Here is a 57,073-nt window from a genome sequence, read left to right as displayed (position 1 = left end):
TGCGCGAGCTGCGCCTCGGCGCGGTGAAGCTCGGCGACATCGCGACCGTGCGGGTGGTGGACGGTCCGGTCTCCATGACCCGGATCGACGGCCAGCGTTCGGCCACCGTCACCGCCCGCCCGGTCGGTGACAACACGGGCGCCGTGGGCACGAAACTCCAGACGAAGATCGACGAGCTGACGCTGCCCGCGGGCGCGACGGCCGAGATCGGCGGCGTGACCGAGGACCAGGACGAGGCGTTCGTCAACCTGGGTCTGGCCATGCTGGCCGCGATCGCGATCGTCTTCATGCTGCTGGTCGGCACCTTCCGGTCGCTGGCCCAGCCGCTGATCCTGCTGGTGTCCATCCCGTTCGCGGCGACCGGCGCGATCGGCCTGCTGCTGATCACCGGCACCCCGATGGGCGTCCCGGCAATGATCGGCATGCTGATGCTGATCGGCATCGTGGTCACCAACGCGATCGTGCTGATCGACCTGATCAACCAGTACCGCAAGCAGGGCCACGGCGTGGTCGAGGCCGTGCTGGAGGGTGGCCGGCACCGACTGCGGCCGATCCTGATGACGGCCCTGGCGACCGTCTTCGCCCTGCTCCCGATGGCGCTCGGCGTCACCGGCGAGGGCGGCTTCATCGCCCAGCCCCTCGCGGTCGTGGTGATCGGCGGCCTGATCACGTCGACCCTGCTCACCCTGCTCCTGGTTCCGACGCTCTACGCGATGCTGGAGCTCCGCAAGGAGCGCCGGGCGAAGAAGCGGGCGGCGAAGCGGGCCGGGAAGGCGGGCCTGCCCGAGCAGCCGGCGCCGGACGCCTCCTCCGACGAGACGCGGCCCGCGTCCGTCTGACCGCGTGACGCGTGACGGCCGGCTCCCGAACCGGAACAACCGGCTCGGGAACCGGCCGTCGCCGTTTCGCCGTTACCTATGCTGGGGCCTCGAACTGGCTCACGGGGGAGGGGCTCGGGGTGCCGCTGCGCAAGGACGACCCGAAGTCGGTCGGTGGTTACCGGCTGCTGGACCGGCTCGGCGCCGGCGGCATGGGCGCCGTCTACCGGGGCAGATCGCGGTCCGGCCGCGAGGTCGCCGTGAAGGTGGTTCACGCCCAGTACGCCGAGGACCCCGTCTTCCGGACCCGTTTCCGCCAGGAGATCGCCGCCGTCCGCAAGGTGAGCGGCGTCTTCACCGCGCCCGTCGTGGACGCCGACCCGGACGCCGAACGCCCCTGGATGGCCACCCAGTACGTGCCCGGCCCCTCGCTCGCCGCGCGGATCCGCGACGAGGGCCCGCTGAACCGCACCGAGTTGCGGCGGCTGGCGCTCGGCCTGGTGGAGGCGCTGCGGGACATCCATCGCGCCGGGGTCGTCCACCGCGACCTCAAGCCCGCCAACGTGCTGATGGCCGACGACGGCCCCCGGGTCATCGACTTCGGCATCTCGCGCGCGGCCGAGAACCACAACACCCTCACCGAGACCGGCCAGATGATCGGCACCCCGCCGTTCATGTCCCCGGAGCAGCTGACCGACGCCCGCTCGGTGGGCCCGGCCTCCGACGTGTTCTCCCTGGGCGCCCTGATCGTCTTCGCCGCCACGGGCCGCGGCCCCTTCGACGCGGACAGCCCCTATCTGACGGCGTACCGGGTGGTGCACGACTCCCCGGCCCTGGACGACGTGCCGGACCTTCTGCGCCCGGTCCTGGAGCGCTGCCTGGCCAAGGACCCCGGGGAGCGGCCGGGGCCGGGCTCCCTGGCAACCGGGTTCATGGCCGCGCTGCCGGGGACCGGTGACGAGGAGGCGTCCACGGTCCGGCTGCGCGCCGACGAGCTGGCCGCGGTGCGGACCCGGCCCGCCGGGGCCCCCGACACCGGCTCGGACGCCCTGTCCGCCTCGGAGCCGCCCGCCCGGCGCCGGGGCCGTGCCCGCAGGCTGTGGGCCGTGTCCGGGACCGCCGTCGCGCTCGCCCTCGGGCTGACGGCCTACGTCCTCTCAGGCCCCGGGGACGACGGCCGCCGGGAGGGCACGGACGTCGCCGCGTCCTCGCGGTGGGCCGCCCCGCCGGACGGCTGGCTGCCGTGGCAGACGACGGTGGAGGCAACAGCGGCGAGCGGGGTGAGGCGGGCGTCCGACGTGGCCGGGCTGGGTGGCTTCTCCGCCCCGCGGTGTGCGGCGCACGGGAACGCCGTGTTCTGCGCGGGCGACGGGACACTGCCCCTGCGGATCGACGCGTCCACCGGGCAGGTCGTCTGGCGCGCCGACGGGGTGCCGTCCGCCCAAGGAAAGGGCGGGTTCGGCTTCTCGGTGCTCGGGGTCGTGGACGGCACGGTGGTGGTCGAGCAGCAGTACCTCCCCAGCCAGGACGGAGAGATCCGGACCTCGGTCAGCGCCCTCGACGCGCGCACCGGAAAGCGCCTGTGGCACCGCGGCCTGAATGCCGGTCAGGCCCGCGCCCACCTCCACGGCGACCTCGTGGTCGTCCCGGACGACGACAGCGGCCGGACGCTCGTCGCCCGCTCGGCACGCACCGGCGCCGAGCGCTGGACGGCCGCGCTGCCGGAAGGGCAGTACTGCAACTGGGCGGGCTCGGGCACCGACGTGCCCCTTGTGTGCGGGCCGGGCGACGCGCCCGCGGAGCACCATGTGCTCCTGACCCTGGACGGAACCGACGGCACGGCGCACACCGCCGAGGCGCCCTACGACTCCGTGCCCCTCGGATCGTTCGACGGGCGCGTCCTCCTGCTCGACCGGTCCGAGGACGAGGAGAGGGAGGCGTACACGCGCATCCGGCTGGTCGACACCGGCACGGGCCGCTCCACGACGACCCGGCTCGCGCACGAGCTGGAGGGGGACGTGACGCTCGCGGACGGCGTCCTGTGGGGCACCTCGTCCTCCGGCCGGCTCACCGCGGTGTCGGCCCGGACCGGCGCCCGGCTGTGGACCACCCGGACCAGCCTGGAACAGCCTTCCGGCGTCACCCACGATCCGCGGGCCCGCGTGCTCTACCTTTCCACCGCCGGCGGCCGGGTCGCCGCCCTCGACGCCACGAAGGGGACCCCACTGTGGGAGACCCTGCCGCGCGCCCGGCGGGCGGAGAACCTGGGCCGGGAGTCGGCGCAGGTGCTGCTGCACGACGGCGCCCTGGTCGTCAGCACGTCCGAGGGCGGTCTGTTCTCGCTGGACCCCGCCCACCCCGACCGGGAACCCGTGCCGGGGTGAGGGCGGGGCGGCCGGCTACGGCAGCGCCAGCATCCGCTCCAGGGCCAGCTTCGCGAAGGCCTCCGTCTCCTTGTCCACCTCGATGCGGTTGACCAGGGTGCCCTCGGCGAGGGACTCCAGCGCCCACACCAGGTGGGGGAGGTCGATGCGGTTCATCGTCGAGCAGAAGCAGACCGTGCGGTCGAGGAACACGATCTCCTTGTCCTCGGAAGCGAAACGGTTCGCCAGGCGGCGGACCAGATTCAGCTCGGTGCCGATGGCCCACTTGGAGCCGGCCGGGGCCGCCTCCAGCGTCTTGATGATGTACTCGGTCGAGCCGACGTGATCCGCCGCCGCCACGACCTCGTGACGGCACTCGGGGTGCACCAGGACGTTGACGCCCGGGATGCGCTCACGGACCTCGTTCACCGAGTCCAGGCTGAACCGGCCGTGCACCGAGCAGTGGCCGCGCCACAGGATCATCTTCGCGGCGCGCAGCTCCTCGGCGGTCAGACCGCCGTTCGGCTTGTGCGGGTTGTAGACGACGCAGTCCTCCAGCGACATCCCCATGTCCCGCACCGCCGTGTTGCGGCCCAGGTGCTGGTCGGGGAGGAAGAGGACCTTCTCGCCCTGCTCGAACGCCCAGTCCAGGGCCCGCTTCGCGTTGGACGAGGTGCAGATCGTGCCGCCGTGCTTGCCGGTGAAGGCCTTGATGTCGGCGGAGGAGTTCATGTACGAGACGGGGACGACCTGCTCGGCCACCCCGGCCTCGGTCAGCACGTCCCAGCACTCGGCCACCTGCTCGGCGGTGGCCATGTCGGCCATCGAGCAGCCGGCCGCGAGGTCCGGCAGAACCACCTTCTGGTCGTCGCCGGTGAGGATGTCGGCGGACTCGGCCATGAAGTGCACACCGCAGAAGACGATGTACTCGGCCTGCGGGCGCGCGGCCGCGTCCCGCGCCAGCTTGAAGGAGTCGCCCGTGACGTCGGCGAACTGGATGACCTCGTCACGCTGGTAGTGGTGGCCGAGGACGAAGACCTTGTCCCCGAGCTTCTCCTTGGCCGCGCGGGCGCGCTCCACGAGGTCCGGGTCGGACGGCGAGGGGAGGTCGCCGGGACACTCCACACCACGCTCGCTCCTCGGGTCGGCCTCACGGCCGAGGAGCAGCAGGGCGAGGGGCGTCGGCTGGACGTCGAGCTCCGGGGTCTGGGCGGTGGTCACGACACGCACCCTTTCTGTTCTGGCGACTTCTCGTCGAAATGACGCTATCTATCATAACCGGTTCACGTCACTTTGACGATGGCCATAGCGTCCATGTGACGTGAATCTAGGCGGCCGCCCGTCCCTTCCCGTCGGGCCCCGACAAGGGACTGTTTCCGCTCCGCACGGCGTGTGCGAGCATGAAGAGCGAGGCGAGGAAATCACGCGCCCGGCCCGGAATGAATCCGCGGTCCCGCCGGTTGCAACCGTCGGCAAGCAGTCTCCGTACAACCCGGGAGAGATGTAGATGTCCGTATCGGACGAGACCACCACCGTCACCGACGGCATCGTCCTGACCGACGCCGCCGCGTCCAAGGTCAAGGCCCTGCTCGACCAGGAAGGCCGTGACGACCTCGCCCTGCGCGTCGCCGTCCAGCCCGGCGGCTGCTCCGGCCTGCGCTACCAGCTCTTCTTCGACGAGCGTTCGCTCGACGGCGACGTGGTGAAGGACTTCGGCGGTGTGAAGGTCGTCACCGACCGCATGAGCGCCCCGTACCTGGGCGGCGCCACCATCGACTTCGTCGACACCATCGAGAAGCAGGGCTTCACGATCGACAACCCGAACGCCACCGGCTCCTGCGCCTGCGGCGACTCCTTCAGCTGAGCGGACCGCTCGGTCCGGAGTACCGGTCCCGAACATGACGAAGGCGGCGGCCCCGTGGACACGGGACCGCCGCCTTCGTCGTACGCGCCCGGCGGTCAGCGGGTGCGGGGCGCCGGCAGGCGGGCGCCCTCCTTGTGCAGCGGCACCGCCTCGCCCCGCGCGTCCACGACCTCGCGGTCGCCGAGCGGCGCGTCCAGCCGCACCGTCTGCTGGTACTGCTTGGCGATCATGATGCACACCTTGTCCGGCCAGGGCGTCTCCGTCACCTTCACCGTGACCCGGCCGCCGCTCTCGCTCGCCGTCGCCGCGTAGTCGGCGCACACACCGCCGGAGAAGGTCACCGTGAGCTCGTCGCCCTCGGCGGTGTAGCCCTCCACCGCGACGTCCCTGGAGGCCGGCGCCGACGTCGGCTCGTCACCCGGCCGTGAGGGCCGCTCGCCCGGCCGCTCCCCGGACCCGGTCGGCGAGGCGAGGAACGAGGGGGCGACCGCGGGGTGCGTCACGGTGAACGGACTGTCCGAACCCGCCGGCCGCACCTCGAACAGCCAGGACGGCACCAGCGCGGGCCGCCCGTCCACCGAGTGCGCGGCCAGCCCGAACACCGCGTCGTCGACCGAGACGGTGTCACCGGCGGGCTTCGCGTCCGGGGCGCACGGCTCCTCCCGCTGCTGCCCGTCCTCCAGCGGTACGGGGGTGGCGCAGCCGCCGATCTCCACCCGGTCACCGGCGCCGGGAGCGCCGTTCATCGAGGCCAGCGCCTCCTCGGCGCTCACCACGGGGTAGGTGTCCCCCTTCACCGGCTCCGCGAGCCGGCCGCTGCCGCCGACCACCTCACCGCCGGCGCCGACGACCACCCCGGTCGTCCAGCCGTACGTCGGCAGCCCGCCGACCACCGGGTCGGCGTTCACCACGCGCCTGCCGTCCAGCAGCTGGCTCGCGTCCAGCTTGGCCTCGTCCTGGCCCACGGCCTTGAGCACCGGCGCGGCGGCCTTCTTCGCGGCGGCCTCGCTCACCGCGGGACCGCCGGTGCCGGACGGTGCCTTGCAGGTCGCGCCCTTGCAGTTGTCGCCGCCGGGGATGTTCCGGCTGAACGTCCAGGTGCCCGGGGCCTGTGTGTCGACGCGCAGGGTCGGTCCGGAGCCGTCCTGGCCGCCGATCCGCCACGAGGCGCCCTCGGCGACCGGCCGGCCCTCCATGCCCAGCGCCTTCGCCAGCGCGACCACCTGGTCCTCGGTCACCTGGCCCCGCGCGTGGAACACCGGCGCCGTGTCCGGGCCCTCGGGAAGCGTGCCGTCGGCGCGGTAGGTGGCGCCGTAGGGGTTGGGCTCGCCCGGTGCGATGCCGTTCGGGCCGCTCTCGGAGAAGCCGTCCAGGGCGAGCGGCGGGGGAGTGGGGTCACCGTTCGCCCCGGGAGTCGTACCGGCCCCCTTGTCCTCACCGGCACCGGCCGCGAGGTACGCCCCACCGCCGCCGACCAGCAGCACGGCGGCGGCGACGGAGGCGACCAGCACGGGAGACCGCCGCCGGCCGGTGGCGGTGTCGGGGCGGCCGTGCGCGTCGTGCGATCCCCCGACCACGGGTTCGTCGTCGCCCGCCCCGGCCCCGGCGGAGTCGGCCCCCGGCGCGTCGGATGCCCGGGCGTCGCCCGTGCCCGTCGCGCCGGGCTCCTGGCCCGCGGTCGGCTCCTCCGCCCTGCCGGTGCTCGCACCAGGGCCTGCGGCTGCCGCGCCGGGCCGACGGGACTTCTCGGAACCGGGCGGCCGGTCCCCGTCGCTCGCGGTGGAAACGGCGGCTGCCGGGTCGGGGGCCTCCGCGTCGGGGGCCTCCGCATCGGAAGGCAGGGCCTCAATCGGGCCCGCGCCCGCGGCGGCCGCACCCGCGGTGGCCGTCCCGGCTCGGCCGAAGTCCCCCCCGCCGCCGGACTCCACCGTCCCGTCCGCGGTCGCCTCCGCCCGGGACACAGCGGGCCCGGCCCCCGGTTCCGGCTCCTTCGGCCGGCCGGCCGGCCCGTCCTCACCCGTTCCGGTCCCCGTGGCCGCGGTGCCCGCGCTCCCCGGTTCGGCCGCCTCGGTCCCCGCGGCCTCGGAGGCCGAGGAAGCCCGCGCGGGACCGTCGGAGGGCGCGGAGTCGGAAACACCGCGATCCGGTGCGTCCGCCCGCGCCCGCGCCCGCTCCGGCTCGCGCTCCTGCGGTGCGCCCCCGGTGTCGGGCGCGTCGCCCGGGGCGGGGCGCGGCTCGTCGTCGTGGTCGGGTCGCTCGGTGTTCACCGCATCGCTCCTTCGCCTGCACAGCTGTCCCATGCGGACCCTGCCCGGTCGCACCGGGGTCGCCGAGGGTTCGTGTCCCGCATCCCCTCTACGGGGGACAGCGATGGGACGTAGTGGGGGAGCGCGCGGTTCCCCGCGCCCGCTCAGTCGCCGTAGTCCGACATGGCGTCGAGCAGCCGCGCGGACGTGGACGGCACGCTCACGCCGTGGATGAGGGAGGGGGACACCGGCCGTGCCGCCGCCCGCTCGGGGACCGACCAGTGCGGGACCATCCGGGCGCAGTCGCCGCGCAGCGAGGTCAGGCCGCCCTCGAGGTCGGCCGGAGCGGTGCTGTGGACCTTGATGTTCGTCATGTCGGCACCGTATGCACGCCGGAGGTCGCGAAGAAAGAGCTACTATCGGGTAGTTTCGGCTGCTTCTACGGGCCGTTCACACCCGGTAGCGTGAAGTGTCAAACCGCCTCCCTCAGGAGAATCCACGCCGTGCGCATCGCAGTCACCGGCTCCATCGCCACCGACCACCTCATGACCTTCCCCGGCCGGTTCGCCGACCAGCTCGTCGCGGACCAGCTGCACACGGTCTCGCTGTCCTTCCTGGTCGACAACCTCGACGTGCGACGCGGCGGGGTGGGCGCGAACATCGCCTTCGGCATGGGCCAGCTGGGCACCCGCCCGATCCTGGTCGGCGCCGCCGGCTTCGACTTCGACGAGTACCGTGCCTGGCTGGAGCGGCACGGCGTCGACACCGACTCCGTCCGCATCTCCGACACGCTGCACACCGCCCGCTTCGTGTGCACCACGGACGCCGACCACAACCAGATCGGCTCCTTCTACACGGGCGCGATGAGCGAGGCGCGGCTGATCGAGCTGAAGACCGTCGCCGACCGCGTGGGCGGCCTCGACCTGGTGTCCATCGGCGCCGACGACCCGGAGGCGATGCTGCGGCACACCGAGGAGTGCCGTTCCCGCGGCATCCCGTTCGCCGCCGACTTCTCCCAGCAGATCGCCCGCATGAGCGGCGAGGAGATCCGGATACTGCTGGAAGGGGCGACCTACCTCTTCTCCAACGAGTACGAGAAGGGGCTCATCGAGACCAAGACCGGCTGGAGCGACGAGGAGATCCTCGCCAAGGTCGGCCACCGGGTCACCACCCTCGGCGCCCGCGGCGTGCGGATCGAGCGGGCCGGCGAGCCGGTGATCGAGGTCGCGTGCCCCGACGAGGAGCGCAAGGCCGACCCCACCGGCGTCGGTGACGCCTTCCGCGCGGGCTTCCTGTCCGGTCTGGCCTGGGGCGTCCCGCTGGAGCGTGCCGCGCAGGTCGGCTGCATGCTGGCGACGCTCGTCATCGAGACCGTCGGCACCCAGGAGTACCAGCTGCGCCGCGGCCACTTCATGGAGCGCTTCACCAAGGCCTACGGCGACGACGCCGCGAACGAGGTGCGCCGGCACCTGAGCTGACCCGGGTCAGGACAGCCGGCGGACCACATAGGCCGCGCCCCGGTCCGCCGGCTGCTCACCGACGTACTCCTGCCCGCGCATCTCGCACCACGCCGGGATGTCCAGCCGGGCCGCCTCGTCGTCCGCGAGGACCCGCACCAGGCCGCCCACCGGCACTTCGCCGATCACCTTGGCCAGCTCGATCACCGGAACGGGGCAGCGGCGTCCCAGCGCGTCCACCACCAGCGCCTCGTCCCGCTCCGAGGCCACCGCGTCCGTCCGGGACACCGGCGCGCCGAGCTTCTCCCGCACCCCGGCCACCACCTCCGGCAGCACGGTGAGGAACCGTTCGACGTCCTCCTCCTTCGTGCCCGGCGGCAGCGAGACACGCACATTGCCCTCGCTGAGCACCCCCATCGCCTTCAGCACATGGCTCGGCGTCAGGGTGCTGCTGGTGCAGGACGAGCCGGACGACACCGAGAAGCCGGCCCGGTCCAGCTCGTGCAGCACCGTCTCCCCGTCGACATAGAGACAGGAGAAGGTGACGACGCCCGGCAGCCGCCGCTCCGGGTCGCCGACCACCTCCACGTCCGGCACCACGCCCGGCACCCGTGCCCGGATCCGCTCCGTCAGCTCCCGCAGCCGGGCCGCCTCGCCTGCCGCCTCCGCCCGCACCGCCCGCAGCGACGCCGCCGCCGCCACGATCGCCGGCAGGTTCTCGAACCCGGCCGCCCGCCCCGGCTCCCGCTCGTCGTGCGGACCCAGGGGCGCGAACCGTACGCCCTTGCGCACCACCAGCAGTCCGACCCCCGACGGTCCGCCCCACTTGTGGGCGCTCGCCGCCAGCAGCGACCAGTCGCCCTCCACGCGTCCCCAGCCCAGCGACTGGGCCGCGTCCACCAGCAGCGGCACCCCCGCCGCCCGGCACGCCTCCGCCGTGGCGGCCACCGGCTGGACCGTGCCCACCTCGTGGTTGGCGGACTGCAGACAGGCCAGCGCGGTGTCCTCCCGCAGCGCCCGCGCGTACCCGGACGGGCTGACGGCACCCGAACGGTCCACCGGGACCTCGGTGACCGTGCCGCCGCCCGCCCGGTGAACTTCCGCCGCATGGAGGACAGACGAGTGTTCGACCGCTGACACGATCAGGTGATGCCCGGTGCGCCGCCTGCCCGCCAGCGCACCCGCGATCCCCGAGTGCACGGCCGCGGTGCCGGACGGCGTGAACACCAGCTCGTCCGGGCGGCAGCCCACCGCCTCGGCGGCCGCCTCCCGAGCGGCGTCGAGCAACAGCCGAGCCCGCCGCCCCTCCTTGTACAACCGCGCCGGATCCGCCCACCCTTCGTCCAGAGAGGCCATCAACGCCTGACGGGCGACGGGATGAAGAGGGGCACCGGAAGCGGCATCGAAGTAGGACACACGGCAACGCTAACCCCCTCAGGGGCGCGGGGAACTGCGCGATCGACCATGACGACGCCGCAGCCGCCACGACGCCCGTACCCCCGGATGATGAGGCGCTCGACGTAACCCGCGGCGCGTACGGCACCCCTCCCCGCGACCCCTCGGAGAGCGTCGGCTAGGGTTTGGTCCGCATAAACATCCAAACCCCTGCCCGACGCAGGGCGGCGACCGACCAGCGAGAAGGCCAGGCCGCAGCCGAACAGCGCGGGCGAGACTCTCGGGAAGGCGCTACGTGAGTCCCAACGGCTCCGACCTCCCCCACGGCCTGGAAGGCGTGGGCGGTACCCCCAAGCCGCGGCGCCCGATGCGGCGGAAGCTGCTGCAGGCACTGACCGCGGGCCTGGTCCTGGCGACCGCCACCGGTTGCACATGGGAGGACTTCCCCCGCCTCGGCATGCCCACCCCCACCACGGAAGAGGCCCCGAGGATCCTCTCCCTGTGGCAGGGGTCCTGGGCGGCCGCGCTCGCCGTCGGCGTGCTGGTGTGGGGCCTGATCCTGTGGAGTGCTTTCTTCCACCGGCGCAGCCGCACCAAGGTCGAAGTACCTCCGCAGACCCGGTACAACATGCCCATCGAGGCGCTGTACACGGTGGTCCCCCTCATCGTCGTCTCGGTGTTCTTCTACTTCACCGCCCGCGACGAATCCGAGCTGCTGAAGCTCGAGAAGAAGCCCGACGTCACGGTGAACGTGGTCGGCTTCCAGTGGAGCTGGTGCTTCAACTACGTCGAGAACGTCGAGGGTTCCACGGGCGACGCCAAGACGTCCAAGGAACTCGACCCGATCCCGGACCGCTACAAGGAGGCCTTCCCGGCCGACGCCGGCGGTGTCTACGACTGCGGCATCCCCGGGACCCGGAACCCGCAGACCAACAACCCGGGCCCCACCCTGTGGCTGCCCGAGGGCAAGCGGGTCCGCTTCGTGCTGACCTCGCGTGACGTCATCCACTCCTTCTGGGTGGTGCCGTTCCTGATGAAGCAGGACGTCATCCCGGGCCACACCAACGCCTTCGAGGTGACCCCCAACCGTGAGGGCACCTTCCTGGGCAAGTGCGCCGAACTCTGCGGCGTCGACCACTCCCGGATGCTGTTCAACGTGAAGGTCGTCTCCCCCGAGCGGTACGAGCAGCACCTGAAGGACCTCGCGAAGAAGGGGCAGACCGGCTACGTGCCCGCGGGCATCGAGCAGTCCGGCCCTGAGAAGAACCGGGAGTCGAACATCCTGTGAGCATCCTCAACGAACCCCAGGGTGCCGCGGCAGCAGGGTCCCACTACGAGGACGAACTGCCGGTCAGGCGCCAGAGCCGTGGCAACGTGGTGGTCAAGTGGCTGACCACCACGGACCACAAGACGATCGGCACGCTGTACCTGGCGACGTCGTTCGCGTTCTTCGTCATCGGTGGCGTGCTCGCCCTGGTGATGCGCGCCGAGCTGGCCCGCCCGGGCCTGCAGATCGTGTCGAACGAGCAGTTCAACCAGGCGTTCACGATGCACGGCACGATCATGCTGCTGATGTTCGCGACGCCGCTGTTCGCCGGCTTCGCGAACTGGATCATGCCGCTGCAGATCGGCGCGCCCGACGTGGCGTTCCCGCGGCTGAACATGTTCGCCTACTGGCTCTACCTGTTCGGCTCGCTCGTCGCGATCGGCGGTTTCCTCACGCCCGACGGTGCCGCCGGCTTCGGCTGGTTCGCCTACTCGCCGCTGTCGGACGCGGTCCGCTCGCCGGGCCTGGGCGCCGACCTGTGGATCATGGGTCTGGCCTTCTCCGGCTTCGGCACGATCCTCGGCTCGGTCAACTTCATCACCACGATCATCTGCATGCGCGCTCCCGGCATGACGATGTTCCGCATGCCGATCTTCACCTGGAACGTGCTGCTCACCGGTGTGCTGGTGCTGCTCGCCTTCCCGGTGCTGGCCGCCGCGCTGTTCGCCCTGGAGGCGGACCGCAAGTTCGGGGCACACATCTTCGACTCGACGAACGGCGGGGCGTTGCTCTGGCAACACCTCTTCTGGTTCTTCGGTCACCCAGAGGTGTACATCATCGCGCTGCCGTTCTTCGGCATCGTCTCCGAGATCATCCCGGTGTTCTCCCGCAAGCCGATGTTCGGCTACATGGGTCTCATCGGCGCGACCATCGCGATCGCGGGTCTGTCGGTGACGGTGTGGGCGCACCACATGTACGTCACGGGCGGTGTGCTGCTGCCGTTCTTCTCCTTCATGACCTTCCTGATCGCGGTCCCGACCGGTGTGAAGTTCTTCAACTGGATCGGCACCATGTGGAAGGGCAGCCTGTCCTTCGAGACACCGATGCTGTGGACGCTGGGCTTCCTCATCACGTTCACCTTCGGCGGTCTGACCGGCGTCATCCTGGCCTCGCCGCCGCTGGACTTCCACGTCTCCGACTCCTACTTCGTGGTGGCGCACTTCCACTACGTGGTGTTCGGCACCGTGGTGTTCGCGATGTTCGCCGGATTCCACTTCTGGTGGCCGAAGTTCACCGGCAAGATGCTCGACGAGCGGCTCGGCAAGATCACCTTCTGGACGCTGTTCATCGGCTTCCACGGCACCTTCCTGGTCCAGCACTGGCTGGGTGTCGAGGGCATGCCGCGCCGGTACGCGGACTACCTCGCCGCGGACGGCTTCACCGCCCTGAACACGGTCTCGACGATCGCCTCGTTCCTGCTCGGCATGTCGCTGCTGCCGTTCTTCTACAACGTCTGGAAGACGGCCAAGTACGGCAAGCCGGTCGAGGTCGACGACCCGTGGGGCTACGGCCGTTCCCTCGAGTGGGCGACCTCCTGCCCGCCGCCCCGGCACAACTTCCTCACCCTGCCGCGGATCCGCAGTGAATCCCCGGCGTTCGACCTGCACCACCCGGAGATCGCCGCGCTCGACGAGCTCGAGAACGCCGGTCACGGCGAGAAGGCCCTCTCCGGCGGCAAGGAGGCCGGCAAGTGAAGATCCAGGGCAAGATGTTCGTCTGGCTGAGTGTCTTCTTCCTGGCCATCGCCGTGGTCTACGGCCTCTGGTCGAAGGAGCCGGTCGGCACCACCGCCCTCGTCCTGGCCTTCGGCCTGAGCATCATGATCGGCTTCTACCTGGGCTTCACGGCCCGGCGGGTCGACGTGGGCGCCCAGGACAACAAGGAGGCGGACGTCGCCGACGACGCCGGCGAGGTCGGGTTCTTCAGCCCGCACAGCTGGCAGCCGCTGGCCCTGGCCGTGGGCGGCGCCCTGGCCTTCATGGGCGTGGCGATCGGCTGGTGGCTGATGTACTTCTCGGCGCCGATCCTGCTGATCGGCCTGTGGGGCTGGGTCTTCGAGTACTACCGCGGTGAGAACCGCACCCAGTAGCACGCCGCGAGGCACCCGGGAGCCCGGACACTCCGTCAGGAGGGTCCGGGCTCCCGCGTTTGCCGCATCCGCCTCACCCGTTCGGTCCGCCCGGTGAGCCGGTGCCGCCCCGGCTCCCTAACGTGAGGCCATGAGAGACACAGAGTCCCCCCGGACCGGCCGCCGGGGCCCCCGGGCCCGCCTCATCGGCTGCACGCTGCTGGTGACGGCCCTCGGCGCGGGCGTCACCGGCTGCTCCTCCGACGGCAGCCCGCTGTCCGCCGAGCCGTACGACGCGGCGGACCAGATCTCCTTCAGCGGCTCCCTCGACGAGGGCAAGCCCGCCGACCCCGACAAGCCCCTCGAGATCGTCGCCGAGGACTCCGACGGGCGCATCACGGACGTCATCGCCGTGGACGCCGCCGGACGCCGTCTGGCGGGCGAACTGGCCGCCGACGGCAGCCGCTGGCACAGCACCACCCCGCTGGCCGCCGACGCCCAGTACACGGTCCGCGTGAGCACCGAGGACGAGGACGGCAGGCCCGGCCGCAAGGTCCTCACCTTCACCACCGGCAAGCCCGGCGCCGCCAAGCGCCTGGGCATCACCTTCGGCCCCGAGGCGGGCACGTACGGCGTCGGCCAGCCGCTCGTCGCGGAACTCAGCGAGCCGGTCAAGGACCGGGCCCAGCGGGCCGTCGTGGAGCGGGGCCTGAAGGTCGACTCCACGCCCGCCGTGACCGGCGCCTGGCACTGGGTCGACGACAAGAAGCTGCACTTCCGGCCCAAGGACTACTGGCCCGCCCGGGCCACCGTCCAGGTGCGCAGCAACCTGGAGGGCATCAGGATCGGGGACCGGCTCAGGGGCGGCGCGGCGAAGCCGCTGACGATCCGCACCGGGGACCGGGTGATAGCCCTCACCGACGCGGCCACGCACCGGCTGACGGTCTACAAGAACGACGAGGAGATCAAGCAGATCCCCGTCACCACCGGCAAGCCCGGCTTCGAGACCCGCAACGGCGTCAAGGTGGTGCTCGCCAAGGAACGCTTCGTACGCATGCGCAGCACCACCGTGGGCATCGCCGAGGGCTCGTCCGAGTCCTACGACCTGGATGTGCACTTCGCCACCCGGGTGACCTGGAGCGGCGAGTACGTGCACGCCGCCCCGTGGTCCGTCGGCTCCCAGGGCTACGCCAACGTCAGCCACGGCTGCGTGGGCATGAGCACCGCCGACGCAGAGTGGTTCTTCGACACCTTCCGCCAGGGCGACCTCGTCGAGGTCGTGAACTCCGAGGGCGACACGATGGAGGCGTTCGGCAACGGCTTCGGCGACTGGAACCTGGACTGGGACAAGTGGCGCGCCGGCAGCGCCCTGACAGCCGGCGGGACGGCGCCCGACACCGGGGAGGCGGCGCGTCTGCGTCCCGCGACCGTATGAGGCCCGCGGGAGGCGTCACAGGACCGCGGCGGGGCACCGCCGCGCCGCGGCAGGGCGGCTCAGGCGCCCGCCAGGGCCTTCCGCCGCAGCAGCGAGGCCAGGGCCGACGCGAACTCCACCGGCTCCACCGGAAGCGTCACCGCGGCCTCCGCGCGGCTCCAGGTCGCCAGCCAGGCGTCCTGCGGCCGTCCGATCAGCAGCAGCACCGGCGGGCAGTTGTAGATCTCGTCCTTGATCTGGCGGCACATCCCCATGCCGCCCATCGGAACGGCCTCGCCGTCCAGCACGCACACGTCGATGCCGCCGCGGTCCAGCTCCTTGAGCACGGCCGCCGGCGTCGCGCACTCGACGAACTCCACCAGGGGCACGTCCGGCGCCGGGCGCCGCCCGGTGGCGAGCCGCACCTGCTCCCGGGTGTTGGCGTCGTCGCTGTAGACCAGCACCGTGGCGGTCGCCTGCATTGTTCCTCCACGCGTAAGAGAGAGGGCACGGCTCGGTCGGGACCCTCGGGTACCGATGGCGCGGATGCTACCCCCTCGGACCGCCCGTCAACACTGGTTCGGACACGGCTTCGAAGGGGGCTTCCATGGGCCATACGGGCAGTCCAGGAGGGGCGAACACACCGAACGGCACCCCCGGGAGTGAGGGCGGGATAAGCGACCGACATAATGTCGGCGTGGCGACAGCAACGACAGTAGACACCGGGCACGCGCACCCGTCGGTCAACCGACCGAACCTCACCAGCGTCGGAACCATCATCTGGCTGAGTTCCGAGCTGATGTTCTTCGCGGCCCTCTTCGCGATGTACTTCACCCTGCGATCGGTGACGGGACCGGAATTCTGGTCGGAGAAGGCCGACCTGCTGAACTTCCCGTTCTCGGCGACGAACACCACGATCCTGGTGCTCTCCTCGCTCACCTGCCAGCTCGGCGTCTTCGCCGCCGAGCGCGGTGACGTGAAGAAGCTCCGGATGTGGTTCATCGTCACCTTCATCATGGGCGCGGTGTTCATCGGCGGTCAGGTCTTCGAGTACACCGAGCTGGTCAAGCACGAGGGCCTGTCCCTCTCCTCCGACCCGTACGGCTCGGCCTTCTACCTGACCACCGGTTTCCACGGCCTGCACGTGACGGGCGGCCTGATCGCCTTCCTGCTGGTCCTGGGCCGTACCTACGCGGCCCGGAGGTTCACCCACGACCAGGCGACCGCGGCCATTGTCGTGTCCTACTACTGGCACTTCGTCGATGTCGTCTGGATCGGCCTCTTCGCCACGATCTACATGATCAAGTAGGCGGGCCTCATCCGCGCGCGCTGGACACAGCGCACCCAACAGAAGCATCGACGCAGAAGATCCTGACACCGGGGTAATCCGTGAAAAAGCTCTCCGCACGACGACGCCATCCGCTGGCGGCGCTCGTCGTCCTACTCCTCGCGCTGGCATGCACCGGGGGGCTGTACGCCGTGTTCGCACCCGCGGACAAGGCGCAGGCCGACGAAACCGCCCAGTCCCTCACGATCAAGGAGGGCCAGAAGCTCTACACGGTCGGCTGCGCCAGCTGCCACGGCACCGGTGGTCAGGGCACGTCCGACGGCCCCAGCCTGGTGGGCGTGGGCGCCGCGGCGGTCGACTTCCAGGTGAGCACCGGCCGCATGCCGGCCGCCACCTCGCAGAGCGCGCAGGTCCCGCGCAAGAGGAACATCTACAGCCAGGCCGAGATCGACCAGCTGGCGGCGTACATCGCCTCCCTGGGCGCCGGCCCGGCCATCCCGACGGAGGCGCAGTACGGCCCCGAGGGTGCCGACGCCGCCAAGGGCGGTGAGCTGTTCCGCAACAACTGCGCGCAGTGCCACAACTTCACCGGCAAGGGCGGTGCGCTCACGCACGGCAAGTACGCCCCGAGCCTGGACGGCGTCTCGCCGAAGCACATCTACGAGGCCATGCTCACCGGCCCGCAGAGCATGCCCTCCTTCCCCGACACAACCCTGTCGGAGCAGAACAAGAAGGACGTCATCGCCTACGTGAAGGCGGTCAACGGCGAGGACACCGAGAGCCCCGGCGGTCTGTCGCTGGGCGGCCTCGGCCCCGTCTCCGAGGGTCTGTTCGCCTGGATCTTCGGACTGGGCGCCCTGATCGCGGTCGCCGTCTGGGTCGCCGCTCGGACCGCAAAGGCCAAGAAGTCATGAGTAGCCAAGACATTCCCGAAGAGAACCTGCCCGCAGCGCAGGACACCGGCCACGGAGCGGTGAAGCTCGCCAACGAGCAGAACCCGTTCGCCGACCCCGGTTTGCCGCCGCACGAGCCGCGGATCCAGGACATCGACGAGCGGGCCGCCAAGCGGTCCGAGCGCACGGTCGCCCTGCTGTTCACGCTGTCGATGCTCGCCACCGTCGGCTTCATCGCCTCGTACGTGGCCATCCCGGTCGACAAGTCGGTCTACATCTGGCCGCTCGGTCACATCAGCGCGCTGAACTTCGCGCTGGGCATGACGCTCGGCCTGGCCCTGTTCTGCATCGGCGCCGGCGCGGTCCACTGGGCCCGCACGCTGATGTCGGACCACGAGCTGGCCGACGAGCGTCACCCGATCGAGGCCGCTCCCGAGGTCCGCGCGAAGGTCATGGACGACTTCCGCCAGGGCGCCAAGGAGTCGGTGATCGGCCGCCGGAAGCTGATCCGCAACACCATGTTCGGCGCGCTGGCGCTGTTCCCGCTCTCCGGCGTGGTGCTGCTGCGCGACCTCGGGCCGCTGCCCGAGGACAAGCTGCGCCACACCCTGTGGGGCAAGGGCAAGCTGCTCGTCAACATGAACACCAACGAGCCGCTGCGCCCGTCGGACCTGATCGTCGGTTCGCTGACCTTCGCCAAGCCCGAGGGCCTGGAGGAGCACGACCACGGCTTCCAGACCGAGATCGCCAAGGCCGCCCTGATGCTGGTCCGCATCCAGCCGGACGACATCAAGGACAAGCGCTCGCTCGAGTGGTCGCACGAGGGCATCCTGGCCTACTCGAAGATCTGCACCCACGTCGGTTGCCCGATCTCCCTGTACGAGCAGCAGACGCACCACGCCCTGTGCCCCTGCCACCAGTCCACCTTCGACCTCTCCGACGGCGCCAAGGTGATCTTCGGTCCCGCCGGTCACCCGCTGCCGCAGCTGCGCATCGGCGTGAACGACGAGGGTTACCTCGAAGCGCTCGGCGACTTCGAAGAGCCCGTCGGCCCTGCTTTCTGGGAGCGCGGATGAGTACTACGACCAGCACCGATTCCCGCTCGCGCGGGAAGGCACCGGCCGGTGAGCGGGTCGCCGACTGGGCGGACGGCCGGCTGGGGATCTACTCCCTGGCCAAGGCCAACATGCGCAAGATCTTCCCCGACCACTGGTCGTTCATGCTGGGTGAGATCTGCCTGTACAGCTTCATCATCATCATCCTCACGGGTGTGTACCTGACGCTGTTCTTCCACCCGTCGATGAACGAGGTGGAGTACCACGGCAGCTACGTCCCGCTGCAGGGCCAGCTGATGAGTGAGGCCTACAAGTCGACGCTGGACATCAGCTTCGACGTCCGTGGCGGTCTGCTCATCCGGCAGATCCACCACTGGGCCGCGCTGATCTTCGTGGCCGGCATGTTCGTGCACATGATGCGCGTGTTCTTCACCGGCGCGTTCCGCAAGCCGCGTGAGATCAACTGGCTGTTCGGCTTCCTGCTGCTCGTCCTCGGCATGTTCACCGGCTTCACCGGCTACTCGCTCCCGGACGACCTGCTCTCCGGCACCGGTATCCGCTTCATGGAGGGCGCGATCCTGTCCGTGCCGATCGTCGGCACGTACATCTCGTTCTTCCTCTTCGGCGGCGAGTTCCCCGGCGACGACTTCGTGGCCCGGTTCTTCTCGATCCACGTCCTGCTGCTGCCGGGCATCATGCTCGGCCTCGTGGTGGCGCACCTGATCCTGGTCTTCTACCACAAGCACACGCAGTTCGCGGGCCCCGGAAAGACCAACAAGAACGTGGTCGGCATGCCGCTGCTGCCGGTGTACATGGCCAAGGCCGGAGGCTTCTTCTTCCTGGTCTTCGGTGTGCTCGCGGCCGTCGCCGCGATCGCCACGGTCAACCCGATCTGGGCCATCGGCCCCTACCGGCCGGACATGGTCTCCACCGGCGCCCAGCCTGACTGGTACATGGGCTTCTCCGAGGGCCTGATCCGTGTCATGCCGGGCTGGGAGATCAACTTCTGGGGTCACACGCTCGTCCTGGGCGTGTTCATCCCGCTGATGATCTTCCCGCTGGTCCTGGCGGCCATCGCGGTGTGGCCGTTCATCGAGTCCTGGGTCACCGGCGACAAGCGCGAGCACCACATCCTGGACCGCCCGCGCAACGCCCCGACGCGCACCGCGTTCGGTGTCGCCTGGATGACGCTGTACTTCGTGCTCCTCATCGGCGGCGGCAACGACATCTGGGCCACGCACTTCCACCTGTCGATCAACGCCATCACCTGGTTTGTCCGGATCGCGTTCTTCGTCGCCCCGGTCGTGGCGTTCATCATCACCAAGCGCATCTGCCTCGGCCTGCAGCGCCGGGACAAGGAGAAGGTGCTGCACGGCCGCGAGTCGGGCATCATCAAGCGCCTGCCGCACGGTGAGTTCATCGAGGTGCACGAGCCGCTCAGCCAGGAGCAGCTGTACACCCTCACCGCGCACGAGCAGCCCCAGCCGCTCGAGCTCGGCCCGGAGGTCGACGAGAACGGCGTCCGGCGCAAGGTGAAGGCCGGCGAGAAGCTGCGCGCCAAGCTCAGCAAGGGCTTCTACGGCGAGGAGTCCCAGATTCCGAAGCCGACCGTCGAGGAGTACAAGGAGATCACGAGCGGCCACGGCCACCACTGATCCTCAAGCACTCCACCCGTCGCCACACGACAGTGAAGGGCCCCCGTCCGTTCTGCGGACGGGGGCCCTTCGCGGTGCCCGGGGCTGGATAGGGTGGGGCCGGGACCGCGCCGGTCCCGGCCACCCGCTACGACCGTCAGGAGCGACCATGAGCGCTGTGACCCCCGCTGGAGGCGACAACGCGGCGGGCCGCTCCTGGCCCGCCCTGCTGAACGGCCTCCTGGACGGACGGAACCTGTCCGCCGACGACACCGCCTGGGCGATGGACCTGATCATGCGCGGGGAGGCGACCGACGCGCAGATCGCCGGCTTCGCGGTGTCCCTGCGCGCCAAGGGCGAGACCGTCGAGGAGATCACCGGCTGCGTCCGGGCGCTGTACGCCCACGCCAACGTCATCGACGTGCCGGGCGCCACCGTCGACATCGTCGGCACCGGCGGTGACGGCGCGAAGACGGTGAACATCTCCACCATGTCCTCCATCGTCGTGGCCGGCGCCGGCGCGAAGGTCGTCAAGCACGGCAACCGCGCGGCGTCCTCCGCCTCCGGCGCCTCCGACGTCCTGGAGAAGCTGGGCGTCAACCTCGAACTCACCCCGCGCCGGGTCGCCGAGGTCGCCGAGGAGGCCGGCATCACCTTCTGCTTCGCGGTGAAGTTCCACCCGGCGCTGCGCCACGTGGCCGCCGCCCGCGGCCAGCTCGGCATCCGCACGGTGTTCAACTTCCTCGGCCCGCTGGCCAATCCGGCCCAGGTCAAGGCCCAGGCGGTCGGTGTCGCCGACCCGCGGATGGCGCCCATCATGGCCGGGGTGTTCGCCGGGCGCGGCCACTCCTCGCTGGTGTTCCGCGGCGACGACGGCCTGGACGAGCTGACCACCACCGGCACCTCCCGGGTCTGGGTGGTCCGCGACGGCGCGGTCACCGAGGAGAGCTTCGACCCGCGTGACGTCGGCATCGAGCTGGTGCCGGTGGAGGCGCTGCGCGGCGCCGACGCCTCCTACAACGCCGAGGTCGCCCGCCGCCTGCTGGACGGCGAGCGGGGCCCGGTGCGGGACGCGGTGCTGCTGAACTCCGCAGCGGCGCTGGTGGCGTGGGAGCCGGGCGGCGGCACGCTCACCGAGCAGATCCGCGCCGGGATGGACAAGGCGGCCGAGTCGATCGACTCCGGCTCCGCCAAGCGCGTCCTGGAGCGCTGGGTGGCCGTCAGCAACGCCTGAGGGCCGCGCGGTTGTCCCGCGATCCGGACCCGGGTTGCGGGACGCCGGTCACCTCACGTAATTTCCCTGTCAGGTCATGAGTGACAGCCACAAGGCCCCGGCCGGCTGTCCGGCAACCCTCCGTCCGTGGCGGGGTGCCCCGGGTGAGGACCAGGCCGTGAGCAGCAGGGCTCACGGCAAGCGCGGACCCCTCGCACACCAGGGGTCCTGGTCGTCGAGGAGCCTTCCGTGAGCAAGCGAATGCGCTAGGGCGTCGAGCCCCGCCTCCGCACACCCCCTTCACCTTCCTTCCCGCGCCGGCGCGCCGTCCGCCCGCGCGGGGATCCGTCCTGCCTCACGGGAGTTCCGCCATGTCCGTCTCCGCCGTTGCCGCCGCCCCGACCGTCCGTGCCCCGCTGCCCGTCCTCGGCCGGGACGTCACCGTCCCGCTCGTCACCGGCGGCGAGGTCACCTACGCCGCGCTCGACCAGGCCGCCAGCGCCCCCGCCCTCCAGCGCGTCTGGGACGACGTGGCCGCGTACGCCCCGTACTACGGCAGCGTCCACCGGGGCGCCGGGTACCTGTCGCAGCTGTCCACCGACCTGTTCGAGAACGCCCGCCGGACGGTCGCCGAGTTCCTCGACTGCCGCATCGACGACCAGGTGGTGTTCACCCGGTCCACCACCGACTCCCTCAACCTGCTCGCCGCCGCCCTGCCCGAGGGCTGCGAGGTCTTCGTCTTCGAGACCGAGCACCACGCCTCCCTGCTGCCCTGGCGGGGCGCCCGGGTGACCTACCTGGACGCGCCGGGCAGCCCCGCGCGGGCCGTCGCGTCCCTGGAGCGGGCCCTCGCCGGCCGCGACCCCCACGGCCCGGCCCTGGTCTGCGTGACCGGCGCCTCCAACGTCACCGGTGAGCTGTGGCCGGTCCGTGAACTGGCCGCCGCCGCGCACGCGCACGGCGCCCGGATCGTGCTGGACGCCGCCCAGCTCGCCCCGCACCGGGCGGTGAGCGTGCGCGACCTGGACGTCGACTGGGTCGCCTTCTCCGGGCACAAGCTGTACGCCCCCTTCGGCTCCGGGGTGCTGGCGGGGCGCGCCGACTGGCTGCGCGAGGCCGAGCCCTACCTCGCGGGCGGCGGCGCCAGCCGCACGGTCGCCCGGCGCGCGGACGGCGGGGTGGACGTGGAGTGGCACGACGGCGCCGCCCGCCACGAGGCCGGCTCGCCCAACGTCATCGGCGCCCATGCCATCGCCTCCGCCTGCCAGGCGCTCACCGAGGCCGGCTTCGACGCGCTGGCCGCGCGGGAGGACGCGCTGGTCGGCGCGGTGCGGGAGGGGCTGGCGGACGTGCCCGAGGTGCGGTTCCTGTCGCTGTTCGGCGACGACGCGCCGCGGGTCGGTGTGCTGTCCTTCGTGGTCGACGGCTGGAACAGCTCCCACTTCGCGGCGGCGCTGTCCGCGGAGTACGGCATCGGTGTGCGGGACGGGCTGTTCTGCGCGCACCCGCTGGTGCGGCGCCTGGTGGGCAGTGAGGCGGGGGGCCGGGGGGAGTGCGGGGCGCCGGACGCGGGCTCGCTGAACGCGATCCGGGTCAGCTTCGGGGCCGGGACGCCGGACGAGCATGTGGAGCGGTTCGTGGGGGCGGTGCGGGAGCTGGTGCGTGACGGCGCGCGGTGGACCTACCGGACGGTGGACGGGCGGTGCGTGCCGGACACCGCGGGGCGCGCGTGAGGTGATTCGCCCCCGCCGCCCCATCCCGGCCCGACCCCGGGGCTCCGCCCCGGACCCCGCTCCTCGAACGCCGGAGGGGCTGGAACACCCGGGGCGGAGCCCCGACAGTGAGGTCAGCTGTCCAGGCCGATGGCGAACGCCGCTTCCAGGTCGTGCTGGGAGTAGGTGCGGAACGCCACATGCGTGTCCGTGCCCTCGACCCCCTGGATCTTGCTGATCCGGCCGGGGATGACCTCCGCCAGGTCCTCGTGCTCACGGACCCGCACCATGGCGATCAGGTCGTACGTGCCGGTTACGGAGAAGACCTCGCTGACGCTGTCCAGCGCGGCGATCTGTTCCGCGATCTCGGGGATCCGGTCCACGCTGGTCTTGATGAGGACGATCGCGGTGATCACGGCTGGTTCTCTCCCTCGGGAGCCGGAGCAGGGGCGGACCTCACTGTAGTCGCCCCGCCGCGCCACACCCACGCGCAGCCGAACCCCAGGCCGAAGCCCACCAGGTGCGCCAGGTGGGCCACCCCCGGCCCGCCTTCCGCCGTGCGTCCCGCCGCCGCCCACTGCAGGGCCGCCCAGAACGGCAGCACCACCCACGCGGGCAGCCGTACCGGCAGGAACAGGGCGAACGGCAGGAGACTGGTGACCCGCCCCCGGGGGAACAGGAACAGGAACGCTCCGAGGACCGCCGAGATCGCTCCCGAGGCCCCGACCAGGGACCGCTCGGAGCCGGCGTTGGCGGCGGCGTACCCCAGCAGGGCGAGGTAGCCGCTACCCGCGTAGCACAGGGTGAACCGCACACGGCCCATCCGTGCCTCGGCCATCGGTCCGAACACGTGGAGGAACAGCATGTTGCCGAGCAGGTGCACCCAGCTGCCGTGCACGAACAGTGCCGTGGCGGGGGTGAGGACGGCCGCGAGGGACCCGTCGAACAGGTCTGCGGGGATCACGCCCCAGCGGCGGAGGTAGACGTGCCGGGCGGCGAGCAGCTCGTCCCCGGAGCCGTGGGCCGGATGCAGGCCCGAGGCCGGCCCGACGAGGAAGACCAGGCAGCACAGCACGATCAGGGTGCGGGTGACCGGCGCGGGAGTGGTCCGGATCGCCCCGGCGGCCGTCGCGGCCCAGTTGCGGATCATGGCTACAGAGCATGACGTAACCGGACGCACCCACGCAGACCGCCTCGCCGCCGTGGACAGGCGGGCGGCGGGCACCCGGCAGGCCGTAGGGTTACGAGCCACACGCACCGGCCGCCCGGTGCGTCACGGACACTGGAAGGAAGGCGAACAGCCACGATGACGGTTCCTCTGCCGACCGCCTCGACGCGGTGGCGCTGCACGCTCTGCGGCAACCTCACCCGCTTCGACGTGACCCGCTCGTCGAAGGTCGTCGAGTACGTGCACCTCGATCTGGCCGGAGAGCCCAAGGTCGAGGAGCGCGAGGTGCTCGATGAGACGATCGAGTCGGTACGGTGCCGCTGGTGCAACGCCGTGGATCAGGTGGAACTCGTGGACAGGCCGGGCGCCGGCTCCTGAAGCGGAGCGGGCCCCGCTGACGGCGGCCCCCGGGCGGGGCCGTACACAGGCATTGGGGTGTGACGGATGGTGGAGACCACGGGCGGGGGGCCGCAGGACGGCACCGCCGAGGTGCTCGACCGCCCGCTGCCCGACGGAGTGCGCCGCCGGGTCGTCCAGATCGTCGCGGACGGCTTCGGCGGGCTCACGGTCACCGAGCTGCCCGCGCAGCTGCGGCAGTACGCACGGTTCACCCCGAGCCGCCGCGCCAAGTTCGCCGGGAACGCCATGGCGGCGGCGCTGGAGACCGACCCGCTGTTCCGGCAGCGCATCGGGGAGAAGCTGAGAGAGGCCCAGCCGGAGCTGACCGGCGCCCTGGACTCCGGCTCCCCGCCCCCGGCCGCGGACCCGCTCGATGTGGCGGCCGCGGCCTACGTGCTCCGCCCGGCCGGCTGGGTCAAGCTGGTCACCGCCGCCGGCGAGGAGGCCCAGCGCGCCGACGCCGAGCGCGCCGACGAGGAGACCCGCGCCGAGCTGGAGCGGCTGCGCGGCGAACTGGACCGGGCCCGTGACCACACCAGGTCCGAGACCGAGCGGCTGCGCGCCGAGCTGGACGCGGCGAAGAAGGAGACCGAGTCGCTCCACCGCAAGCTGCGCTCCGCCCTCGCGGACGTCAAGCGCGGCGAGGCCGCCGTGCGCAAGCTGCGGGGCGAGATGGAGGCCGTACGCGCCGAGGGGCATGCCCAGGTGTCGGCCGCCGAGAGCGAGAGCCGGCGCCTCAAGGCCCGGCTGGGGGAGACCGAGGCCGCCCTGGAGGCCGCACGCCGGGCCGCCCGCGAGGGCCGCAGCGTCGAGGACATGCGGGTACGGCTGCTGCTCGACACCGTGCTGGACGCGGCCCAGGGGCTGCGGCGCGAACTGGCGCTGCCTCCCGTGTCGGTGCGGCCCGCGGAGACCGTGGACGCCGTGGAGCCGGGCCGGATGACCCCGAAGGACATCGCCGCCCGCGCGCTGTCCGAGGACGACCCCGCCATCGTCGACCAGCTGCTGGCGCTGCCCCAGGCGCATCTGGTCGTCGACGGCTACAACGTCACCAAGACCGGCTATCCGCAGATGCCCCTGGAGAAGCAGCGGTTGCGCCTGCTGGGCCAGCTGGCGCAGCTCGCCGCGCAGACCGGCGCCGAGGTCACCTGTGTCTTCGACGGCGCCGAACTCGCCGCGCCGGTCCTGCTGGCCCCGCCGCGCGGGGTGCGGGTGCTGTTCTCCAAGCCTGGCGTGACCGCGGACGAACTCATCCGCCAGCTGGTGCGCGCCGAGCCCCCGGGGCGGCCGGTCATCGTCGCCTCCACCGACCGTGAGGTCGCCGACGGGGTCGCACGCGCCGGCGCGCGCCCCGTCGCGTCCGCCGTGCTCCTCAAAAGGCTTTCCTGATGTCTGATGCGCATCCGTCCCTCGTGCAACGTACCTGATCTATGCCCGAATTGACGGAACCGTCACGCAACGTAGCGTCAAGAGGGCGTCACTGCAGGTGAGTTGCGGTGCGATAAACACGCTGTAGCGGAGATTTTGTGCCCAGGGATTTGAACTGATCACAAGAGAATCACTAGGGTCAGCCTTCGAACCCTCGCTCGCGCGATCACTCTCGAGAAGGAGCTCGTCTCCGTGGCGTCCCACCGTCGTCCCAAGCAGCCGAGCCGCGCACGCGTGACTGTGCTCACCACCGCCGCCGCTGCCGCTGTCGTCATGAGCTCGCAGGCTGCCAACGCCGCCCCGAGCGAGAAGCCGAGCAAGGACGAGGTCAAGGCCAAGGTCGACAAGCTCTACGAGCAGGCCGAGCAGGCCACCGAGAAGTACAACGGCGCCAAGGAGAAGCAGGAGAAGCTCCAGAAGGAGATCTCCACCATCCAGGACAACGTCGCGAAGGGGCAGCAGGAGCTCAACGACCTGCGCGACGGCCTGGGTTCGATGGCCAGCGCCCAGTACCGCAGCGGCGGCATAGACCCGTCGGTGCAGCTGTTCCTCTCCGCCGACCCGGACGACTACCTCGACAAGGCGTCCACGCTCGACCAGTTGAGCGCCCAGCAGGTCGAGGGTCTGAAGAAGATCCAGGAGAAGCAGCGCGAGCTCGCCCAGCAGCGCTCCGAGGCCGCCGAGAAGCTCAAGGACCTCTCCTCCACCCGCACCGAACTGGGCAAGAAGAAGAAGGAAGTCCAGGGCAAGCTCGCCGGCGCGCAGAAGCTGCTCAACAGCCTCACCGCTGCGGAGAAGGCGCAGCTCGCCGACGAGCAGAACCGCGCCACCCGCGCCAGCGAGCGCGACGCCCTCTCGGTCAACGTCCCGGCCGGCTCCGGCCGCGCCGCCGCCGCCTTCGCCGCCGCGCAGAGCAAGCTCGGCACCCCGTACGTCTACGGTGCCACCGGCCCGTCCTCCTTCGACTGCTCGGGTCTGACCTCCTGGGCGTACGCGCAGGCCGGTGTCGGCATCCCGCGTACCTCCGAGGCCCAGACCGGGGCCGGCACCAAGATCTACTCGGTGGACCAGCTCAAGGTCGGCGACCTGGTGTTCTTCTTCAACGACCTGCACCACGTGGGCCTCTACGCGGGCAACGGCCAGATCATCCACGCCCCCCGCACCGGCACCGTCGTGCGCTACGAGTCGATGAACACCATCGGCGGCCCCTTCATGTTCGGCGTGCGCGTCTGACCCGACCCGGGTGCCCCCGTTCGGGGGATTCCCGGCGGTCCCGCTCCGTCCCACGCCCCGCCTCGACCCCAGGTCACAGGCGGGGCGTCACCGTGTGTACCCGCCCTGGCCGTGGATATGCCGACGGCCCTTGAGGCTACTGTCTGCCGCGTTTCCCTGTCCGCCAGCGGAAGGAGCGCGGCTTCCCGTGGGGTCCCATCGTCGTACCGCACCGTCTTCAGGATCCGACCGGAGCACCGTCCTCGCCCTCGGCCTGCTCTCCGCGGCGGCCACCGCGCTCGGCGCGGTGCCGGCCACGGCCGCGCCGCAGGAGGACACCCGGGCCGAGGTCGACCGCCTCTACGAGCAGGCGGAGAAGGCCACCGAGGCGTACAACGCGGCCGGGGAGCGTGCCGACACCCTGCGCCGGGAGATCGCCGACGTCCAGGACGTGATCGCCCGCAAGCAGCAGCGCGTCAACACCATGCGGGAGTCGCTGGGTTCGCTCGCCGGCTCCCAGTACCGCTCCGGCGGGCTGGAACCCACCCTGGCCCTGCTGCTCTCCGACGACCCGGAGGACTACCTCGAGAAGGCCTCCGCGCTCGACCGGCTCGGCGTCCACCAGAGCGCCGAACTGAACAAGCTGCGCGGCACGTTGCGCTCCCTGGCACAGGACCGCGCCGAGGCGTCCGGACGGCTCGGCGCGCTGGAGCGCAGCCGCAAGGCCGCCGCCACCCACAAGCGGACCGTGGAGAGCAAGCTCGCCGAGGCCCGCCGGCTGCTCAACTCCCTCCCGGCCGGTGAACGCGCCGCCTGGGACCGGGCCTCCCGCTCCGCCCGCGCCGACCTGCTCGGACCCGGCGGGGCCCCCGCCTCGGGGCGCGCGGCCGCCGCCGTCGCCGCCGCCCGCTCCGCCCTCGGCAAGCCCTACGTGTGGGGCGCCAACGGCCCCTCCGGCTTCGACTGTTCCGGACTGACCCAGTGGGCGTACGCCCAGGCCGGGGTCGCGCTGCCGCGCACCTCGCAGGCCCAGCGGTACGCCGGACGGCAGGTCCCGCTGTCCGAGGCCCGCCCCGGCGACCTGGTCCTCTACCGCGCCGACGCCTCCCACGTGGGGATGTACATGGGCAACGGCCAGGTGATCCACGCGCCCTACCCGGGTGCCCCCGTGCGCTACGACCCGGTGGGCATGATGCCGGTCTCGTCGGTCACCAGGGTCTGACCCCGGCGGCCCCGCGCCCGTACCCTCGGAAAGGTGGCTGGTCGAACGCGGGTGTCCGGGGCGGCGGTGGCGGCGTTGTGTCTGCTGCTCGTCGCCCTCGTGGGGTGCGGTGGCGGGCCCGCCGTGGACGCCGCCCGCGCGCAGGTGCAGTCCCTGCTCGACCGGCGCGCGGAGGCGGTCCTCGACCGGGACGCCGCCGCCTACGCCCGCACCGGCACCCGGGACGGGTTCGAGAACCTGCGCGCGGTGCCGCTCGCGGACTGGTCCTACCGCGTCACCGCGCTGGACCGCACCGGCGACCGGGCCACCGCCGCCGCCGACCTCAGCTACCGCGTCGAAGGACACGACCCCTCCCCGGTCGTCACCGCCCGCACCCTGAGTCTGAGCCGGGACCGGGACGGCGACTGGTCGGTGGACGCCGACCGCCCGGCCGACGACTCCGGCCAGCAGCTGTGGGACCAGGGCAGGGCCCAGGCCGTCCGCGGCGAGCGGAGCCTGGTGCTGGGCGTCGGGCAGCCCGCCGGGACCCTGCGCGACTACGCCGAGCTCGCCGACCGCGCGGTGCCGGCCGTCTCCGACGCGTGGGGCGCGCGCTGGGCCCGCAGCGTCGTCGTCCTGGTCCCCCGGACGCTGGAGGGCATGGCGGGCCTGCTCGGCTCGCCCCCGTCCTCCTACCGGGGCATCGCGGCCGTCACCACCGGGACCACCGGAGCCGGCCCCCGCGCCCCGGCGGACCGGGTCATCGTCAACCCGGACGCCTTCGGCCTGCTCGGCGACTCGGGACGGCAGGTCGTCCTCACCCACGAGACCACCCATGTCGCCACCCGCGCGCACACCTCCGCCGCGACCCCGCTGTGGCTGTCCGAGGGGTACGCCGACTGGGTCGGTTACCGCGACGCCGGCCCTGACCCCGCCGAGGCGGCGCCGGAGCTCGCCCACGCCGTGGGCCGGGGGGAGGTGCCGGGCGCGCTGCCCGAGGACGACGACTTCGGCTTCACCGGCGACGCGGACGGGCTGGCCCAGGCCTACGAGGGCAGCTGGCTGGCGTGCCGGATGATCGCCGACCGCTGGGGTGAGGAGCGCCTCGGGGCCTTCTACCGCGCCGTGGGCGCGCACGGGGACCGGGAGGGTGCGGTGCGGGACGCCATGAGTCGGGTCCTCGGCATCTCGCCGGAGGACTTCACCCTCCAGTGGCGCGACTACGTACGGGCGGCGCTGCGGTGAAGTGGGGACGGCTCCGGTCGGTGGGCTGTGCTTCGTTCGTCGGTGGGTGCGGGGTGGTGGGGGCTGGTCGCGCAGTTCCCCGCGCCCCTGAGGGGCGCCGGTCCGGTGCCGGCGTCAGGGCGTGACCGCCGACGAGGGCTGGTCGCGCAGTTCCCCGCGCCCCTGAGGGGTGCTCGTTCCGTCCCGGGGCAGGATGGTCCCGCCGGTGGGTTGCGCGTCGTCTGTGGGTGCGGGGTGGTGGGGGCTGGTCGCGCAGTTCCCCGCGCCCCTTGGGGTGTTGGTCCGGTGCCGACGTCGGGACGTGACCGTCGGGGGTTGGTTACGCAGTTCCCCGTGCCCCTGAGGGGGCCGGGGTCAGGGTGACACCGGGGTTCGTTCCGCCCAGGACGGGGCGGGGGTCGTGGGGACCTTTCGGCGCCCCGGCACCGACGCGCACCACAGGATGCGCGCCGCCAGCAGCGCCGCCGCCACCAGCAGCCCGTTGCGCAGCACCAGCAGCGTGATCCCCAGCCCGTCGCTCGCCACCACGTTCCCGAAGTACACCGGGAACTCCAGCACCGTCACCGGGCACGCCACCAGCACCAGCACCGCCGGCCGCCCCATCCGGCTCTCCCGGAAGCACAGGCAGGCCGCCGCCGTCCCCACCAGCCACACCATGTACTGCGGGCTGATCACCCGGCTGGTGACGGTGAACATCAGCACCGCCGTGAACGCCGCGTCCGCCACCGTGTGCGGATCGAACCGGGTCGCCAGCAGCCGCCACAGCACCAGCCAGGCCAGCGCGGCCCCGGTCAGGAACAGCGCCCCGGTGCTCACCCAGCTCACGTACGGGCCGAGGAACTCCACCGAGCCGTAGTTGAGCAGCACCTCGCCGTCCCAGCCGTGGTGCCGGGCCACGTGGAACACCAGCGCGCCCAGCGACTCGACCTCCGTGCCCCGGTCCCGCTGGAAGCCGAGGAACGCGAACGCACCCGGCATCAGCAGCGCGAACAGCCCGGCCACGACCACGCCGGTCACCGCCGCCGACACCCACGCGCCGCGCCGGCGCACCGCCAGCAGCAACAGCGCCGGCCACACCTTCAGCAGCGCCCCGAACGCCACCAGCGCCCCCGCCAGCCGGGGGTGCCGGCCGGCCGCCAGCAGGGCGGCCACCGCCACCGCGGTCACCATCACGTCGTAGCGGGCGTACACCGTCGGCCCGAGCAGCGGCACGCCCGCCACCCACATCCACGCCCCGCGGCGGGACCGGCCCGCGCCGCGCGCCCCGCGCAGCAGCAGGGCCAGCGTCACCAGGTCGGCGACCAGCGCCAGTACGAAGAAGGCGGTGGCGTACTCCAGGAACGGCAGCACGGCGGGGGAGAGGATCGCCAGGGCCGCGGCCGGCGGGTACTGCCAGGTCACGTCGTCCAGCGGAAACGTTCCGGTGACCAGGACGTCGTACCAGCCCCGGTAGATCGCCGAGACGTCGCTGGTGACGTCCGGGCCGGGGAAGACCACCACCTTCAGCACGCACAGCAGAAGCGCCGCGCGCGTCACCCCCCAGAGACCCAGCAGCGGTGCCAGGGACCCTCGTGCGGCCGTCGGTTCCACGTGATCCCTGCCTGTCGGTGTCGCGGTCGTGAGGGGCCATGATGGCGCGGTAACCCGTGCACATGCCACCGAGCACGGCCGTGGCGGACGGCACAACAACCGTTCGGTAGGGTCGGCGGCGATGCACAAGACCCTGATCGTCACGAACGACTTCCCGCCCCGCCCCGGCGGCATCCAGGCGTTCCTGCACAACATGGCGCTACGGCTGGACCCGGAGCGCCTGGTCGTCTACGCGTCCACCTGGAAGCGCACCCGGGAGGGCGTCGAGGCGACCGCCGCCTTCGACGCCGAGCAGCCCTTCACCGTCGTACGGGACCGCACCACGATGCTGCTGCCCACGCCGGCCGTCACCCGGCGGGCCGTCGGGCTGCTGCGCGAGCACGGGTGCGCCTCGGTGTGGTTCGGGGCGGCGGCACCGCTCGGCCTGATGGCACCGGCGCTGCGCCGCGCGGGCGCCGAGCGGATCGTGGCGACCACCCACGGCCACGAGGCCGGCTGGGCCCAGTTGCCCGCCGCACGCCAACTGCTGCGCCGCATCGGCGAGTCCACGGACACGATCACCTACCTGGGCGAGTACACCCGGTCCCGCATCGCCGGCGCGCTCACCCCCGCGGCGGCCGCGCGGATGGTGCAACTGCCGCCCGGCGTCGACGAGAAGACCTTCCACCCGGGCTCGGGCGGCGACGAGGTGCGCGCCCGCCTCGGACTGGCCGGCCGCCCGGTGGTGGTGTGCGTCTCGCGGCTGGTGCCGCGCAAGGGCCAGGACACGCTGATCCGGGCGATGCCCGCGATCCTCGCCGCCGAGCCGGAGGCGGTGCTGCTGATCGTCGGCGGCGGTCCCTACGAGAAGGACCTGCGCCGGCTCGCCGCTGACACCGGCGTCGCCGCCTCCGTCCGCTTCACCGGCTCCGTCCCCTGGTCCGAACTGCCCGCGCACTACGGCGCGGGGGACGTCTTCGCGATGCCCTGCCGGACCCGCCGCGGCGGCCTGGACGTCGAGGGACTCGGCATCGTCTACCTGGAGGCGTCCGCGACCGGCCTCCCGGTGGTCGCGGGCGACTCGGGCGGCGCTCCGGACGCCGTCCTCGACGGAGAAACGGGCTGGGTGGTCCGCGGCGACTCGCCGACCGACACGGCCGACCGCATCACCACCCTCCTCGCCGACCCCGAACTCCGCGCGAGCATGGGCCGCCGAGGCCGCGAATGGGTTGAGCAGAAATGGCGCTGGGACCTCCTCGCCGACCACCTGAAAGCCCTGCTGTGACGCGAAAGCCGCCCTCGAAGAGGGCGGCTTTCGCGTCACAGGGGCGCGGGGAACTGCGCGAACAACCCCCACGGACCGGCACTCGTCCAACGGGCGGAATCACCCCTCCGGGGGCGCGGGGAACTGCGCGATCAGCCCCCACGAACCGGCACCCGCCAACGGCGAGCATCCCCACCCCAGTTGGCGCCACTCCACGCACATCACTTCGCGTAGATCGCCTCGATCTCGTGCGCGTAATCCTTCGCCACAACATTCCGCTTCAGCTTCAGCGAAGGCGTCAGATGCCCCGACTCCTCGGTGAACTGCGCCGGAAGAATCCGGAACTTCCGCACCGACTCCGCCTTCGACACCGCCGCGTTCCCGTCGTCCACGGCCGCCTGGATCGCCGCCAGCAGATCAGGGTCCTGGCTCAGTGAAGCCGCCGTCGCCCCCGTCGGCTTCCCGTGCTCCGCGCACCAACGCCCGAGGAACTCCTCGTCGATGGTGACCAGCGCGCCCACGAAGGGCCGCCCGTCGCCGACCACCATGCACTCCGCGACCAGCGCGTGCGCCCGGATGCGGTCCTCGATGACCGCCGGGGCGACGTTCTTGCCGCCGGCCGTCACCAGGATCTCCTTCTTCCGGCCGGTGATCCGCAGGTAGCCGTCCTCGTCCAGGGTGCCGATGTCCCCGGTGTGGAACCAGCCGTCGGCGAGGGCCTCGGCGGTCGCGGCCGGGTTGTTCCAGTACTCCTTGAACAGGTGCTCGCCGTGCAGCAGCACCTCGCCGTCGTCCGCTATGCGCACGACCGAGCCGGGCAGCGGCTGGCCGACCGTGCCGATCTTCTGCCGGTCCCACGGGTTGAAGGCGGTGGCCGCGCAGGACTCGGTCAGGCCGTAACCCTCCAGCACGCTGAAGCCGATGCCCCGGAAGAAGTGGCCGAGGCGCTCACCCAGCGGGGCGCCCCCGGAGATGGCGTACTCGCCGCGTCCGCCCAGGACCGCGCGGAGCTTGCCGTAGACCAGCTTGTCGAAGACCTTGTGCTTGACCTTCAGGCCGAACGACGGGCCGGTCGGGGTGTCCAGCGCCTGGCTCCAGGCGATCGCGGTGTCGGCGGCCTTGTCGAAGATCTTGCCCTTGCCCTCGCCCTGCGCCTTGGCGCGCGCCGAGTTGTAGACCTTCTCGAACACCCGCGGCACGCCCAGGATCAGCGTGGGCCGGAAGGAGGCCAGCTCGTCGGTGAGGTTCTTGATGTCGGGCACGCAGCCCAGCTTGATCGGCGCCATCATGGGCGCGATCTGCACCAGCCGGCCGAAGACGTGGGCGAGCGGGAGGAACAGCAGCACCGAGCACTCGCCGGTGCGGAACAGCGGACGCAGCCGTTCCACGATGTTGCCGCACTCGGCGAAGAAGCTGCGGTGGGTCAGCACGCAGCCCTTGGGGCGGCCGGTGGTGCCGGAGGTGTAGACGATGGTCGCCGGGTCGTCGGCCTTGGCGACCGAGCAGCGCTCCTCGACCGTCTCGTCGCTGACGTCCGCGCCGAGGCGGCCCAGCTCCTCCAGGCCGCCGCCCTCGATCTGCCACACGTGCTTCAGCGCGGGCAGCCGGTCGCGTACGGACTCCACGGTCGCCGTGTGGGCGTCGAGCTCCACGAGACAGGCGGTGGCGCCGGAGTCGCCGAGGATCCACGCCACCTGCTCCGCCGAGCTGGTCTCGTACACCGGCACGGTCACCGCGCCGGCGCTCCAGATCGCGAAGTCCAGCAGCGTCCACTCGTAACGGGTGCGCGACATCAGGGCGACCCGGTCGCCGGGCTGCACGCCCGCGGCGATCAGGCCCTTGGCGGCGGCCCGCACCTCCGCGAGGAAGGTGGTGGCCGTCACGTCCTGCCACGCTCCGCCGACCTTGCGGGCCATGACGGCGACATCAGGATGCTGCGCGGCGTTTCTGCGGACGATGTCGGTCAAATTGCCGTCCGCGGGGACCTCGTACAGGGCCGGAAGGCTGAACTCGCGCAAGACTGCTGCTCCTCTTAGGGCGCCGGCGCCACGACGTTGTGCGATGCGACGGTGCGGTCCAAGGCTCGGGCGGGTGCTCGCGAATTCACTGGTTGAAATCCCGAGCACGACTGGACTGCCCGGACGTTACCCGCCGGTATGGCTGTCACGACAGGGGGGCCCTGCCAGATGTTCGCTGCGTCACACAGGTTGGTGTTTCATTGCGCACAGTAGTCCACGGCCGAAGAGGCGAGCCAGTAACCGCAGGTAGGCCCGCCATTGTTCACGTATGCCCCACAGGATTACGCTTGATCACCATGGCACCCACACCCGGCGGGGACCGGCGCACCCGCGTCCACGTGGTCAGCGACGTACACGGCAACGCGAGCGGTCTGGCCCGCGCCAAGGACGGCGCCGACGCCCTGGTCTGCCTCGGTGACCTGGTGCTGTTCCTCGACTACGCGGACCACTCGCGCGGCATCTTCCCCGACCTGTTCGGCACGGAGAACGCCCACCGCATCGTGGAGCTGCGCACCGCGCGGCGCTTCGAGGAGGCACGCGAGTTCCAGCGCGGCCTGTGGGCCGGCATCGGCGTCGACCGCGCCACGGCGATCGAGACGGCGGTGCGCAAGCAGTACGCCGAGCTGTTCGCCGCCTTCCCCGCCCCGACGTACGCCACCTACGGCAACGTCGACGTGCCGCCCCTGTGGGCGGAGTACGCCGCCCCGGGCACCACCGTGCTCGACGGGCAGCGGGTGGAGATCGGCGGCTGGACCTTCGGCTTCGTCGGCGGCGGCCTGCGCACCCCGATGCGCACGCCCTACGAGATCGACGACGAGGAGTACGCGGCGAAGATCGAGGCCGTCGGCGAGGTCGACGTGCTGTGCACGCACATCCCGCCGGAGGTCCCGGAGCTGGTCTACGACACCGTCGCCCGCCGCTTCGAACGCGGCAGCAAGGCCCTGCTCGACGCGATACGCCGCACCCGCCCCCGCTACTCGCTGTTCGGCCACGTCCACCAGCCGCTGGTGCGGCGGATGCGGATCGGCGCCACCGAATGCGTGAACGTGGGGCACTTCGCGAGCACCGGACGGCCCTGGGCGCTGGAGTTCTGAGACGCCCCTCGGTGCCGACGCCCCAGGTCGGGTGATCTCGGTACGGGCGGTGCGCGGTAGCCTTCCGCTGCACGCGCGTGCGCTGTCCGGCCCACGCACGGCGAGGACGACCTACCGGCCCGCATCTGGAGGAGCCACGGCGATGGCGGAACACACCAGCTCGAGCATCACCATCGAGGCGGCACCGGCCGACGTGATGGGGGTGATCGCCGACTTCGCCCGCTATCCCGACTGGACGGGTGAGGTGAAGGAGGCGGAGGTCCTCAGGACCGACGCCGAGGGCCGCGCCGAGCAGGTGCGCCTGGTCATGGACGCCGGCGCGATCAAGGACGACCAGACCCTGGCGTACACCTGGAGCGGCCCGCACGAGGTCTCCTGGACGCTGGTGAAGTCGCAGATGCTGCGCTCCCTCGACGGCTCCTACGTCCTCACCCCGGCAGGTGCCGGCACCGAGGTCACCTACCGGCTGACCGTCGACGTCAAGATCCCCATGCTCGGCATGATCAAGCGCAAGGCCGAGAAGGTCATCATCGACCGTGCCCTCGCGGGCCTGAAGAAGCGCGTCGAGTCGCACCCGTAACCGGCGGGGCGGCACCGGCGGGCGGCGGGGCAGGCGCCCCGCGGGCGCGGGCACGCGGAACCCGCCCCCGCCCGGCGTCCGTTACCGTTCACCCCCATGCGCACCCTCCTGATCACGGGCCCCGGCGGCAGCGGACGCACCACGACCGCGGCCGCCACCGCGCTCGCCGCCGCCCGCTCAGGCGCCCGCACCCTGCTGCTCGGCACCGACCCCACGGACACCCTCGGACCGGTCCTCGGCGACCGCGACGTACCGGGACTCACCGTGCGCCGGACCGACCCCGACGCGGGCTTCCGGGCCGACCTCGCCGCCCTCCAGGACCGCGCGGGCGGCGCCCTCGACCTGCTCGGCGCCTCCCGGCTGGTCCCCGAGGAGACCGGCCCGCTGCCCGGCGCCGAGGAACTCGCCGTCCTGCGCGCCCTGCGGGACGCCGCGAGCGACGAGGAGTCCTACGACCTCCTCGTCGTCGACCTCCCCGCCACCCCCCGGGCGATCTCGCTCCTCGCGCTCCCCGACGAACTGCGCCGCGCGCTGCGCCGCCTCCTGCCGCCCGAACGGCAGGCCGCCCGCGCCCTGCGCCCGGTGCTCGGCCGGCTCGCCGGCGTCCCGATGCCCGCCGAGTGGATCTACGAGACGGCCACCCGCCTCGACCTCCAGCTCGCCGCCGTCGAGGCCCTCCTCGCCGACCGCGGCACCGCCGTACGCCTCGTCGCCGAACCGGGCCCGGCGGGCGCCGACGCCCTGCGCACCGCCGCCCTCGGCGTGGCCCTGCGCGGACTGCGCCTGGACGCCGTGATCGCCAACCGCGTCCTGCCGGAGAGCGACGCCGACAGCTGGCTGGCCGGACCCCTCGCCCAGCAGCGCAAGACCCTGGAGGAGTGGCGCGAGGAGTACGACGTCCGCCCGGTCGCCCACCTCGGCCGCGACCCGCGCGGCGCCGACGACCTCGCCCTGCTCGCCGTACCGGTCGTGCCCGCCGCCCCCGCGGCCACCGGCACCGCCGGGTGGCCGGTCACCGACCGGCTCGCCGAGGACGGCGTCCTGGTCTGGCACCTGCCGCTGCCCGGCGCCCGCCGGGAAGCCCTCGACCTCGTCCGGCGCGGTGACGAACTGGTCGTCACCGCCGAGCCGTTCCGCCGCGTCGTCCCGCTGCCCTCCGCGCTGCGCCGCTGCACCGTCGACGGCGCCGCCCTGCGCGAGGGCGAGCTGCGCGTCAGGTTCCGGCCCGATCCGGCGCTCTGGCCGCGCACCCGGTGAAGCCGCGACGGCCGTTCGGGTACCGTCGAGGGGGCCACCCGCAGTCAAGGAGTCCGTCATGAGCGAACAGCTCCCACCGCCCGACGACGCCGCGAACCAGGCCAAGGACGACACCGTCGGCACGCCGGTGGACGACGCCCGCGCGGACCGTGCCGAGGCCCACGCCGACGCCTGGGCGACCGCGGCCGCCGAGGACCTCGAAGAGGAACGGGCCCGCCGCCGCGCCCGCTACGGCCCGCCCCCCGGCTCCGCCGCCGAGGAACTGCGCAAGCTGGTCGACGCCGTCGCGGACAAGCTCTCCGGGATGCAGTCCCCACTGCTCGGCGCGGTCGCCGGACCCGCCGCCCAGCAGGTCGTCCGCCAGGTCGTCCAGCAGGCGAAGGCCGCCGTCGAACCGGTCATCGAGCGCAACCCCGACGTGTTCGACCACCTCGCCGCCGCGGGCGGTGAACTGCTCGCCGCCTACCGGTCCGCGGTGCAGGACCAGGAACGCCGCTGGACGGCGCGCGACACCGCCCCGCACGACCCCGACGAGCACCGCGACCCCGGTGACGATCCCGGCACCGGTCCCGGCGAGCGCATCGACCTGGACTGACCCCGGCGGCACCGGTCACCGGCGGGGCGTCCCTGCTCCCCGCCGGGCCGCCCGGCCTGCGGACACAGGGACGGCGAGCCCGTCGCCTCGGGTACCGTTGGCGTAGCGGGGCTCGACCGGAACTGAGGGATTCATGGGACTCACCATCGGCGTCGACATCGGCGGCACCAAGATCGCGGCCGGCGTGGTCGACGAGGAAGGCACCATCCTCTCGACGCACAAGGTGCCGACCCCGGGCACGCCCGAGGAGATCGTGGACGCCATCGCCTCCGCGGTGGAAGGAGCACGCGCCGGACACGACATCGTCGGCGTGGGCATCGGCGCGGCCGGATACGTCAACCGTCAGCGCTCCGAGGTCTACTTCGCCCCCAACATCCTCTGGCGCAACGAGCCGCTCAAGGAGAAGGTCGAGGCCCGCGTGGGCCTCCCGGTCGTCGTGGAGAACGACGCCAACGCCGCGGCCTGGGGCGAGTACAAGTTCGGCGCGGGCAAGGGCCACCGCAACGTCATCTGCATCACCCTGGGCACCGGCCTCGGTGGCGGTGTGATCATCGGTAACAAGCTGCGCCGCGGCCACTTCGGCGTGGCCGCCGAGTTCGGCCACATCCGCATGGTGCCGGACGGCCTGCTGTGCGGCTGCGGCTCGCAGGGCTGCTGGGAGCAGTACGCCTCCGGCCGCGCCCTGGTCCGCTACGCCAAGCAGCGCGCCAACGCCACCCCGGACCAGGCCCAGACCCTGCTCGCGCTCGGTGACGGCACCCCCGAGGGCATCGAGGGCAAGCACGTCTCCATGGCCGCCCGCCAGGGCGACCGGGTGGCCGTCGACTCCTACCGGGAGCTGGCCCGCTGGGTCGGCGCCGGACTCGCCGACCTGGCCTCCCTCTTCGACCCCTCCGCGTTCATCGTCGGCGGCGGCCTCTCCGACGAGGGCGAACTGGTCCTCGGCCCGATCCGCAAGTCGTACCGGCGCTGGCTGGTGGGCGGCAACTGGCGCCCGGTCGCCGAGGTCCTCGGCGCCCAGCTCGGCAACAAGGCCGGTCTGGTCGGCGCGGCCGACCTGGCCCGGGAGCCCGACCCGATCATGTGACGGCGCGACGGCACGTGGCCACGCCCGCCCGACCCTCCCCGGGGGACGGCGGGCGTCGCCGTTTCCGGCGTATCTTGATCGTCATGGCGACGACTCCGCTGCTGCCCGGATCCCGGACCGAGGCCGACGGCTCGGCCGTCGTCCGGGTGCTCAGCTACAACATCCGCTCCCTGAAGGACGACACCGCCGCCCTCGCCCGGGTGATCGGTGCCTGCGCACCCGACCTGGTGCTGCTGCAGGAGGCGCCGCGGTTCTTCCGCTGGCGCAAGAAGCTCGCCCGGCTCGCCTCCGACTCCGGCCTGGTGACGCTCTCCGGCGGGGCCACCGCCGCCGGGCCCGCCCTCCTGTGCTCGCTGCGGGCCACCGTCGAGCGCACCGAGGACGTGCTGCTGCCGCTCACCCCCGGGCAGCACCGGCGCGGCTTCGCCACCGCCGTCGTACGGTTCGGCGGGGCACGGCTCGGGGTGCTGAGCTGTCACCTCTCCCTGCGCGCCGACGAACGCCACGAGCAGGGCGGGATGCTGCTGGACCGGGTGGCCGGGATGGGCGTCGACCACGTCGTCGCGGGCGGGGACCTCAACGACGAGCCGGCCGGGCGCACCTTCCGGCGGCTGGCCGGCACCCTCACCGACTGCCGGACCGCCGCGCCCTGGGGCGGCGAGCACACCTGGACGCACAGCGACCCGCCCAAGCGCATCGACGCCCTGTTCGTCACGAAGGGCGTCGAGGTGCTGGGCTGCGGGGTGCCCCACGACCAGCCCGGGGTGACGGAGGCGGATCTGAGGGCGGCCACCGACCACCTGCCGGTACTGGCCGCCCTGAGGATCCCCGCCGCCTGAGGCCCGTCGGACAGGGCCGGCCCGGCTCAGACCACCGCGCCCCGGCCCGGGTCCTCGTCGTCCTCGTCGTCCGTGCGCATCCGGGTCACCAGTGTGACGGCGCCGCCCAGGAAACCGCCGATGCACAGGGTGGTCAGCCACCAGGTCATCTCCCAGCCCAGCAGTATCGCCAGCAGGAGCAGCACCGGGGCGCCCAGCACCCCCAGCCAGGCGAACTTGGAGGTGACGTCCGCCTCCGGCAGCGGCGGCGGCTCCGGCGGCACGAAGTGCCCCTCGTCGCTCTCGCCGAGGTCCTCCTCCGCCGGCTCGGCCACGCTGTAGTCGCGTGGGCCGACCCCGGGGGCGAAGGACACGGAACCGCCCAGCGGTCCGGCCGGCTCGTCCTCCTCCGTCCTGCGGGGCGGCGCCTTGGTCCCGGCGCCGTCCTCGTCGTTGGTCTCGGTCTCCAGCAGCGCCAGGTCCTCCACCGACTTGAACGGCTTGGCGCCCGGCGGGTCCTTCGGCTCGTCGCCGTACCCGGCGACGATCGCCTCCCAGGCGGCGGCCTCGTCGAAGGGAACGCCCTTCTCCTCCGGCTCGCGGCCCTCACGGTCCGAGTCGTGCTCAGCCACCTGCGGTCGTCCCTTCGTTGCCGAGACCGGGCTCCTTGACGGCGCCGGGTGCGAGCCGGTCGATGAACGCGGCGCTCTCCCGGAAGATCCGCTCCGCGTCGTGGTCCAACGTCGCCACGTGGTAGCTCTGTTCCAGCAGGATCTCCGTCACGTCCACGGACGACACGCGGCTGAGGATCCGCGCCGCGTCCGCGGGCGGGACCACATGGTCCTGCGGGCTGCGCATCAGCAGCAGCGGCTGCGTGACCTGCGGCAGTTCGCCGTCGACGATCCGGAAGAAGTTCCGCAGGGAGTGCGCCGCGTGCAGCGGCACCCGGTCGTAGCCCAGCTCCCGGCTCACCGGCTTGGCGATGTCGCTCGCGATGCCCTTGGTCGCCGGGACGAGATGGCGGAGCACCGGCAGGGCGTGCGCCGCCACCCCGTGCACCTTGTTCGCCGGGTTGACGACCATCACCCCGCTCACCGCGTCGCCGTGGAGCGCCGCCAGCCGCAGCGCCAGCGCGCCGCCCATCGACAGCCCGGCCACGAACACCCGCTCGCGGCGGTCCCGCAGCAGCTGAAGCTCGCGGTCCACCTGCGCGTACCAGTCCTGCCAGCCGGTGACCCCCAGGTCCTGCCAGCGGGTACCGTGCCCGGGCAGCAGCGGCAGCGACACCGTCAGACCGCGCTCGGCGAGATGCTCCGCCCAGGGGCGCAGCGACTGCGGGGAACCGGTGAAGCCGTGGCAGAGGAGGACGGCGGTCTCCCCGCCCTCGTGACGGAACGGCTCGGCTCCGGTCAGGAGCGGCACCTTCGGCCTCCTGTTCGTGGGACTCGGGGAAGGTCCGGCACGTCATGACGGCCGGCACGGGGCCGGCCACGGTTTGCAGGACCTTCACCGTACGCGACCGCACTGACACCGACCAGGGCCGTCGGGGCCTTGGGGCCCGCTCCGGGATATGGTCTGACCAACACGCACAGGAGGCACTCGGTTGTTGTACGGCACGATGAAGGTCGCCATCGGAGCGCCGCTGAAGCTCGCCTTCAGGCCCTGGGTGGAGGGCCTGGAGAACGTTCCCGCCGAGGGCCCCGCGATCCTGGCCAGCAACCACCTGTCGTTCTCCGACTCGTTCTTCCTCCCGGTGATGCTCGACCGCAAGGTCACCTTCATCGCCAAGGCCGAGTACTTCACCACGCCCGGAGTGAAGGGGAGGATGACGGCCGCCTTCTTCAAGGGCGTGGGCCAGCTCCCCGTCGACCGCTCCGGGGCGCGCGGCGCGGGCGAGGCGGCGATCAAGAGCGGCATAGAGGTGCTGGAGCGCGGTGAGCTGTTCGGGATCTACCCCGAGGGCACCCGCTCGCCCGACGGCCGCCTCTACCGCGGCAAGCCCGGCGGCCTGGCCCGCGTGGCGCTGGCCACCGGGGCGCCGGTCGTCCCCGTCGCCATGATCGACACGGAGAAGATCCAGCCCCCGGGGCAGGTGATGCCCAAGCTGATGCGCCCCGGCATCCGGATCGGCAAGCCCCTCGACTTCAGCCGCTACCAGGGCATGGAGCACGACCGTTTCGTGCTCCGCGCCGTGACGGACGAGGTCATGTACGAAATCATGAAGCTGTCCGGCCAGGAGTACGTCGACATGTACGCCACCGCCATGAAGCGTCAGCTCGCGGAGGCGGCCAAGGCGGAGAAGGAAGCGGAGAAGGCGGCGAAGGCCGCCCTCGTCCGGGCGGACAAGGAACAGGCGGAGAAGCTGAAGGCGGCCATGGAAGAGGCGGACCGGGGACGGACCGGGGGACGTTCCGAGCGGTAGCCGGGGCCGGGTCGCACCGGGGGGAGTGGGGGAACATGGCCCAGCGCGACAGAGTCATGCGCATGTCGGTGGAGCAGCCGCTGTGGCGTGCGCTCGCCGGTTTCCGGCTGCTCGCCATGGTGTACGCGACCGGCCTGTTCGCGGCCGCCCACGACGGGTTCACCCGCCCCTGGCTCGCCGTCGCCTACTTCGCCGTCCTCGGCGTGTGGACCCTCGCCACCCTGCCCAGGGTCGCGAGCGCCGCCGCCTGCACCAAGCCCTTCCTCGCCGTCGACCTCACCCTCGCCGTCACCGGCATCCTGATCACCCCGATCGCCGACGCCGCCGAACGGGTCCACGACGGCGGTCCCACCCTGCCGTCCATCTGGACCGCCGGGTCGGTGCTCGCCTTCGCCGTCCGGGGCGGCTGGCGCTGGGCGGCCCTCGCCTCCACCCTCGTCGCCGTCGCCAACCTCGTCGAACGCGGCACCCCGGCCCGCGACACCGTGCACAACGTCGTCCTCGTCTGGGTCGCCTCCATCGCCATCGGCTACGTCGTCGAGGTCGCCCGCGCCTCCGAACGCACCCTCGCCCGCGCCCTGGAGATCGAGGCGGCGACCCGCGAGCGGGAGCGCCTGGCCCGGGACATCCACGACAGCGTGCTCCAGGTGCTGGCGATGGTGCAGCGGCGCGGCGCGGTGATCGGCGGCGAGGCCGCCGAACTGGGCCGGATGGCCGGCGAGCAGGAGGTGGCGCTGCGCACCCTGGTCTCCGGCGGCCTGGTGCCCGTCTCCCGGGCCTCCGAGGACGCGGCCCTGGGAGCGGTCGTACGGACCGTCGAGGAGGACGAACCGGCGGACGACGGGCCGGTGGACCTACGGTCCCTGCTCGCCCCGCACGCCGGGTCCCGGGTCAGCCTCGCCGAACCCGGCGCGCCCGTGACGCTGCCCCCGGCCGCCGCGCGGGAGGTGGCCGCCGCCGTCGGCGCCGCCCTGGACAACGTCCGCCGGCACGCGGGGGAGCAGGCCCGCGCCTGGATCCTGGTCGAGGACGAACCGGACGAGGTGATCGTCACCGTCCGCGACGACGGCCCCGGCATCCCCGAGGGGCGGCTCGCCCAGGCCGAGGGGGAGGGGCGGCTCGGTGTCGCCCTGTCCATCCGGGGCCGGCTGCACGACCTCGGCGGCAGCGCCGACGTGATCTCGGTGCCCGGACAGGGCACGGAGGTCGAACTCAGGGTGCCCAGGCACCGGCAGGACACGAACGACCCACGGGGGAAGGCGGAACAGCGATGAGCGAGACGACCGGCGGCACCGGGACGCCGATCAGGGTGATGGTGGTCGACGACCACCCCATGTGGCGGGACGCCGTCGCCCGCGACCTGTCCGAGTCCGGCTTCGAGGTCGTCGCCACCGCGGGCGACGGCGACCAGGCGGTGCGCCGCGCCAAGGCCGCCGCCCCCGACGTCCTCGTCCTCGACCTGAACCTGCCCGGCAAGCCCGGCGTCCAGGTGTGCAAGGAGGTCGTCGCCGCCGACCCCGCCGTCCGCGTCCTGGTGCTCTCCGCCAGCGGTGAGCACGCCGACGTCCTGGAGGCCGTGAAGTCCGGCGCCACCGGCTACCTGCTCAAGTCCGCCTCCACCGAGGACCTGCGGGACGCGGTGCGCCGCACCGCCACCGGTGACCCGGTGTTCACCCCGGGCCTGGCCGGACTGGTCCTCGGCGAGTACCGCCGCCTCGCCTCCGAACCGGCCGGCCCGGGCGGCGGCGCGGAGGAGTCCAAGGCGCCCCGGCTCACCGAACGCGAGACCGAGGTGCTGCGTCTGGTCGCCAAGGGACTGAGCTACAAGCAGATCGCCGAACGGCTGGTCATCTCCCACCGCACCGTGCAGAACCACGTCCAGAACACCCTCGGCAAACTCCAGCTGCACAACCGCGTGGAGCTCGTCCGGTACGCCATCGAACGCGGCCTCGACGACGCGTAGCCGCCCCAACGCCCCGTCCTCTCCCGGGATTTACCGTCCCGGCCATGTCGACGTGACCCGGATCACCCTTACCGTGCCAGGTGGGAACGAACGGCATTCCGTCAACCATGGCGAAGGGACACTTCCATGCGGGTCGGAGTACTGACCGGCGGCGGCGACTGCCCCGGGCTCAACGCCGTCATCCGGGCCGTCGTCCGCAAGGGCGTACAGGAGTACGGCTACGAGTTCACCGGATTCCGGGACGGCTGGCGCGGTCCCCTCGAAGGACGCACGGTCCCCCTCGACATCCCGGCGGTCCGCGGCATCCTGCCGCGCGGCGGCACCGTCCTCGGCTCGTCGCGCACCAACCCGCTCAACGAGACCGACGGCATCCGCAGGATCAACGACAACCTCGCCGCGCTGGGCGTGGACGCGCTCATCACCATCGGCGGCGAGGACACCCTCGGCGTCGCCACCCGCCTTGCCGACGAGTACGGCGTGCCCTGCGTGGGCGTGCCCAAGACCATCGACAACGACCTGTCCGCCACCGACTACACCTTCGGCTTCGACACCGCCGTCGGCATCGCCACCGAGGCCATCGACCGGCTGCACACCACCGCCGAGTCCCACATGCGGGTCCTGGTCGTCGAGGTGATGGGCCGCCACTCCGGCTGGATCGCGCTGCACTCGGGTCTGGCCGGCGGCGCCAACGTCATCCTCCTCCCGGAGCACCCCTTCGACGTCGACCAGGTGTGCGCCTGGGTCACCTCACGGTTCCGCGCCTCCTACGCCCCGATCGTGGTCGTCGCGGAGGGCGCGGTGCCGCGCGACGGCGACATGGTGCTCAAGGACCGGTCCCTGGACGCCTTCGGACACGTCCGGCTCTCCGGGGTCGGCGAATGGCTGGCCAAGCAGATCGAGAAACGCACGGGGAAGGAGGCGCGGACCACCGTCCTGGGACACGTGCAGCGGGGCGGCACGCCCAGCGCGTTCGACCGTTGGCTCGCCACCCGCTTCGGCCTGCACGCCGTCGACTGCGTCCGCGACGGCGACTTCGGCACGATGGTCGCGCTTCAGGGCACCGACATAGTCCGCGTCCCGATGGCGGACGCGACGGCCCGGTTGAAGACGGTTCCTCCCTCCCTCTACGAGGAGGTGGGCGTCTTCTTCGGCTGACGCCCGACCGCGGGGCGCCGCCGCCTGCGGGCAGTCGTGCCGCTTGGGGCGGCACGGGTGGGCGCAGGCGGCACCTCTCGGAGAGCTTCGGCGTCAGTGGTGTGCCCGCGGCTCATGGGGTGCCTCGCATCGTCGTCCGCCGGGTGCGGCCCGTCGGTGGCTGGTCGCGCAGTTCCCCGCGCCCCTGAGGGGCGCTTCCGCCGCTACGCGGCGGCACCCCCGCCCCGCGCCGACACCCAGGGCCTTTCGGCCCACGTCGAGTTTGCCCACGGCCCCGTAAGCTCCCCGCAGGGAAGCAAACCCGCACAAACCCCCGGAGGGGCCCGTGGAGATCCTCGCTTTCGGCGTCCAGGCAGACGAGAAGCCCCTCATCGAGCACGCCTTCGCAGACCACCACCCCGTCCACCCCCTCGACGTCTTCCTCAACACGGACACCGCCCCGATCGCCGCCGGTCACGAGATCATCTCCACCAGCGTCAACTGCGACCTCGGCGCCGACGTGCTGTCCGGCCTCGCCGCCGGCGGCACCCGGATGGTCGCCCAGCGCTCCACCGGCTTCAACAACGTCGACCTCGACGTGGCGGAACGCCTCGGCATCACCGTCGCCCGCGTCTCCTCCTACTCCCCGTACTCCGTCGCCGAGTTCGCCTGGACCCTCGCCATGGCGGTCAACCGCCGCATCGTCCGCGCCTCCACCCGCACCCGTGACTTCGACTTCCGGCTCGACGGGCTGATGGGCCGGGACCTGCACGGCCGCACCGCCGGCGTGCTCGGCACCGGGAAGATCGGCGAGGCCTTCGCCCGGATCGCCCACGGCTTCGGCATGCGGCTGCTCGGCTGGGACGTCGCCGAGAACCCCGCCTGCCGGGAGCTCGGCATGACGTACGTCCCCAAGGAGCAGCTGCTCGCCGAGTCCGACCTGGTCAGCCTGCACGTCCCGTTGCTGCCCAGCACCCGGCACCTCATCGACGCGACCGCCCTGAAGGCCATGCGGGACGACGCGATCCTGGTGAACTCCAGCCGCGGCGGCCTCGTCGACACGGCCGCCCTCGTCGACGAACTGCGCGCCGGCCGCTTCACCGGCGTGGGCCTGGACGTGTACGAGGCGGAGGCGGGCCTGTTCTTCCTCGACAAGTCCCTGGAGGCCGTCGACGACGACACCCTGGCCCGCCTCGTCACCTTCCCGAACGTCCTGGTCACCTCCCACCAGGCGTACTACACGCGGGACGCCGTCGCGCAGATCGTCGCCAGGACGGTGGACAACGTCCTCGACTACACCGCCGGCCGCCGCTCCGGCAACGTGCTGGTGCCGCGCAGCTGACCCATCAGCTCCCGCACCACGGCCGCGCCGTTCAGGCTGAGCACCGACTCGGGGTGGAACTGCACGCCCGCGAAACCGGGCCCCCGCAGCGCGTGCACCTCGCCGTTCGCCGCGCGGCTCACCTCGACGCCGTGCGCGGCCAGCTCCCGCGCGGCGTCCTCGTCGCAGTGCGCCACGAAGCTGTTGTAGAAGCCGACCGTCTCCGGCCGCCCGAACAGGTCGATCTCCGTCTGCGCGCCCTGGTACGGCACCTCCTTGCGGACGATGTCCAGGCCCAGCTCGGCCGCCAGCAGCTCGTGGCCGAGGCAGACGCCGAGGACGCCGTGCCGGTTGCCCGCGACGACCTCGGCGGTCAGCGCGCGCAGGAACCGCATCTTCGGGTCGGCCGTGTCGGAGGGGTCGCCCGGACCGGGCCCCAGCACCAGCGGGCCCTCGTGCGCGAGCACCGCCTCCCGCAGTCCGGGCTCGTCGTAGCGGCGTACGGTGACCTCCAGACCGGCCGCCCGCAGCACATGGGCGAGCATCGCGGTGAAGGTGTCCTCCGCGTCGACGACCAGCGCGTGCCCGGCGAGCGCCCGTGACCGCTCCTGCATCCGCAGCCAGAACGGCGCCAGCGCGGCCCGGCGCCCGTCCAGCGCCGCCCGCACCCGCGGGTCGTCCGCGAGGTTCGGCCGTGCGGACTCCGCGCGCGGCCGCCCGGGACGCACCCCCAGCGCGGCCAGCACCCCGGCGGCCTTGGCGTGGGTCTCCGCCACCTCGCCCGCCGGGTCCGAGCCGCGCACCAGGGTCGCCCCGACCGGCACCCGCAGCCGCCCGGTGGCGTCGATGTCGGCGGTGCGGATCAGGATGGGGGAGTCCAGCGTCTGGGCCCCGCCCTCGTCCCGGCCGATCAGGGCCAGCGCCCCCGCGTAGTAGCCGCGTCCGCCGGCCTCGTGCCGTTCGATCACCCGGCAGGCGTTCTGCACCGGCGAGCCGGTGACGGTCGCCGCGAACATGGTCTCCCGCAGCACGTCGCGCACGTCCATGGAGGACCGGCCGCGCAGCTCGTACTCGGTGTGCGCGAGGTGCGCCATCTCCTTCAGCCGGGGGCCGATCACCACGCCGCCCATGTCGCCGACCGTGCACATCATCTTCAGCTCCTCGTCGACGACCATCGACAGCTCCTCGATCTCCTTGCCGTCGGCGAGGAAGCGGAGCAGGTGCTCGGAGGTGGGGCCCCCGTCGGGGTAGCGGTAGGTGCCGCTGATGGGGTTCATCACGACCGTCCCGCCCGACGCCCGCACGTGCACCTCGGGGCTCGCGCCGACCAGCGTCCGGTCGCCGGTGTGCACGACGAACGTCCAGTACGCGCCCCGCTCGCCCTCCAGCAGCCGCCGGAACAGCGCGAGTGCGTCGGCCCGCCCGAACCCGGGGATCCCGCCCTCGTACGTTCTGCGGATGACGAAGTTGGCGCCCTCGCCCCGGCCGATCTCCTCGTCGAGGACCCGGCCGACGATCCGCGCGTACTCCTCGTCGTCGACGTCGAAGCCACCGCCCTCGACCCGCACGTCGTGCGCCGGGAGCGCCGCCAGGGCCTCGGCGAGCGGGATCTCGTGGCGCTCCTCGGGGGCCAGCACCAGCAGCGGGGTGCCGTCGTCGCGGACGTCGAAGCCGCGCTCGCGGATCTGCCGGAAGGGGACCAGCGCGAGGCCCTCGTCGGGCAGGTCGGCCAGACGGTCATGGGAGGCGACCGGGCCGATCAGCAGCTCGACCGTGTCGTGGTCGTGGCCGGGGGTGCGGCGGCGCAGCAGGGCGAAGGGGCGGTCGTCGTGGCGGAGCCGTGCCAGCAGGTCCATGGGGCGTTCCTCGTTTCGTCGCTGTCGTGAGCGGTGAGGAACGACCCCGGAAACCACCGAAGGCCGCCCCTCGGGCGGCCTTCGCGAAGTCGGTGCGTACGCGCAGTCAGTGGGCCGCCGGATGAGCGGTCCACCACCAGGTGCGGGTCGAGTGCGCGAACATGGCCCCGACCCTAGCGCATCGCGCGTCGGTGCGGACCCTGTCTCATTTGTTGGGCGTCGGGATGGACGACCGTTCCGACCCCGTAATGTGGGTTCCGTGACCGTGAACGCTAAGACCAGCGCGAGCGCTGGCAACACCTGGCGAGATCTGCCCGCGGCGCAGCAGCCCGAGTACCCCGACCCCGAGGCTCTGCGCGCAGTCATCGCGGACCTCGAGTCGTATCCGCCGCTCGTCTTCGCGGGCGAGTGCGACCAGCTGCGCGCCCGGATGGCCTCCGTCGCCAAGGGAGAGGCGTTCCTCCTCCAGGGCGGCGACTGCGCCGAGGCCTTCGACGCCGTGTCCGCCGACCACATCCGCAACAAGCTCAAGACGCTCCTCCAGATGGGCGCCGTCCTCACCTACGCGGCCTCGGTGCCCGTGGTGAAGGTCGGACGGATCGCCGGCCAGTACTCCAAGCCGCGCTCCAAGCCGACCGAGACCCGTGACGGCGTGACGCTGCCGACGTACCGCGGCGACTCGGTGAACGGCTTCGACTTCACCGAGGAGGCCCGGGTCCCGGACCCCGAGCGGCTGAAGCGGATGTACAACGCGTCGGCCTCCACGCTGAACCTGGTGCGCGCCTTCACCACCGGCGGCTACGCCGACCTGCGCCAGGTGCACGCCTGGAACCAGGACTTCGTGAAGTCGTCCCCGTCCGGCCAGCGCTACGAGCAGCTGGCCCGCGAGATCGACCAGGCGCTGAACTTCATGCAGGCGTGCGGCGCGGAGCCGGAGGAGTTCAAGACCGTCGAGTTCTTCTCCTCGCACGAGGCGCTGCTGCTCGACTACGAGTCGGCCCTCACCCGGGTCGACTCCCGCACGGGACAGCTGTACGACGTGTCCGCGCACATGGTGTGGATCGGTGAGCGCACCCGGCAGCTGGACCACGCGCACATCGAGTTCGCCTCGCGGATCCGCAACCCCATCGGCATCAAGCTCGGCCCGAGCACGACGGCCGAGGAGGCGCTGCGGTACATCGACCGCCTCGACCCGGAGCGGGAGCCCGGCCGGCTGACGTTCATCGTCCGGATGGGCGCGGACAAGATCCGCGACAATCTTCCCGAGCTGGTCGAGAAGGTGACGGCGTCCGGCGCGACCGTGGCGTGGGTGACCGACCCGATGCACGGCAACACCTTCGAGGCGGCCTCCGGGCACAAGACCCGTCGCTTCGACGACGTGCTGGACGAGGTGAAGGGCTTCTTCGAGGTCCACAAGGAGCTCGGCACCCATCCGGGCGGCATCCACGTGGAGCTCACGGGTGACGACGTCACCGAGTGCGTGGGTGGCGGCGACGAGATCTTCGTCGACGACCTGCACCAGCGCTACGAGACGGCGTGCGACCCGCGGCTGAACCGCAGCCAGTCGCTCGACCTGGCCTTCCTGGTCGCGGAGATGTACCGGGACCAGTGACCGGCACGGCCGGTCGCCGGCCGTCAGGGGTGGGGCGTGTTTCACACCGGATCACGCCCCACCCCTCTTTCGTGCCCTTCGAGGGCGTAGGTAAGGTTAGGTTTGCCTCACCGACGGAGGGTCGGTACGGCACGACCCTGTACTCCGTCGGGAGGTGACCCGCGTGTTCGTCTGCAGCTGCTTCGGCGTGACCGAGGAACAGGTGAGGAGCCACGCGGAAGCCGGCGCCTGCACGCCCCGGCAGATCGCCTCCGCCTGCAAGGCCGGCACCGACTGCGGCGGCTGCGTCCGGCGCATCCAGGCGCTGCTGGGCCGCGGTGCCTGCCCCCGGCGGCAGCTCATCGACCAGGGCGAGCAGCCGCTCGTGGCGGAGGTCGAGGAAGCCGCGTAGGCGGTCTCCCGCTGTCGTTCAGGGCGTCTTGAAGCCGTGGGTCCCGGGGCCCGAGGGGTCCGGCTGGGACTGCTCGATGACCGTCGAGAGGTACAGCGCCTCACCCAGCTTGTCGATCAGCTCCAGCTGGGTGTCCAGGTAGTCGACGTGGTGCTCCTCGTCGGCCAGGATCGCCTCGAAGATGTTGGCGGAGGTGATGTCGTTCTTGTTGCGCATGACCTCCACCCCGCGGCGGAGCCGGTCGATCGCCTCCAGTTCGACCTCCCGGTCGGCCTGGAACATCTCGGTGACGGTCTGGCCGACGCGGACGTGGAACAGCCGCTGGTAGTTCGGCAGGCCGTCGAGCAGCAGGATGCGGTCCGTGAGCAGCTCGGCGTGGCGCATCTCGTCGAAGGACTCGGCGCGGGTGTACTCGGCGAGCTTGTACCAGCCCTTGTGGTCCTGGAGCTTGGAGTGCAGGAAGTACTGGTTGATCGCCGTCAGCTCGGCGGTCAGCTGTTCGTTGAGGAACTCGATGACCTCGGGATCGCCCTGCATGGCACGGGCTCCTTCCGCGTGGGGGGAAATGAGCGGGTCGCGCGCATGATTGCACCGGCACGGAAGATCGTCCAGTAAGTACGTACTTAGTAAGTAAACCCATACTTGGCCTCTTTTGAGGATGATTGACCGAATCTGCGGGGCCCGGTTCAGGAGCATGGCCACCGGTCTGTCAGGATGGAGACATGGGTCAGCCGGCGGAACGCGAATCGGGGGAGCGCGCGACACGAGGAGCGGTGGATCTCCAGCTCCCGCCGGGGCAGCGGCTCCAGAAGGGCTGGCCGGTCACCCACTACGGGCCGGTCCCCAAGTTCCGCCCGGAGCGCTGGGAGTTCCGGATCTTCGGCGCCACCGCCGACGGCGAGAAGCACTGCTGGACCCACGAGGAGTTCACGGCGCTGCCGTACACCACCGTCGAGGCCGATCTGCACTGCGTCACCAAGTTCAGCATGGTCGGCTCGGAGTGGGGCGGGATCCCCGCCCGCACCGTCGTGGAGATCGCGCCGCCCGCCCCCGACGTCACCCATGTGATGGTGTGGGCGGAGTACGGATTCAGCTCCAACCTGCGGCTCGCGGACTTCACGTCCGACCGCTCCCTGTTCGCCACCCACAAGGACGGCGAACTGCTCACCGCCGAACACGGCTTCCCGCTGCGCCTGATCGTGCCCCACCTGTACGCCTGGAAGGGCCCCAAGTGGGTCCGCGGCGTGGAGTACATGACCGCCGACCGCCGCGGCTTCTGGGAGGAGCGCGGCTACCACAACCTCGGCGACCCCTGGAAGGAACAGCGCTACTCCTACCAGGAGGAGCCCGGGGACGGCCCCGAGCTCTGACCCCCGTGCGACGGCCGCGCGTGCGACGGCCGCGCGTGCGACGGCGCGCGGGGCGGCGTTCGCCCGTACGGCTCAGCCGTCGCGGAGCTTCTTCAGCCGCTCCACGTCCGCCGCGTGCCCCTCCTTGCCGCCCGGTGTCTCGATGACCAGCGGCACGCCCGCCGTCGCGGGGTGCGTCATCAGCTCCCGGAACGGGTCCTCGCCGATGTGCCCGGCGCCGATGCCCGCGTGCCGGTCCCTGTGCGCGCCGGCCACGTCCATCGAGTCGTTGGCGTGGATCAGCCTCAGCCGCCCCTCGCCGACGGTCGCCACCAGCTCGTCCAGCGTCCGGTGCGCGCCGTCCGGCGCGGCCAGGTCGTGCCCGGCCGCGAAGACGTGGCAGGTGTCCAGGCACACGCCGAGCCTCGGGTGGGCGTCCAGCGCCGCGAAGTACGGGCCCAGGTCCTCCACCAGGGAACACAGCGAGGCGCCCTGGCCCGCGGTCGGCTCCAGCAGCAGGAACGGGTCGTCGTCGTGCGTCAGCTCGTCCAGCAGCGGCAGCATGTGCTCCCGCACCTGTTCCAGCGCCACCGCCCGCTCCCGTCCGCCGGTCGCGCTGCCGGTGTGCACCACCACGCCGAGCGCGCCGATCGCCCGGCCGCGCCGCAGCGAGTGCCGCAGCGACTGGACCGACCGCTCGACGGTCGCCGGGGTGTGGGACCCGAAGTTGATCAGGTACGGGGCGTGCACGTACGCGGGCATGGACGCCTCGGCGCAGGCCGCGCGGAACGCCTCGTCCTGCACGGGGTTGCCGGCCGGGGTGGCCCAGCCGCGCGGGTTGGCGACGAAGACCTGCACGGTCTCCGCCCCCAGGTCACGGGCGTAGGACAGGCCGACGGAATGCAGACCGCCGGCCACGGGGACGTGACTGCCGATGGGGTTACGGGCGGGGCCGGACGGGTGACTCTTCACCCGTCAAGGGTGGCACGGACGCGCGCGTCACCCGGACGGCCCCCCTCCGTCACCTGATCTTGAGGGTGATCGTCGAGCCCTTGGGCGCGGTCTCGCCGCCGTCCACCGACTGGTCCTTGACGGTGTCGCCGAACAGGCCCAGCAGACCGCGGTCCTCCTTCACCCCGAACCCGGCGCCCTCCAGCTTCTCCCGGGCCTCGTCCACGCTGTCGCCGACGACGTCCGGCACCTCGACCATCTCCGGGCCCTTGGAGAGCGTGAGGGTGACGGTGTCGCCCTCCGCGGCCTGCCCGCCGGCCTCCGGGGTCTGCCGGGCCACCTTGCCCGCGTCGTGCTCGGAGTTGACCCGCTCGGTGGCAATCTCCACCTTCAGCCCGGCCTCCTCCAGCTCGGCGCGCGCGTCCTCGGGGTCGTCACCGGTCACGTCGGGCAGGTCCACGGGGCTGCCCTTGCTCACGGCCAGCTTCACCGCCGAGCCCGCGCGGACCTTGGTGCCCTTGCCCGGCTCGGTGGAGACCACCGCGTCCTTGGGCACGGAGTCGCTGAACTCGCGGGTGACCATGCCCGGCTCCAGGCCCTCGTCCTCCAGCAGCGAGCGCGCCTTGTCCAGCGGATACCCGTCCAGGTCGGGCACCCGCACGGTCTGCGGCCCCTTGGACAGGGTCAGCGACACCGAGGCGCTGCCGCGCACACGGGCGCCCGCCGCCGGGTCGGTGCTGATCACCTTGCCCCGCTCGACGGAGTCGCTGTACTGCTCCTCGACCTCACCGACGTCCAGGCCGGCCTCGGCGAGCCGGTCCCGGGCCTCCTGCTCGGTCTTCGACAGCAGCGGCGGGACCTTGGTGAACTGCCCGGAGTTGATGTACCAGACGCCCGCGCCGAGGCCCAGCACCAGCAGCACGGCCACGACGATGGCCGCGGGTCCGCGCCGCAGCGCCGTGCGGCGGCGGGGCGGAAGCGGCGGCGGGGAGTGGAAACGGCTGGTCCGGTTCACCGGATCCATGCCGTCGTCCTCGTCCTCGTTCACCGGGAGGGGGCGCGGCACGGTGAGCGCGCGGGGGATGACGCTGGTGCGGTCGTCGGCGTTGTCGTGCTCGGAGGTGAGCGCCTGCGGGGGCATCGCGTCGAGCTGCTCGTCACTGAGCCGGCCGCGCGTCTCACGGGCCCGGGCGAACAGCGCCACCGCGTCGGCCGGGCGGGCCCCGGGCTCACGCGCGGTCGCCGCCGCGACCAGCTGGTCCAGCGCGGGGGCCAGACCGGGCACGGCCGCCGAGGGCGGCGGCACGTCGTCGTGCAGGTGCTTGTAGAGGACGATCGCGGGGGAGTCGCCGTCGTGCGGCTTCTCACCGGTCAGCATCTCGTACAGCAGGATGCCGCAGGCGTACACGTCGACGCGGGGGTCCGCGGTGCCGTGCTCTATCTGCTCCGGGGCGAGGTACGACACCGTGCCCAGCACGGTGCCCGTGCTGTTGGTCACCGTGTCCACCGAGCGGACCAGACCGAAGTCGGCGACCTTGACCCGGCCGTCGTCCCCGATCAGCACGTTCTCCGGCTTCATGTCACGGTGCACGAACCCGGCCCGGTGGGCGGCGCCCAGCGCGGCCAGCACCGGCTCCAGGATGTCCAGCGCCGCCCGCGCCTGGAGCGCCCCGCGCTCCCGCAGCACGTCGCGCAGGGTGCAGCCCGCGATGTACTCCATCGCCAGGTAGACGTACGCCCCGTCGGCGCCCTGGTCGAAGACCTGGACGACGTTGGGGTGGGCCAGCCGGGCGACGGACTTGGCCTCGCGGATGAAGCGCTCCACGAAGGAGGCGTCGGAGGCGAGCGAGGGATGCATCACCTTGAGCGCGAGGATGCGGTCGAGACGGGTGTCCAGGGCCCGGTAGACCGTGGCCATCCCGCCGACGGCGATCCGCGCGTCGACGCGGTAGCGGCCGTCGAGCACCTGCCCGACCAGCGGGTCCTGAAGGGTCGTGTCCACGCAGCGAGTCTACGAGTCCGCGAGGACAGCTCCGGCCCGATCAACCGCCGTTGGAGCGGACCTGTGACCTGTGTTACCCGACCGCGTCCGAACGCGGGCCCGGACACGGGGTCAGAACGCGGGCCGCTCCGGGTCCAGCGCGGCCCGGCCCCCGACGGGGGAGGAGGCCTGCGCGAAGTGCCGCCGGGGGATGCGTCCCGCCCGCCGCGCGAGCCGTCCCGCCTCCGCCGCGCCCCGCATCGCGGACGCCATCAGCACCGGTTCCTGGGCGCGGGTGACGGCGGACGCCAGCATCACGCCCGCGCAGCCCAGCTCCATCGCCAGCGCCACGTCGGAGGCGGTGCCGGCCCCGGCGTCCAGGATCACCGGCACCCCGGCCCGCTCCACGATCAGCTCGAAGTTGTGCGGGTTGCGGATGCCCAGACCCGACCCGATCGGCGAGCCGAGCGGCATGACCGCCGCACAGCCCACGTCCTCCAGCTTCCGGGCCAGCACCGGGTCGTCGTTGGTGTACGGCAGGACCGTGAAGCCGTCGTCGACGAGCGTCTCCGCCGCGTCCAGCAGCTCGACCGGGTCCGGCAGCAGGGTGCGCTCGTCGGCGATGACCTCCAGCTTCACCAGGTCCGTGCCGAGCGCCTCCCGGGCCAGCCGCGCGGTGAGCACGGCCTCCCCGGCGGTGAAGCACCCGGCGGTGTTCGGCAGCACCCCGATGCCCAGCTTCCGCAGCACCGACAGCACGGACCCGTGCACCGAGGGGTCCACCCGCCGCATGGCGACGGTCGTCAGTTCCGTCCCGGACGCCACCAGCGCCCGCTCCAGCACGTCGAGGCTCGGCGCCCCGCCGGTCCCCATGATCAGGCGGGACGTCAGGGCCCGGCCGCCGAGGACGAAGGGATCGTCGGCCATGTCAGCCTCCTTGGACCGCGGTGAGGACCTCCACCCGGTCCCCTTCGGTCAGGGGGGTGGCGGGCCACTGGGCGCGCGGGACGACGGTTTCGTTGAGGGCCGCGGCCACCCCGGAGGGCGCGGCGGTGAGCGACCTGACGACGAGGTCCAGGGCGGTTCCGGGCGGGAACCGGCGGGGCTCGCCGTTGACGGTGACGGTGACGGTGGTGACCCGGGTGGTCATACGGGCTGCTCCGCGAGGACGGGGGCGCCGAAGCGCCGGGGCGAGAAGGGGAGGGCCTCCTGGGGCAGGTCGCCGGTGGTCAGCGCCCGCGCCATGGCGTCGCCGGTGACGGGCGTCAGCAGGACGCCGTTGCGGTGGTGGCCGGTGGCCAGCAGCAGTCCCGGGAGCCGCGTCGGGCCGAGCAGCGGCGCGTTGTCGGGGGAGCCGGGGCGCAGACCGGCGATCGTCTCGGTCAGCGGCAGCTCGGTGATGCCGGGGACCAGCTCGTGGGCGTCACGCAGCAGCTCGTAGACGCCACCCGCCGTGACGGTGGTGTCCCAGCCCATCTCCTCGCTGGTCGCGCCGATCACCAGCTCGCCGTTCTCACGTGGCACCAGGTAGACGTGGCTGCCGCGCACCACGGCCCGCACCGTGCGGCTCAGGAAGGGCTCGGGCCGGTCGGGCATCGCCAGCCGCAGCACCTGCCCCTTGACCGGCCGCACCGGGGGCAGCACGTCCTGCGGGACGCCCGCGAGCCTGCCGCTCCAGCTGCCCGCGGCGAGCACCACCTGGCCCGCGCCCAGCTCGTCACCGGCCGCGGTGACGACACCGCGCGCCCGGTCGCCGGCGACGACCAGCTGCTCGGCCCAGGTGTGGTGGAGGATGACACCGGCCCGCTCGCAGGCGGTCACGAGGGCGGACGCCAGCCGTCGGGGGTCGATCTGGTGGTCGCCGTCCACCCGCAGCCCGCCGCGCACGCCCGGCGCGAGCATCGGCTCCAGGCGGCGGCACTCCCGTCCGGACAGCCACTGCGAGTCCAGGCCGGAGCGCTGGTGCAGGGCGTGCAGCTCGCGCAGATGCGCGCGGTCGTCGGCGTCCAGCGCCACGGCGAGGGTGCCGCTGCGGCGGTAGCCGAGGTCCTGGCCGGTGTACTCGGTCAGCTCGGCGGCGAAGGCCGGGTAGCGGCGCGCCGAGGCCAGGCTGAGGCCCAGCAGCGTCTGCTCGCCGTGGTGCAGCTCGGTGACGGCGGCCAGCATCCCGGCGGCCACCCGGGCGGCGCCGCCGCCCGGCTCGGGGTCCACGACGGCCGTGGCGAGTCCGGCCTGCGCGGCCCGCCAGGCCGTGACCAGACCGATGATCCCGCCCCCGACGACGAGGACGTCTGCGCTACGCGTGGGCGACATGGGCGTCCAGCCCCTCCCTTCGCCGGCATGACCCGGATCAGGTTCGTACGGTCGGAGGCCGCCAGCCTCCCTCTCAGCCCGGTGCGTCCGGGCTCCCG

General features: G+C 72.3%; 53 protein-coding genes and 2 riboswitches (2 of these 55 only partly in view). Of the genes, 34 read left to right on the top strand and 19 right to left on the bottom strand.

The features are described from left to right. Both ACIF8S_RS24730 and ACIF8S_RS24725 read left to right on the top strand, forming a co-directional pair. Positions 1–839: the final stretch of an efflux RND transporter permease subunit gene (locus tag ACIF8S_RS24730; RefSeq protein ID WP_400001780.1), read on the top strand. Its footprint begins 2,299 nt before the window's first position; the window shows 839 of its 3,138 coding nt (coding positions 2,300–3,138); its start codon lies off the left edge, out of view; the stop codon is at positions 837–839. A 119-nt stretch (positions 840–958) separates the two neighbouring features. Further along, entirely contained in the window at positions 959–3,202 is a 2,244-nt protein-coding gene (locus ACIF8S_RS24725) for a PQQ-binding-like beta-propeller repeat protein (protein WP_400001778.1), read from the top strand. 15 nt (positions 3,203–3,217) lie between these two features. On the opposite strand, the gene nadA is transcribed toward ACIF8S_RS24725, so the two are convergent. Further along, positions 3,218–4,402, bottom strand: coding sequence for a quinolinate synthase NadA (gene nadA / locus ACIF8S_RS24720; RefSeq protein ID WP_400001776.1), 1,185 nt, complete (start codon positions 4,400–4,402; stop codon positions 3,218–3,220). Between the two features lie 286 nt (positions 4,403–4,688). On the opposite strand from nadA, the gene erpA reads away from it, so the two are divergent. After that, positions 4,689–5,045, top strand: a complete 357-nt coding sequence (erpA, locus tag ACIF8S_RS24715; RefSeq protein WP_019522019.1) for an iron-sulfur cluster insertion protein ErpA — start codon at positions 4,689–4,691, stop codon at positions 5,043–5,045. Positions 5,046–5,140: 95 nt separating this feature from the next. Here the strand turns inward: erpA and ACIF8S_RS24710 are convergent, their stop codons facing one another. Together ACIF8S_RS24710 and ACIF8S_RS24705 are read right to left on the bottom strand one after the other, a co-directional pair. Continuing rightward, positions 5,141–7,312, bottom strand: coding sequence for a hypothetical protein (locus tag ACIF8S_RS24710; protein ID WP_400001774.1), 2,172 nt, complete (start codon positions 7,310–7,312; stop codon positions 5,141–5,143). A gap of 143 nt (positions 7,313–7,455) precedes the next feature. Further along, the gene (locus ACIF8S_RS24705) at positions 7,456–7,665 is read right to left on the bottom strand and encodes a hypothetical protein (protein WP_400001772.1); all 210 of its coding nucleotides are present in this window, start codon (positions 7,663–7,665) and stop codon (positions 7,456–7,458) included. A 129-nt stretch (positions 7,666–7,794) separates the two neighbouring features. On the opposite strand from ACIF8S_RS24705, the gene ACIF8S_RS24700 reads away from it, so the two are divergent. Further along, on the top strand, positions 7,795–8,769 hold the full coding sequence (locus ACIF8S_RS24700) for a carbohydrate kinase family protein (RefSeq protein WP_400001770.1): 975 nt from the start codon (positions 7,795–7,797) through the stop codon (positions 8,767–8,769). A gap of 6 nt (positions 8,770–8,775) precedes the next feature. Here the strand turns inward: ACIF8S_RS24700 and ACIF8S_RS24695 are convergent, their stop codons facing one another. Continuing rightward, positions 8,776–10,164, bottom strand: a complete 1,389-nt coding sequence (locus ACIF8S_RS24695) for a cysteine desulfurase/sulfurtransferase TusA family protein (protein ID WP_400001768.1) — start codon at positions 10,162–10,164, stop codon at positions 8,776–8,778. A 274-nt stretch (positions 10,165–10,438) separates the two neighbouring features. Between ACIF8S_RS24695 and coxB the strand changes: the two genes are divergently transcribed. The 4 genes from coxB (at position 10,439) to ACIF8S_RS24675 (ending at position 14,973) form a co-directional block, all read left to right on the top strand. After that, positions 10,439–11,431: a cytochrome c oxidase subunit II gene (coxB, locus tag ACIF8S_RS24690; RefSeq protein ID WP_382681993.1), complete on the top strand. Its 993-nt coding sequence runs from the start codon at positions 10,439–10,441 to the stop codon at positions 11,429–11,431. Then, positions 11,428–13,164 carry a cytochrome c oxidase subunit I gene (gene ctaD, locus ACIF8S_RS24685; protein WP_024882623.1) on the top strand — a complete coding sequence of 579 codons (1,737 nt, stop codon included), beginning with the start codon at positions 11,428–11,430 and terminating at the stop codon, positions 13,162–13,164. The genes coxB and ctaD overlap by 4 nt, the downstream gene beginning before the upstream one ends. Beyond that, positions 13,161–13,559, top strand: a complete 399-nt coding sequence (locus ACIF8S_RS24680) for a cytochrome c oxidase subunit 4 (RefSeq protein ID WP_024882622.1) — start codon at positions 13,161–13,163, stop codon at positions 13,557–13,559. The genes ctaD and ACIF8S_RS24680 overlap by 4 nt, the downstream gene beginning before the upstream one ends. A 130-nt stretch (positions 13,560–13,689) precedes the next feature. After that, positions 13,690–14,973, top strand: a complete 1,284-nt coding sequence (locus tag ACIF8S_RS24675; protein WP_400001766.1) for an Ig-like domain-containing protein — start codon at positions 13,690–13,692, stop codon at positions 14,971–14,973. Positions 14,974–15,032: 59 nt separating this feature from the next. Here the strand turns inward: ACIF8S_RS24675 and ACIF8S_RS24670 are convergent, their stop codons facing one another. Beyond that, positions 15,033–15,434: a response regulator transcription factor gene (locus ACIF8S_RS24670; protein ID WP_024882620.1), complete on the bottom strand. Its 402-nt coding sequence runs from the start codon at positions 15,432–15,434 to the stop codon at positions 15,033–15,035. A 215-nt stretch (positions 15,435–15,649) separates the two neighbouring features. On the opposite strand from ACIF8S_RS24670, the gene ACIF8S_RS24665 reads away from it, so the two are divergent. From ACIF8S_RS24665 to ACIF8S_RS24640, 6 genes are all read left to right on the top strand, one after another. After that, positions 15,650–16,261: a heme-copper oxidase subunit III gene (locus ACIF8S_RS24665; protein WP_349793494.1), complete on the top strand. Its 612-nt coding sequence runs from the start codon at positions 15,650–15,652 to the stop codon at positions 16,259–16,261. Positions 16,262–16,341: 80 nt separating this feature from the next. Continuing rightward, the gene (locus ACIF8S_RS24660) at positions 16,342–17,154 is read left to right on the top strand and encodes a c-type cytochrome (RefSeq protein WP_400001764.1); all 813 of its coding nucleotides are present in this window, start codon (positions 16,342–16,344) and stop codon (positions 17,152–17,154) included. Then, a complete protein-coding gene (locus ACIF8S_RS24655; RefSeq protein ID WP_349793496.1) occupies positions 17,151–18,209 on the top strand; it encodes a Rieske 2Fe-2S domain-containing protein in 1,059 nt (352 codons plus the stop codon). Before ACIF8S_RS24660 ends, ACIF8S_RS24655 begins: the two co-directional genes overlap by 4 nt. Then, positions 18,206–19,843 (top strand): cytochrome bc complex cytochrome b subunit, encoded by a 1,638-nt coding sequence (locus tag ACIF8S_RS24650; protein ID WP_349793497.1) that lies wholly within the window; start codon positions 18,206–18,208, stop codon positions 19,841–19,843. The genes ACIF8S_RS24655 and ACIF8S_RS24650 overlap by 4 nt, the downstream gene beginning before the upstream one ends. Before the next feature lie 148 nt (positions 19,844–19,991). Next, positions 19,992–21,056, top strand: a complete 1,065-nt coding sequence (gene trpD, locus ACIF8S_RS24645; protein WP_349793499.1) for an anthranilate phosphoribosyltransferase — start codon at positions 19,992–19,994, stop codon at positions 21,054–21,056. 72 nt (positions 21,057–21,128) lie between these two features. Beyond that, positions 21,129–21,245, top strand: a riboswitch (SAM riboswitch). A 161-nt stretch (positions 21,246–21,406) separates the two neighbouring features. After that, positions 21,407–22,768 (top strand): aminotransferase class V-fold PLP-dependent enzyme, encoded by a 1,362-nt coding sequence (locus ACIF8S_RS24640; protein WP_400001762.1) that lies wholly within the window; start codon positions 21,407–21,409, stop codon positions 22,766–22,768. A 113-nt stretch (positions 22,769–22,881) separates the two neighbouring features. Here the strand turns inward: ACIF8S_RS24640 and ACIF8S_RS24635 are convergent, their stop codons facing one another. Together ACIF8S_RS24635 and ACIF8S_RS24630 are read right to left on the bottom strand one after the other, a co-directional pair. Further along, on the bottom strand, positions 22,882–23,163 hold the full coding sequence (locus tag ACIF8S_RS24635; protein ID WP_024882613.1) for an Lrp/AsnC family transcriptional regulator: 282 nt from the start codon (positions 23,161–23,163) through the stop codon (positions 22,882–22,884). Further along, a complete protein-coding gene (locus tag ACIF8S_RS24630) occupies positions 23,160–23,897 on the bottom strand; it encodes a rhomboid family intramembrane serine protease (RefSeq protein WP_400001760.1) in 738 nt (245 codons plus the stop codon). Before ACIF8S_RS24630 ends, ACIF8S_RS24635 begins: the two co-directional genes overlap by 4 nt. A gap of 156 nt (positions 23,898–24,053) precedes the next feature. On the opposite strand from ACIF8S_RS24630, the gene ACIF8S_RS24625 reads away from it, so the two are divergent. From ACIF8S_RS24625 to ACIF8S_RS24605, 5 genes are all read left to right on the top strand, one after another. Beyond that, entirely contained in the window at positions 24,054–24,293 is a 240-nt protein-coding gene (locus ACIF8S_RS24625; RefSeq protein ID WP_073936621.1) for a hypothetical protein, read from the top strand. 66 nt (positions 24,294–24,359) lie between these two features. Then, positions 24,360–25,703 carry an NYN domain-containing protein gene (locus tag ACIF8S_RS24620; RefSeq protein WP_349793504.1) on the top strand — a complete coding sequence of 448 codons (1,344 nt, stop codon included), beginning with the start codon at positions 24,360–24,362 and terminating at the stop codon, positions 25,701–25,703. Positions 25,704–25,934: 231 nt separating this feature from the next. Further along, positions 25,935–26,975 carry an NlpC/P60 family protein gene (locus ACIF8S_RS24615; protein WP_400001758.1) on the top strand — a complete coding sequence of 347 codons (1,041 nt, stop codon included), beginning with the start codon at positions 25,935–25,937 and terminating at the stop codon, positions 26,973–26,975. Positions 26,976–27,162: 187 nt separating this feature from the next. Continuing rightward, positions 27,163–28,176 (top strand): NlpC/P60 family protein, encoded by a 1,014-nt coding sequence (locus ACIF8S_RS24610; protein ID WP_400001757.1) that lies wholly within the window; start codon positions 27,163–27,165, stop codon positions 28,174–28,176. A gap of 33 nt (positions 28,177–28,209) precedes the next feature. Continuing rightward, positions 28,210–29,400, top strand: a complete 1,191-nt coding sequence (locus ACIF8S_RS24605; protein ID WP_400001756.1) for a hypothetical protein — start codon at positions 28,210–28,212, stop codon at positions 29,398–29,400. Between the two features lie 354 nt (positions 29,401–29,754). Here ACIF8S_RS24605 and ACIF8S_RS24600 read toward each other — a convergent pair whose 3' ends face one another. Further along, the gene (locus ACIF8S_RS24600) at positions 29,755–30,990 is read right to left on the bottom strand and encodes a glycosyltransferase 87 family protein (RefSeq protein ID WP_400001754.1); all 1,236 of its coding nucleotides are present in this window, start codon (positions 30,988–30,990) and stop codon (positions 29,755–29,757) included. A 121-nt stretch (positions 30,991–31,111) separates the two neighbouring features. Between ACIF8S_RS24600 and ACIF8S_RS24595 the strand changes: the two genes are divergently transcribed. Then, on the top strand, positions 31,112–32,254 hold the full coding sequence (locus ACIF8S_RS24595) for a glycosyltransferase family 4 protein (protein WP_400001753.1): 1,143 nt from the start codon (positions 31,112–31,114) through the stop codon (positions 32,252–32,254). 200 nt (positions 32,255–32,454) lie between these two features. Here the strand turns inward: ACIF8S_RS24595 and ACIF8S_RS24590 are convergent, their stop codons facing one another. Further along, positions 32,455–34,251 (bottom strand): AMP-dependent synthetase/ligase, encoded by a 1,797-nt coding sequence (locus tag ACIF8S_RS24590; RefSeq protein ID WP_400001751.1) that lies wholly within the window; start codon positions 34,249–34,251, stop codon positions 32,455–32,457. A 296-nt stretch (positions 34,252–34,547) separates the two neighbouring features. Between ACIF8S_RS24590 and ACIF8S_RS24585 the strand changes: the two genes are divergently transcribed. The 6 genes from ACIF8S_RS24585 (at position 34,548) to ACIF8S_RS24560 (ending at position 39,703) form a co-directional block, all read left to right on the top strand. Beyond that, positions 34,548–35,345 (top strand): metallophosphoesterase, encoded by a 798-nt coding sequence (locus tag ACIF8S_RS24585; RefSeq protein ID WP_400001749.1) that lies wholly within the window; start codon positions 34,548–34,550, stop codon positions 35,343–35,345. A gap of 142 nt (positions 35,346–35,487) precedes the next feature. Further along, positions 35,488–35,925, top strand: coding sequence for an SRPBCC family protein (locus ACIF8S_RS24580; RefSeq protein WP_024882602.1), 438 nt, complete (start codon positions 35,488–35,490; stop codon positions 35,923–35,925). Positions 35,926–36,021: 96 nt separating this feature from the next. After that, positions 36,022–37,182: an ArsA family ATPase gene (locus ACIF8S_RS24575; RefSeq protein ID WP_400001747.1), complete on the top strand. Its 1,161-nt coding sequence runs from the start codon at positions 36,022–36,024 to the stop codon at positions 37,180–37,182. 58 nt (positions 37,183–37,240) lie between these two features. Further along, the gene (locus tag ACIF8S_RS24570; protein WP_400001746.1) at positions 37,241–37,777 is read left to right on the top strand and encodes a DUF5304 family protein; all 537 of its coding nucleotides are present in this window, start codon (positions 37,241–37,243) and stop codon (positions 37,775–37,777) included. 133 nt (positions 37,778–37,910) lie between these two features. Then, a complete protein-coding gene (locus tag ACIF8S_RS24565; RefSeq protein WP_145825338.1) occupies positions 37,911–38,864 on the top strand; it encodes an ROK family glucokinase in 954 nt (317 codons plus the stop codon). An 83-nt stretch (positions 38,865–38,947) separates the two neighbouring features. Beyond that, positions 38,948–39,703 carry an endonuclease/exonuclease/phosphatase family protein gene (locus ACIF8S_RS24560; protein ID WP_400001743.1) on the top strand — a complete coding sequence of 252 codons (756 nt, stop codon included), beginning with the start codon at positions 38,948–38,950 and terminating at the stop codon, positions 39,701–39,703. Positions 39,704–39,729: 26 nt separating this feature from the next. Here ACIF8S_RS24560 and ACIF8S_RS24555 read toward each other — a convergent pair whose 3' ends face one another. Both ACIF8S_RS24555 and ACIF8S_RS24550 read right to left on the bottom strand, forming a co-directional pair. Continuing rightward, positions 39,730–40,314: a hypothetical protein gene (locus ACIF8S_RS24555; protein WP_400001741.1), complete on the bottom strand. Its 585-nt coding sequence runs from the start codon at positions 40,312–40,314 to the stop codon at positions 39,730–39,732. Next, the gene (locus ACIF8S_RS24550) at positions 40,307–41,104 is read right to left on the bottom strand and encodes an alpha/beta hydrolase (RefSeq protein WP_400001740.1); all 798 of its coding nucleotides are present in this window, start codon (positions 41,102–41,104) and stop codon (positions 40,307–40,309) included. Before ACIF8S_RS24550 ends, ACIF8S_RS24555 begins: the two co-directional genes overlap by 8 nt. Positions 41,105–41,300: 196 nt before the next feature. Here ACIF8S_RS24550 and ACIF8S_RS24545 point away from each other — a divergent pair, with 196 nt between their 5' ends. The 5 genes from ACIF8S_RS24545 to ACIF8S_RS24525 all read left to right on the top strand — a co-directional run bounded on the left by ACIF8S_RS24545 (position 41,301) and on the right by ACIF8S_RS24525 (position 46,543). Further along, complete coding sequence (locus ACIF8S_RS24545; protein WP_349793862.1) at positions 41,301–42,104, top strand: lysophospholipid acyltransferase family protein; 804 nt, start codon at positions 41,301–41,303, stop codon at positions 42,102–42,104. Between the two features lie 35 nt (positions 42,105–42,139). Further along, a complete protein-coding gene (gene macS / locus ACIF8S_RS24540; protein ID WP_400001738.1) occupies positions 42,140–43,378 on the top strand; it encodes a MacS family sensor histidine kinase in 1,239 nt (412 codons plus the stop codon). Next, entirely contained in the window at positions 43,375–44,067 is a 693-nt protein-coding gene (locus tag ACIF8S_RS24535; protein ID WP_400001736.1) for a response regulator, read from the top strand. Before macS ends, ACIF8S_RS24535 begins: the two co-directional genes overlap by 4 nt. A gap of 126 nt (positions 44,068–44,193) precedes the next feature. Beyond that, the gene (locus ACIF8S_RS24530; protein WP_400001735.1) at positions 44,194–45,222 is read left to right on the top strand and encodes a 6-phosphofructokinase; all 1,029 of its coding nucleotides are present in this window, start codon (positions 44,194–44,196) and stop codon (positions 45,220–45,222) included. A gap of 325 nt (positions 45,223–45,547) precedes the next feature. Continuing rightward, positions 45,548–46,543 (top strand): 2-hydroxyacid dehydrogenase, encoded by a 996-nt coding sequence (locus tag ACIF8S_RS24525; RefSeq protein WP_400001733.1) that lies wholly within the window; start codon positions 45,548–45,550, stop codon positions 46,541–46,543. Here the strand turns inward: ACIF8S_RS24525 and ACIF8S_RS24520 are convergent. Together ACIF8S_RS24520 and ACIF8S_RS24515 are read right to left on the bottom strand one after the other, a co-directional pair. Next, complete coding sequence (locus ACIF8S_RS24520; RefSeq protein WP_400001732.1) at positions 46,495–48,378, bottom strand: anthranilate synthase family protein; 1,884 nt, start codon at positions 48,376–48,378, stop codon at positions 46,495–46,497. The genes ACIF8S_RS24525 and ACIF8S_RS24520 overlap by 49 nt on opposite strands. A gap of 106 nt (positions 48,379–48,484) precedes the next feature. Next, the gene (locus ACIF8S_RS24515) at positions 48,485–48,541 is read right to left on the bottom strand and encodes a trp operon leader peptide (protein WP_078493144.1); all 57 of its coding nucleotides are present in this window, start codon (positions 48,539–48,541) and stop codon (positions 48,485–48,487) included. 96 nt (positions 48,542–48,637) lie between these two features. On the opposite strand from ACIF8S_RS24515, the gene ACIF8S_RS24510 reads away from it, so the two are divergent. Beyond that, positions 48,638–49,990 (top strand): class II 3-deoxy-7-phosphoheptulonate synthase, encoded by a 1,353-nt coding sequence (locus tag ACIF8S_RS24510; protein ID WP_145825329.1) that lies wholly within the window; start codon positions 48,638–48,640, stop codon positions 49,988–49,990. A 154-nt stretch (positions 49,991–50,144) separates the two neighbouring features. Further along, positions 50,145–50,381: a (2Fe-2S)-binding protein gene (locus ACIF8S_RS24505; protein WP_349793534.1), complete on the top strand. Its 237-nt coding sequence runs from the start codon at positions 50,145–50,147 to the stop codon at positions 50,379–50,381. An 18-nt stretch (positions 50,382–50,399) separates the two neighbouring features. On the opposite strand, the gene bfr is transcribed toward ACIF8S_RS24505, so the two are convergent. After that, positions 50,400–50,918, bottom strand: coding sequence for a bacterioferritin (gene bfr / locus ACIF8S_RS24500; protein ID WP_024882587.1), 519 nt, complete (start codon positions 50,916–50,918; stop codon positions 50,400–50,402). Between the two features lie 185 nt (positions 50,919–51,103). On the opposite strand from bfr, the gene ACIF8S_RS24495 reads away from it, so the two are divergent. Further along, on the top strand, positions 51,104–51,751 hold the full coding sequence (locus ACIF8S_RS24495) for a sulfite oxidase-like oxidoreductase (RefSeq protein WP_400001729.1): 648 nt from the start codon (positions 51,104–51,106) through the stop codon (positions 51,749–51,751). 72 nt (positions 51,752–51,823) lie between these two features. Here ACIF8S_RS24495 and ACIF8S_RS24490 read toward each other — a convergent pair whose 3' ends face one another. The 5 genes from ACIF8S_RS24490 to thiO all read right to left on the bottom strand — a co-directional run bounded on the left by ACIF8S_RS24490 (position 51,824) and on the right by thiO (position 56,975). Then, a complete protein-coding gene (locus ACIF8S_RS24490; RefSeq protein ID WP_400001727.1) occupies positions 51,824–52,702 on the bottom strand; it encodes a deoxyribonuclease IV in 879 nt (292 codons plus the stop codon). Between the two features lie 49 nt (positions 52,703–52,751). Then, a complete protein-coding gene (gene pknB / locus ACIF8S_RS24485; protein WP_400001725.1) occupies positions 52,752–54,683 on the bottom strand; it encodes a Stk1 family PASTA domain-containing Ser/Thr kinase in 1,932 nt (643 codons plus the stop codon). A 111-nt stretch (positions 54,684–54,794) separates the two neighbouring features. Continuing rightward, positions 54,795–55,589, bottom strand: a complete 795-nt coding sequence (locus ACIF8S_RS24480; protein ID WP_400001723.1) for a thiazole synthase — start codon at positions 55,587–55,589, stop codon at positions 54,795–54,797. Between the two features lies 1 nt (position 55,590). Then, positions 55,591–55,812, bottom strand: coding sequence for a sulfur carrier protein ThiS (gene thiS, locus ACIF8S_RS24475; protein WP_024882582.1), 222 nt, complete (start codon positions 55,810–55,812; stop codon positions 55,591–55,593). Next, on the bottom strand, positions 55,809–56,975 hold the full coding sequence (gene thiO / locus ACIF8S_RS24470; protein ID WP_400001721.1) for a glycine oxidase ThiO: 1,167 nt from the start codon (positions 56,973–56,975) through the stop codon (positions 55,809–55,811). Before thiO ends, thiS begins: the two co-directional genes overlap by 4 nt. Further along, positions 56,973–57,073: riboswitch (TPP riboswitch) on the bottom strand; it runs 11 nt beyond the window's last position. (Overlaps the previous gene by 3 nt.)

The sequence above is a fragment of the Streptomyces sp. NPDC085937 genome (assembly GCF_044540535.1).
Classification (GTDB): domain Bacteria; phylum Actinomycetota; class Actinomycetes; order Streptomycetales; family Streptomycetaceae; genus Streptomyces.
This window is presented reverse-complemented; position numbering and strand designations above follow the sequence as displayed.

Coding starts and splice junctions, on each gene's coding strand:
- bfr (WP_024882587.1), bottom strand. CDS start 50,918: ATGCAGGGCGATCCCGAGGTCATCGAGTTCCTCAACGAACAGCTGACC.
- erpA (WP_019522019.1), top strand. CDS start 4,689: ATGTCCGTATCGGACGAGACCACCACCGTCACCGACGGCATCGTCCTG.
- thiO (WP_400001721.1), bottom strand. CDS start 56,975: ATGTCGCCCACGCGTAGCGCAGACGTCCTCGTCGTCGGGGGCGGGATC.
- ACIF8S_RS24545 (WP_349793862.1), top strand. CDS start 41,301: ATGAAGGTCGCCATCGGAGCGCCGCTGAAGCTCGCCTTCAGGCCCTGG.
- ACIF8S_RS24705 (WP_400001772.1), bottom strand. CDS start 7,665: ATGACGAACATCAAGGTCCACAGCACCGCTCCGGCCGACCTCGAGGGC.
- ACIF8S_RS24595 (WP_400001753.1), top strand. CDS start 31,112: ATGCACAAGACCCTGATCGTCACGAACGACTTCCCGCCCCGCCCCGGC.
- ACIF8S_RS24580 (WP_024882602.1), top strand. CDS start 35,488: ATGGCGGAACACACCAGCTCGAGCATCACCATCGAGGCGGCACCGGCC.
- thiS (WP_024882582.1), bottom strand. CDS start 55,812: ATGACCACCCGGGTCACCACCGTCACCGTCACCGTCAACGGCGAGCCC.
- ACIF8S_RS24630 (WP_400001760.1), bottom strand. CDS start 23,897: ATGATCCGCAACTGGGCCGCGACGGCCGCCGGGGCGATCCGGACCACT.
- ACIF8S_RS24570 (WP_400001746.1), top strand. CDS start 37,241: ATGAGCGAACAGCTCCCACCGCCCGACGACGCCGCGAACCAGGCCAAG.
- ACIF8S_RS24585 (WP_400001749.1), top strand. CDS start 34,548: ATGGCACCCACACCCGGCGGGGACCGGCGCACCCGCGTCCACGTGGTC.
- ACIF8S_RS24670 (WP_024882620.1), bottom strand. CDS start 15,434: ATGCAGGCGACCGCCACGGTGCTGGTCTACAGCGACGACGCCAACACC.
- trpD (WP_349793499.1), top strand. CDS start 19,992: ATGAGCGCTGTGACCCCCGCTGGAGGCGACAACGCGGCGGGCCGCTCC.
- ACIF8S_RS24650 (WP_349793497.1), top strand. CDS start 18,206: ATGAGTACTACGACCAGCACCGATTCCCGCTCGCGCGGGAAGGCACCG.
- ACIF8S_RS24620 (WP_349793504.1), top strand. CDS start 24,360: ATGGTGGAGACCACGGGCGGGGGGCCGCAGGACGGCACCGCCGAGGTG.
- ACIF8S_RS24675 (WP_400001766.1), top strand. CDS start 13,690: ATGAGAGACACAGAGTCCCCCCGGACCGGCCGCCGGGGCCCCCGGGCC.
- macS (WP_400001738.1), top strand. CDS start 42,140: ATGGCCCAGCGCGACAGAGTCATGCGCATGTCGGTGGAGCAGCCGCTG.
- ACIF8S_RS24495 (WP_400001729.1), top strand. CDS start 51,104: ATGGGTCAGCCGGCGGAACGCGAATCGGGGGAGCGCGCGACACGAGGA.
- ACIF8S_RS24640 (WP_400001762.1), top strand. CDS start 21,407: ATGTCCGTCTCCGCCGTTGCCGCCGCCCCGACCGTCCGTGCCCCGCTG.
- ACIF8S_RS24655 (WP_349793496.1), top strand. CDS start 17,151: ATGAGTAGCCAAGACATTCCCGAAGAGAACCTGCCCGCAGCGCAGGAC.
- ACIF8S_RS24560 (WP_400001743.1), top strand. CDS start 38,948: ATGGCGACGACTCCGCTGCTGCCCGGATCCCGGACCGAGGCCGACGGC.
- ACIF8S_RS24625 (WP_073936621.1), top strand. CDS start 24,054: ATGACGGTTCCTCTGCCGACCGCCTCGACGCGGTGGCGCTGCACGCTC.
- ACIF8S_RS24565 (WP_145825338.1), top strand. CDS start 37,911: ATGGGACTCACCATCGGCGTCGACATCGGCGGCACCAAGATCGCGGCC.
- ACIF8S_RS24575 (WP_400001747.1), top strand. CDS start 36,022: ATGCGCACCCTCCTGATCACGGGCCCCGGCGGCAGCGGACGCACCACG.
- ACIF8S_RS24535 (WP_400001736.1), top strand. CDS start 43,375: ATGAGCGAGACGACCGGCGGCACCGGGACGCCGATCAGGGTGATGGTG.
- ACIF8S_RS24530 (WP_400001735.1), top strand. CDS start 44,194: ATGCGGGTCGGAGTACTGACCGGCGGCGGCGACTGCCCCGGGCTCAAC.
- ACIF8S_RS24520 (WP_400001732.1), bottom strand. CDS start 48,378: ATGGACCTGCTGGCACGGCTCCGCCACGACGACCGCCCCTTCGCCCTG.
- ACIF8S_RS24480 (WP_400001723.1), bottom strand. CDS start 55,589: ATGGCCGACGATCCCTTCGTCCTCGGCGGCCGGGCCCTGACGTCCCGC.